Consider the following 55990-nt stretch of genomic DNA (forward strand, 5'->3'; position numbering starts at 1 on the left):
TGCGAAACCGGCATGCCATGCCATCCACCTGGCGGGACAGCAGGTTGGTATGCCGCGGCAGGCGCAGCGGGCCTGACAGGTTAGTCTGCGCCGGATCGACCGAAAACTGGACCAGGGAGAGGGAGGGGATCGGGCGCAGGTAGTGGGGATATAGGATCCCCAGCAGCGCATTGGTAATTTCGGGAAACTGCTCATCAATCTTGTGATGCACCCGGGCGCAGAGAAATGCCACGGCCTCGATCAGCCGCTCGACGTGCGGATCTTCCGATACCCCCTCCTCCAGCAGAAGGCGGCCGGCCACCTTGGGATACTGGGAGGCGAACTCGCGTCCCAGCTGGCGCAGGAACGCCAGCTCCCGGTTATAGTAGGGCAATAGCTCGACCATGCGTCACCTGTCAATTCGATACAGCTGCGTTGAAACATCCAAAACGGCATCAAACATCACCGGCTCCGGCGTGGGATCCACCTCCAGTAATGCCTCGATCCTGAATATCAGCTGACTGATGCCGGTTTTCTCATCCAGATAGATTTGCACCCGGACCTGGCTCAGCCGGGGCTCAAACAGATCGATGGCCCGCTCGATATGCTGGCGGATCCACTCCCGATCCTCGGCGTTGGCGGCACTCAGATTTGAACAGTCCGGCAGGCCATAATTCAGGGGCGACTTTTCCAGCTCGGGCCACTGAACGGTATCCAGCGACAGCGCGGATCGCGTATTCAGCACATTCTCCACATCCCGTCTGACGGCACTGTGAAAGTGGGCCAGGTCATACCGGCGCTCTGATGTCCGTTCGGTTCCCTCCTGCGGGAAATCATCGAACAGACGATCTAGCACGGAGGGGCGGAGGATATGATGAAGGATCATGGCTTAACTCACGGGATTGTCTTTTTTAGGCTGTCGACGCCGTCGGTCGACAGCATGATCGCCAGCGTTTTCAGATAGCCGTCTTTGGTTCCGTGCTCTCCCATCAGCAGCGCAATGGTGGCGATGGCGGTCGGGCAGCCCGGCGTGGTGACCTGAAAGCCGGGCATACAGGGTTTTCCGTTCAGCGGCGCCGCGCCGGGGGTTCCTTGCATCTGGATTCCCCGGCTTCTGGCCGCCTGAATCATCTGTAAACACATCTGGTGCTTGTGGGAGGCTGTGCCCTGCCTGCGGTGGTGCAGCTTGCGTATTCCGATCGCCATCAGCGGGAGTAGTCCCACCATGATAAAGCCGGCGGCAAAGGCTGTCGCTTTGGCCATATTGCTTTGATCATAGCGTTCGATAATAAACTTGAGCCGTCCATCGCACTGGCCGCAGGTGCAGGGATACAAACGCTGGCGCAGATCCCACAGCGTGCCATACACATTCATGGTCGACGCCACGCCGGCCGAGGTTAGGGCCAGGCTCAGTATGACCCCGACCGGGGTGGCGGCGGCCGACAGCGCGGCGCCGACGCCGCCGCCCACGGCATGGCCGACGGTGCTCAGTAACGCGTTACCGCCGACGGAGACACTTCCCTGCGTGGCTGCGATGATCTGATTGGTCAGCGCGATATAGGGGGAGACCCCCTCCGCCATCTTGTTCACCGCCGTCAGCGCCGTTTTGGCCGGCTTGGGCAATGGGTTTCCTAAGATATTGTCAGCGGTATTGATCAGGTTCGCGGTACCCAGCACATTGGATACCGTTGAGGTTGAAAAGGTGGCGATGCCTCGCGCATCCGTTGGTAACGGCCCCGATGCCCTCTGGATATAGCCGTACAGCGCAGCAGCCTGATTGGCGCTGGAGGTCAGGGTTCCGATGTGGCCGATGACCTGCGGGACGCTGATACTATGTCCCCCCGCATCAGCAGGATGGCTGTCGATAGGCCACTGCGGCGGGCGCAGCAGTGAGGTGGCTTTTTGATTCATCGCATCATCTTGGTACGCCTTTAGCTTCTTCAGCAGCGCACCAAAGGATTCTGAGTCGAACTTCAGCTCATGCGTGATGACAACGTCCGCCATACGGAGTATGTCGGTAGGCAGCACTGCCGCACTGTAAAACCCGGCTTGCCGCTTTGGCTTTGGCCCCAGCTGTTGCCACAGCTCGTCATCAGTGAGATCGTCAATATTCATCACATGCTCCTACCGATGTAGCCTATCTGCATATAAAGCAGAAGGGATATCGCCTATCCGTATCCAGCGGGGGACAGCGCAGAGTGAAGTCCGTCGGACGCCCACCGCACTGCGCCCCGCTGTGAGTGTCTTACTTTTTCTTGTTGGTAATCAGGCTCCAGCCCTCAGGGCCGATTTTGCCGCCCGCCTTGCCGCTCTGATCCTGGGGAATATATTCCCAGGTCACTTCTTTATAGGCGAAATCAATGGTTTCCTGCGGACGGTCGCTGCCGCCCGTGGCCCCGGAGCATTGATAGCTGGAGACGGCGACATGCGTAAATTTGTAGATGCAGAAGGCGAACTTATCGCCCGCCTGGGTACAAATCTCCAGCTCCAGCGTGGGAAAGTTCTGCCCCTGAACGGCGGCGGAGGCCAGTTTGACGCTGGCGCTGTCCATCCATTTGGTGACTCGGAGGACCGACATCATGGCCTTACCGGTATTCAGCCCCTGGGTGCCGCTCTCCATCGTGCACTCGTTGCCGGCTCCCCAGGCAAAGCCCAGCACTTCAATCCATTTTTTGTGCTTATCATCGGTGGATTCTCCATCAACCTTATCCAGTTTGATATATGTATCAAAAGCCATAGCGGACCTCTCTTGTGACAAGATAAACTGCGTTTTGGATATACGTGGTAAATAAGCTCGGCCAAATAGTTAGCCTTGCGCCGGCGGTGGCAGATCGGCGACTAGACGTAAAGACGCGGTCAGCCCCTCCAGTTGGAAATGGGGTTTTAAATAGGCTACCGCCTTATAGAACCCCGGTTTGCCTGGAATATCACTGACATCAATACGGGCTTCCCGTAATGGATATTTCGCCTTGATATCCTGGCCGGCATCATCCGAGCCGACCACATAATTACTGATCCACTGATTGAGAAAATATTCACATTCACTACGGCTCATAAAGCTGCCGATTTTGTCGCGGACCATCGATTTTAAGTAATGGGCGAAGCGTGAGGTGGCCATAATATATTGCAGCTGGCAGGAGATCCTGGCGTTGGCATTGGCCGAGTCACTGTCATATTCCTTGGGCTTTTGCACCGACTGGGTCGAAAAGAAGGCGGCATAGTCGGTACCCTTACAGTGGGTCAGGGCGATAAATCCCAGCTCGGCCAGCTCCTTTTCCCGGCGATCGGTAATGGCCACCTCGGTGGGGCACTTGAGTTCGACTTCGCCATCATCGGTGGTAAAGGTGTGCGCCGGCAGTCCCTCCACCAGGCCGCCCCCTTCGGCTCCCCGGATGGCGGCGCACCAGCCATATTTGGCATAGGCCTGGGTCAGGCGGGTGCCCAGCGCATAGGCGGCGTTCAGCCACAGATACTTGCCATGCTCCTTGCCGTTGACATCCTCCTCAAAGTTGAATGCCTCTACCGGCACCGTCGTGGCGCCGTAAGGCAGCCGCCCAAGCACATGGGGCAGGGCCAGGGCGATATAGCGGGCATCCTCCGACTGACGCAGCGACTTCCACTTGGCATACTCAACCGTATCAAAGCCCTTGGCCAGATCCCTGGGGATCGACAGCTCGGTCAGGCTATCCAGACCGAACATTCCGGCGCTGGCGGCAGAGAGGAAGGGGGCATGGGCCGCCGCCGCAACGTGTGAGATCTCCTCCAGCAGAAACAGATCCTCCGGGTGGTTGCTGAACTCGTAATCCCCGATCATGGCCGCAAAGGGGGCGCCGCCAAAGGTACCGTACTCCTCCTCATAGACTTTCTTGAACAGCGCGCTTTGATCAAATTCGGCGGCGCTCTTAAAGTCGCGGATCAGATCTTTGCGGCTGACGTTCAGCATGCGGATCTTCAGGCCGGTACCGGTCTCGCTTTGATGTACCAGGTAATGCAGTCCTCGCCATGACCCTTCCAGCCTTTGGAAATCCGGCTCATGCATAATGGCGGACAGCTGGGTGGAAAGCAGCGCATCGATCTGGGCAATACGCGCCTCAATGCTGGCCAGCACATCCCCGGACACCGTCACCGTTCCCGACAGAACCTCACTAACCCATTCACCCAGCAGATCCCGGGCCCGCGCCTTCTCCAGGTCACTACGCGCCATCCGGGTTTCCGTGATGATGCTATCCAGCAGGCCGCCCTCTAACGCCGCGCTCTCGGCGGCGTTGTTCTCTGGCAAGTTCTGTTCGCTCATGGCTGCTTCTCCTCGCCAAAACCGGTCTCTTTGCCCAGACTCTGCAGCTTTTCGGTATCCTCGATGATGCCCTGCAATACCTCTCCCAGGCGCTCATTGCTGTACATCTTGTTTTTCAGGTCAGAGAGGCGGCTGCGGATATCCATCAGCTTACGCAGCGGTTCGACCTGCGCCGCGACCCGCTCAGGGGTGAAGTCCGCCATGCTCTGAAAATGCAGATCCACCGACAGCTGGCTGCCGTCTCCGCTCAGGGTATTTTCGGTGCGGAATGACAGGTGGGGATGCACCCCTTTGATGACATCGTTGAAGTTGTCGCGATCAATCGAAACGAATTTGCGCTCTTTCAGCTTGGGAAGCGGGGTTGCCGGCTGTCCTGAATAGTCACCGAGCACCCCCATGACAAATGGCAGCTCCTTCATTTCCTGCGCATCGCCAATCTCCACATCGTAGGTAATCTGCACTCTTGGCGAGCGAACTCGATCCAAAGTATGCTGCTTGCTTTCACTTGCCATGAAGTCATCTCCGTAACATTTCTTACAACACTGCGTAACGTTATGGATAGCGATTGTAGGTGAATGAATTAGCCAATCTTTGTAAAAAATACATATTCATTCCAATCTCGACTATCCGATTATTCCCCGGGCTCGATGCTTTCCATCGGGTATTAACGGCGCCGGCGGCAGGCCGTTAATACTCGGGATAAGGGGCTCTGTTCGGGGATAATTCCCTTGAAAGGAGGATGGGTTTTGACGTAATAAGCGCTATTTCAATATTGAAAATTGGTGGCTACTGATATGCCCGACCGTCAGGTTTGGAATATAGAACTGTGTGGCCCCGCCGGGGAGCATTGAGCTCCGGCCTTTTTGTTCCAGCGTGATATTTCGTCTAGAGGTCATACCATTATCAATGCGCGACATGCCCTTAAATCCACCGAACCAGGCATAGACGGGAACCTTGAGGGTTATCTCAAGTAAGTATTCGAGAGAGCTCCAGTTTTCTTTGATCACGGAGGTGAGTCGTCCCCATTCCCTCATTGATACCCCGTTTTGCTTAGCGATCAGCATACGCTGGCGCAGACCGCCATCGTACCGGAATGGCTGGACCGGGCTCCACCAGGGAGATAGCGGGCTATCGTCAGTGATCGGGGACCTTGCCAATGAATTAAATCCATTGAATTTGTATAAGGCTGTCCCCGCCGGGAGCAGCTCTTTCGTCGGCTGCCCATAGGCTATGTTAAATGCATCGCTGACGTAGGTTTTTGCCTTTTGATCTGTACAAATGCTTCCAACACCGGACCATTCCAGCTCGGAATTCAAAGTCAACATAACGCGCCATCCTTTTTTCAGTAGCATTGAGCTCGTTATTGTAGGCGGGTGAAATATCTAATCTTTGCAAAAAAAACCGATTCATTTGTCTATGGCCAATCCGCGTTATTCGGTTATATCCAGCGTTCCGTACGTATCATCTGCTGTTTGTTTACTTATCGATCATCGAGTTATCTATAAGTCACGTGAATAAAAGCTAATGATATTTCGTCTGGCGTTAGAAAATAGAAGGATGGTTGAGTCGGCGTTTATTCTGGATGTGCGATGACATAGCGAGAGGACCATTATGTAGACAATGGGGCAGGCTGCTCAGCATGGGAGATAAAATATGATAAATCGTCCGGTTTCTGGGTGGATACAATTGCCCTTATTCGCCTTATCCCTACTGCTTTCCGGATGTCAGATGGAAGGAGGGCGCGGCGTCTCATCGCCTCCCGCAACGGCGCACGGAAGCGTCATCGATCCGACCAAATCGCGCTTTCCTCTGCAGAATTATCCGCAGTCTGTCGACCGCTGGATTCAGCCTGAAAGCAAGGACTATACGGTTGCGCTAATGGATGTGTCAGCGCAACATCGCCATTTTACCCAATTAAAATCATCCTATTTTGGCATTAATCCTCAGGATAAATCCCCGTGGAATGCGGAATATATCAGCGCCCTGCTGCAGGGCGAGGCGAGAGAGAACCGCGAGCGCATTATTCACCAGTTTCTCCTCCCCGAGAGCCGCTCTTGGGGCAGTAACTTTCGGCTGAATCCGCCTGAGTGGAAAGCGCAGTTAATGCAGAACAGCGCATCCACAATCGATAGCGTTTTTCACCCGGGGCAGCGGGGGATTACGCTAAGAGAGACGGCGGTCAGGGCACTGCCGACCGCGGAGCCGGCCTACGGCGATCCGCACCTGGCCGGGCAGGGATATCCCTTCGACGATCTGCAGATGTCGTCGATTCGGCCGGGCACGCCTGTCTACGTATTAACGCTGAGCCGGGACACCGGCTGGAAATATGTTGTCTCTCCCACGGTGATGGGCTGGGTCAAAAGCGATGACGTGGCCGCGGCGGATAGTCGGTTTATCGCCGAGTGGCGGAGGCTGGCGCAGAAAAATCTGGGGGCATTTATTCAGGCCCCGGTCTCGGTGCACGACGGTAAGCGGTTTTATTTTATCGCCCGCCCCGGCACGATACTGCCGTTTGGCGCGGCGTGGCCGGGGTATTACCGAACGGCGGTTCCGACGCTCGGCGCGGACGGTAAGGCGCGCCTCCGCTGGGTGACGCTGAGCGCCAGCGCCTTTACCGCCATGCCGTGGCGCATGACGCCGCAGAATATGGCAACGCTGATGAAAACCATGGGCGGAAAGCCCTACGGCTGGGGAAATTACCAATTTTACAATGATTGCTCATCGGAGATCCGTAGCCTGATGCTGCCGTTCGGCATCTTTTTGCCGCGCAACTCCGCCGCACAGATTCAGGCGGTGTCCAGAACCGTCGATCTCTCTCCGTATAGCCTCCGTTCCCGCCTGGATTACCTGACCACGCATGGCCGGCCATTCACGACGCTGGTCTACATTCAGGGGCATATCATGCTGTATATCGGCAATTCGTTCGTTCATGGGCAGGCGGTGCCAATGACCTACCAAAATATCTGGGGATTGAGTCCGTCGGATCGCCAGCGGCGCAGCATCATTGGCGGCGCGGTATTTTTCCCCCTGCTGCCGGTCTATCCAGAGGATCCCTCGCTGGCTTCGCTGGCCGGTAAGCAGCTCTTCAAGCTTGGCTTTATTGAATAGTCCTGCCCGCTCTGCCCGGTTGCCCTTCGCCGTGGGCGCGCCGGGCTCTGCGGCTGTTTGGCAGTCACGGGTGGGCACGCGGGCCGCGTCGGAAGATGGTGAGGCGCCCCATCGCCCGCGCTGCCCGCTCCCCATCGCCGGGTATCGCATCGGTGGCATGATAAAAGTCAGTTACCGCAGCGAGATTGTTTGTCATGATAGCGGCCTATTTAGTGGTCTCAATCACATACTGATGCATACGTTTTTTGTATCCGATGCTGTCGATGTGATATGGGGCGTATACAACACGATGGGACGGTTCAGACAAGGATCATGGAGACGCTATTGCTTTCTCCCGAGCTGCTCGGGGTTTTATTTTGCGTGGCGCTGTTCGCCGGCTTTATCGATGCCATTGCCGGCGGCGGCGGACTGTTGACGGTGCCGGCGCTGCTGGCCGTCGGGCTGCCGCCCGCCCAGGCGTTGGCCACCAACAAGCTGCAGTCGGTGGGGGGATCGTTTTCGTCCAGCCTCTACTTTATTCGTCGCCGGGTGGTCAACCTTGCCGAGCAAAAGTGGGTCATTCTGCTGACGTTTTTGGCCGCCGCGGCCGGCGCGCTGCTGGTGCAGCGCCTGCAGGCGGAGATATTACGCCAGCTGCTGCCGTTTTTGGTGATCGGGGTCGGGCTCTACTTTTTGCTGACGCCGTCGCTGGGGGCGACGGAGGGGGTGCGGCGCGTCGGTATGCCGCTGTTTGCCGTGCTGGGCGGCGCCAGCGTCGGTTTTTATGACGGCTTTTTCGGCCCCGGCGCCGGCTCGTTTTATGCGCTGGGCTATGTCATGCTGCTGGGGCTGTCGCTTCCCCAGGCGACGGCGCATGCCAAGGTGCTCAACTTTACCTCTAACGCGGCGTCCCTGCTGCTGTTTATCATCGGGGGAAACGTCGTGTGGAGCGTGGGGCTGTGCATGCTGGTCGGACAGGCGATCGGCGCCCGCCTCGGCGCTCGGATGGTGCTAACCCGCGGGCAGCAGCTGATCCGGCCGATGATCGTTGTGATGTCGCTGATCATGAGCATTAAGCTGCTGTATGACAACCACGGCAGCGATATCCTGTCCTGGGTGCAGCGCTGGCTGTAGCGCGGCTGATGCAAGGCGGCGGCGCCTGTGCGACAATCTGCCACCGTGATGCGGCGCCGCGGCGCCGCGCGTTATTTTCTCATCAGGCCCAGAGATGACCATGCCCGAGACCCATCATTATCAGCAGTTAATCGATCTATTCGCGCAGACGTTCGGCAGCGAATACCACACCCGCCTGGTGGCCGGCGACGGCGAACCTATCTATCTGCCGGCGGATGACGCGCATCCGGATCACCGCATTCTGTTTGCCCACGGCTACTATGCCAGCGCGCTGCACGAGATCTCACACTGGTGCATCGCCGGGGAGGCACGTCGCCGCCTGGAGGACTATGGCTATTGGTACTGCCCGGACGGGCGGGACGCCGACACGCAGTCGCGCTTTGAGGCGGTAGAGATTAAGCCGCAGGCGCTGGACTGGCTGTTCTGCGCCGCCGCCGGCTACCCCTTTAACGTCAGCTGCGATAATCTGGAGGGCAGCTTCGAGCCGGATCGCATCGCGTTTCAGCGCCGGGTGCGAGAGCAGGTGCTGAGCTATCTGGCCGAGGGTATCCCCCCGCGTCCGGCGCAGTTTATCCGTGCGCTTCAGGCGTTTTATCGTACGCCGGCACTGAGTGCCGCTGACTTTCCCTATCCCGACGATTTACAGTGATGCGCGGCGCGGCCGATGCCGATGCGCAAGGAATCCCTATGATTGCAGAGTTTGAAGAGCGTATTTTGACGCTGATTGATGAGATGGTTGACAGCGCCAGCGACGATGAGCTATTTGCCGGCGGCTACCTGCGCGGCCACCTGACCCTGGCGGTGGCGGAGATCGCCTCACAGCCGCAGGCCGCGCCCGCGGCGCTGGATGCTGCGGTGCGCGCCAGCCTGGTGCGCGCCATTCACGCCGGCGAGCTCTCTCCGCCCGATCAGGCGCTGGTACACAACCTATGGCAGGATCTCTACCGCCGGGCTCAGCATGAAGCCTGAGGCCGGGAATCCTTCGCGCGCTCAGGGGTGGGCAGGATACATCGCGCCGTAGTGAACAGACGGGGCGCCGCTTCAGCGGCGCCACCGCCGGATAACGCAGGAAGGGCGGGGGGTGTCTCCCGCTACGCCATCCCTTTTCCCTTAAGCCATTTACGCAGCCAGAAACGGTTGGGGCTGAGTGCGTCCAGCAGATCCTGCTCCAGCGGTAGCGCCTCGTCGTGGATTTGCCCGGCCAGCAGCTCGGCGCACAGCGGCGCGCTGCACAGACCCCGAGAGCCGAGGGCGGCCAGGATAAACAGATCCGGATGGTGCGGCGCGGCGGCGTTGGTCTCCGCGGGGACGCGCTGCTGCGGGCGAGGATGTGGATAGCGCGGCTGCAGCGCTGGGGCGTCCGGCAGCGCGCCGACCAGCGGCAGATGATCGCGTACGGCGCAGCGTATGCCGATCCGCGCCGCCGCGGCGCTGACGTCCACCTGCTGCGGCCACGTCGCCTGCGGCAGCGACGCGATCAGCCGCTGGCGGTTGTCCTGCTGCTCCTGCGGGCTGTACTCCCGATCGGTGCAGTTGCGTCGGTAGCTGGCGCCGAGGCAGTGAGTGCCGTAGTTCGGGCTGCAGGGGGTCAGATAGCCGTCATGGCACAGTACCTGGCGCAGCGGCGCCAGCGCCGGGGCGGTGGGAATATGGCTCACCTGGCCGCGCACCGGATAGAGCGGCAGCGCGTCGCTCTGGCTGAACTCGCCGGCGCGGGCGCCGCCGGCCAGCACGACGCAGCCGTGCAGGCGGGTCGAGCCGTCGGCCAGCCGCAGGCGCCAGCCCTCCGGCGCCGGCTGCAGCTGCCGAACCTCATGGTTAAAGTGCAGGGTGGCCCCCTGACGCTCCGCCAGCGCCAGGGCCTGGCGGGTCAGCTCAGCGGGATCCAGCCAGCCTCCGAGGGGATAGCAGACGCCGCCGACCGGCAGCGGCAGGCCGCAGCGCAGGCCGAGATCGGCGGCATCGCCCCCTTGCGCCAGCCACTCGGGCCAACCGGCGGCCAGCAGCTGCGCTATCTTTTTCTGGCTGGCGTCATCGTAACCCAGCTGGCTGACGCCGCACCATTGGTGGGGAAAGTCGACGCCTTGGGCCGCCAGCGCATCGTAGGTGCGCAGGGCGTAGGGAAAGGCGCGGGCGTAAAAGCGCTCCAGCGCATCGCCGCGGCCGTTAAGCAGGGGATAGAGCGCCCCCTGACGGTTGCCGGAGGCGCCCTGCGCCCCCTGCGGATCGGCGCAGTAGAGGGTGACGCGGCTGCCGCGCCGCTGCAGCGCCAGGGCGCACAGGGCGGCGGCGATGCCGCCGCCGATCAGCGCGACCTCGTCAGGGCGGCGGGCCGCCGGCCGGGCATACCAGGGCGCCCGCAGCGCATCGGGCGGCAGCGCCGTAGGGCGCCGTCCCGCCAGACACTCCCGCTTTTGCCCAAATCCTTTGACTTTACTGACCTCAAATCCGGCCTGGATCAGGCCGCGGCGCACAAATCCGGCGGCGGTAAAGGTGGCGAAGGTAGCGCCGGGCCGGGCTAGACGCAGCATGGCGTCGAAGAGCGCCTGGGTCCACATATCCGGGTTTTTCGCCGGCGCAAAGCCATCCAGAAACCAGGCGTCCACGTGCCCCCTGAGGCCGTCGGGCAGCTGCGGCAGCAGCGCGTTGACGTCGCCGAACCACAGATCCAGCGTGATGTGCGGCGCCGGGTGCAGACGGTGGCAGCCGGGCAGGGCGTCGGGCCATACGGCGTACAGCTGTTCGCTGAGTTCCGCCAGCTCTGGCCAGGCGGCGTGGGCGGCGCGCAGGTCGTCGCGGCACAGCGGGTATTTTTCAAAGCTAATGAAGTGCAGACGCGGCGGTCCCTGGTCGGGATATGCCTGTCGGAAGGCACGATGGGCCTGCCACAGAGTGAGAAAGTTCAGCCCGGTGCCGAAGCCGGTTTCTGCGACGGTAAAGTCAGGGCGCCCGGGCTCAAACCAGCGCTGCGGCAGCCCGTTGCCCTGCAGGAAGACGTGGCGGGTTTCCGCCAGCCCGTCCTGATTGGAAAAGTAGACGTCGTCAAACTGCTGCGAAACAGGCGTACCCTGTTGATTCCAGCTCAGCGATGCACCCTGTATCGATGTATGGTTCACGTTTTTTTACCGCTAAATCAGCCAGTGGACGATTTTAACGGTCTGTGCCCGGGGCGGCAAATTTAGCGCTATCTGGTTTTACCAGCGCTGATCGGACTTGCCTCGGCGTACAGGTGTACGCTAAAGTGCGTTGCAAATCCCGAATGACAAAAATTTTTTCAAGAGGTAATAGATGAAACGTGCAGTGATTACTGGCTTGGGTATTGTTTCCAGTATCGGTAACAACCAGCAGGAGGTGCTGGCGTCTCTGAAAGAAGGGCGTTCGGGGATCACCTTTGCGCCTGAGCTGCAGGAGGCCGGCATGCGTAGCCAGGTCTGGGGCAACATCAAGCTGGATACCGCCGGCATGATCGACCGCAAGGTGATGCGTTTTATGAGCGATGCGTCGATCTATGCCTACCTGTCGATGCAGGAAGCGATCAAGGACTCCGGTCTGAGCGAGGATATGGTTTCCAACAACCGTACCGGTCTGATCGTGGGCTCCGGCGGCGGTTCCCCGCGTAACCAGGTTGCCGGCGCTGACGGTATGCGCGCCCGCGGTATCCGCGGCGTGGGGCCGTATATGGTGACCAAGGCCATGGCCTCCGGTGTCTCCGCCTGTCTGGCCACGCCGTTTAAAATTCGCGGGGTTAACTACTCCATCAGCTCCGCCTGCGCCACCTCGGCTCACTGCATCGGCAATGCCGTTGAGATGATCCAGCTGGGCAAGCAGGACGTGGTCTTTGCCGGCGGTGGTGAAGAGATGTGCTGGGAGCTGGCCTGCGAGTTCGACGCGATGGGCGCGCTCTCTACCCATTACAACGATGCGCCGGAAAAAGCGTCCCGGACCTATGACGCCAAGCGCGACGGCTTTGTCATCTCCGGCGGCGGCGGCATCGTGGTCGTGGAAGAGCTGGAGCACGCGCTGGCGCGCGGCGCGCACATTTACGCCGAGATCGTCGGCTACGGTGCTACCTCCGATGGCTATGACATGGTTGCGCCATCGGGCGAAGGCGCGGCGCGCTGCATGCAGATGGCGATGCAGGGGCTGGATAAGCCGGTGGATTACCTGAACGTACACGGCACCTCCACCATGGTGGGCGACGTGAAAGAGCTGGGCGCTATCCGTGAGGTCTTTGGCGACCATACGCCGGCTATCTCTTCTACCAAGGCGATGACCGGTCATGCGCTGGGCGCCGCGGGGGTTCACGAAGCCATTTACACCCTGCTGATGCTGGAGCACGGCTTTATCGCGCCGAGCATCAACATTGAAGAGCTGGATGAGCAGGCCGCCGGGATGGATATCGTTACCGCCACCACCGAGCGCGATCTGGATGTGGTGATGTCCAACAGCTTCGGCTTTGGCGGCACCAATGCGACGCTGGTGATGCGCAAGCATAAGTAAGCGTATCGGCCAATCCTACCCGCGATGGCGGGTAGCGTAATGATGTCTCCCCCTTGTCGGCCGCGTTGTCGGCAAGGGGGTTTTCTTTTCAACTCCTCTGCTTCTGCTTCTGCTTCTGCTTCTGCTTCTGCTTCTGCGTTTGTCTCTCTTTTTATGGCTAGCCACACGGTGAGGGATTGATCCCGAGGGGAAAATACGGTTTAGCTGTTTATGTCATTTTGTGCGCCAAACCGCGTTTTTTATGCCTGGTATCCGGCGTCGGGATAGGTACACTCATAACCACGGCGCGATGACGCCGGCGTCATCACCCAAAGGAAAAACTATGGGACAGCTCAACCATTACGCTATTGCCTATCAACAAATCCGGGCGCTGATCCGTTATCCGGAGTCGCTGTATCAGTTTTTGGCCCGCCAGTGCACCCACCACGATCGGGCGCTGGATCTGGGCTGTGGCAGCGGTTTCTCGACCGCCCGCCTGCAGACCTATTTCTCTCAGGTTATCGGCTGCGATCGCGATGAGACGCTGGTCGCCCAGGCGCGGGAGAACTACCCCCAGCTCAATTTTAGCGTCGAGTCCGCCGAGCGCTATGTCCCGCCGCAGCCGGTCGATCTGTTGACCTGCGCCACGGCGTTTTACTGGATGGATCGTCCGCTGATGCTCTCGCGGATGCCGCAGCTGCTGCTGCCGGGCGGGGTCTTCTGCGCCTACCGCTACGAGTTTCCGCTTGTGTACGGTCCGCTGCGCGACGTGGTGGAGTATGAGCTGGCGACGCGCTGGGCGCCGTTTCGCGATCGGCGTCTGGTGGACTATGACGATACGCTGGAGCTGATGCAGATCCAGCCGCAGCTACAGCACAGTCAGCGCCATCTGTTTCCCAATATTCTGACCCTGAGCGTGGCGCAGCTGGCGACCTTTTTCCTGTCGACCAGCTATGTCACCCGCTATATGGAGGAGCGGGGCGGGCCGGAGTACGCTAAGCGACTGATGGCGCTGCTGTCGGCGGGGGGAGAGCGCGATGTGCGGGTGAACTTTGACGTGACGGCGTTCGTCTGTCGCCTGCGTCGCTAGTTTGCCGCACCGATGACAAAGACGCCCCGGCGGTGAGGCCGGAGCGTCTGGGCTGTCTTTACGCGGTGGGCTTAGGCTTTCGGCGCCGCTTTTTTGTGATGGGTCTTCTTGGCGGCCTGCGCTTTCTGCGCTACGGCCGCTTTCTTGTGGTGAACCTTCTTGGCGGCCTGCGCCTTCTGCTCTACGGCCGCTTTCTTGTGGTGAACCTTCTTGGCGGCCTGCGCCTTCTGCTCTACGGCCGCTTTCTTGTGGTGAACCTTCTTGGCGGCCTGCGCCTTCTGCTCTACGGCCGCTTTCTTGTGGTGAACCTTCTTGGCGGCCTGCGCCTTCTGCTCGACGGCCGCTTTCTTGTGATGAACCTTCTTGGCGGCCTGTGCCTTCTGCTCTACGGCCGCTTTCTTGTGGTGTGCTTTTTTCGCTGACTGGGCTTTCTGCTCGGTCGTGGCTTTTTTATGGTGCTTTTTGGTGCCGTGATGTTTTACGGCGCCCGCCTCTTTGGCCGCCGGGGCGGCGCTGTGGGCTGCTGGGGCTGCGGCAGGCGCCGCGGTCTGTTCGGCGGCAAATGCGGCGGAAGAGAGACCCATCGCAGCAGCGACAACCAGAGCTAATACTTTATTCATTTTTCCTGTCCTCAAAATTTGCCGTTTGGTAAGCCCCCACTGGAGCCGTTGAGGATATGTTAGGCAGCGGCGCGACGATTGTCCGTGTGTGTTTGGTGTCGGTAAGTAACCGTATGTACAACGGCGGTGAACCGCCTTCTGTCCGCGCTCAGCGCGGCGTTTGCGCCGCCAGCCAGTGGGCCAGCAGCGCCAGAATGTACAGCTTTTCTCCGCCGCTCAGCGCGCGGCCGCGCGGAATATGGTGCCATTTTTCCAGGCAGCTGCGGCAGCAGGTGGCGGTGGCGTGCTGCGCCACAAAGACCGGGTGTCCGCGCATGGGCGTCTGCCTGCCATCGTAGGAGATGCGGGCCGGGGCCAGCCGCGTATCGATAAAGTCCCGGGCATGGTTTAGAACCTGCGGCCATCCCTTCGTTTGCAGGTAGTGCCACTCGGCGTCGCTGAGCTGAAAACGGCGCCGGAAAGGGGAGCGTTGCAATCGCCGCCAAACGGCGCTGGAGAGAGGTAACATGCCGGGCTGAGTCCTGTTGCTGAATGCGGGAGCGGTGCATAACCAAGATAGATGGTCGGTAGGGCGGCAGCGGGGTGTCCCCGTCGTCCTTACCGGGAAAGGTCAATACCATGCCCCTTTTGGCTGCGGATGACAATCCGTGCTATCCCCCGGCGGCTGCCCGGGATGATGATTGTGAAATAGCGCCGGAACGGTAAGATAACCGTGGGTGACAAAGGGAGCGGATCGCGTGCAGCATAGTCGGGCGGCAAAGTTTTTTTAGCGCTGGTGTGCCTGCTGGTGGCGGTGTGTACCGCCCAGCGGATAGCCGGGCTACAGCCGCTGGGCGCCCCGCCGTCGCTCTCGGCCCAGAGCATGGCTGCGCCCGGAGCGGAGGATAACGACGCCCCGTCCGCGCACTGTGCCCTGCGGGCCAAAATGCTGCTGTCCGCGCCGCCGCTGGAGCACCTGGGGGCTGTTCCGTGGGCTTTCCTGGCGCTGCTGCTTTGCCCGCTATGCCCGCCCGCCCGTTTTTTTACCGCGCCGCCCCCGGCGCTCTCCCCGCCTCAGCGGCGTTTACACTTACGCCTGTGTATCTTCCACGAATAACGCCAGACCGGTTTGTTGGGTCCTGGTCTAGGCTTATTTATGGAGAAAAACGATGGCTTTTATTTTTCGGGCGCTGGCGTTCTGCCTGTGCCTCTGGCTGCCCGGCGTATGGGCGGCCGACAGCGGCTGGCTGAGCGGTGATGGCAACGGCCATGCACAGGTTCGCTTCAGCGCCGCGCGTCAGGCATCGGATCGCGTGGATCTGGTGGTGCAGGTGGCGCTGGCTCCGGGCTGGAAAACCTACTGGCGCTCCCCGGGCGAGGGGGGCGTCGCGCCGGAGATCCGCTGGCGCACTGCGCTGGACGGGGTGGACTGGCGCTGGCCGGTTCCGCAGCGTTTTGACGTTGCCGGCCTCTCGGCGCAGGGCTACCTGCAGAATGTTATCTTCCCTATCCGCTTACGTACGAACGCCCCGCGCTTACAGGGGGTACTGACGCTGCCGGTCTGCAGTACGGTGTGCGTGCTGAGTGATTACGCCTTCGATCTGGATTTGGCGGCCGCGCCGCCGGTGGATTTTCGCCATACGCTGGCGCGGGCAGAGGGCGCGCTACCGCTGACTAGCGGGGTCGTCACTCAGGTGGCGGCGGCCTATGTGCCGGGGGAATTGACCCTGCGCGCCGCGCGACCCGGCGGCTGGCGTTTACCAGCGCTGTTCGTGGATGCGCCGGAGGGGGCCGACTTTGCCGCGCCGCGCCTGTGGCAGGAGGGGGACTGGCTGTATGCCCGGGTTGCGGTGAGCGATGGCTGGCAGGGGAAGGCTCCTGACTTGCGCGGTACGCCGCTGAACCTGCTGCTCAGCGATGATGGCGTTGCGCGTCAGCTGTCGGTGACGCCGATCACTGGCAGCGTGGCTCCGCCCCGCGGGGAGTCCACGCTAACGCTGTTCGGTGCACTGGCGCTGGCGTTGGCCGGGGGGCTCATCCTGAATCTGATGCCCTGCGTACTGCCGGTATTGGCGATGAAACTGGGGAGCGTATTGCATGTCCCGGCCGCCGATGTTCGGGGGCTGCGCCGCCAGTTTCTGCTGTCCGCCGCAGGGATAATCAGCGCTTTTGCGCTATTGGCGGCGTTGATGAGCGGGCTACGCTTGAGCCAGCAGGCCGTCGGCTGGGGAATTCAGTTTCAAAGCCCCTGGTTTCTCGCGCTGATGATGCTGGTCACCCTGCTGTTTGCCGCCAATCTCTTCGGCTTTTTCACCATTACGCTCTCCAGCCCGCTGATGACCCGCCTGGCGGGGCGCTCCGTCGGCCATTTCTGGCAAGGCATACTGGCGACCCTATTGGCGACGCCGTGCTCTGCGCCGTTTATGGGAACGGCGCTGGCCTTTGCTCTGGCGGCCCCGCTGGCCCAGCTGTGGCTGGTCTTTTTGGCGTTGGGGGTCGGAATGAGCGTGCCCTGGCTGGCCGTCGCCATGTGGCCGGGCGTCGCGCGGCGTCTTCCCCGCCCCGGGCGCTGGATGTTACACCTGCGTCTGTTCCTGGGCCTGCTCATGCTGGCGTCTGCGCTGTGGCTGCTGTCGCTGCTCGCGGTGCACATCGGCTGGCCCCGCGTAACCTGGCTGATGGCGCTGGTGGCGCTTTCATTGCTCGGGCTGGCCCTGTGGCGCTATGGCCGGCGGGGATTTATCGCCGCACTGGCGGCCGGGGCCATGCTGGTCTGGGTTCCCGGCGTGATGTATTGGGGCAGTGCGCTGACGCCGCTGCAGGATAGCGTGGTCTGGCAACCCCTTAGCGAGCCGGCATTGAGGCAGGCGCTGGCGCAGCGTAAGCGGGTCTTTGTCGATGTGACGGCCGATTGGTGTGTGACCTGTAAAGCAAATAAAATCAATGTATTACTGCGAGATGATGTCCAGCGGGCCCTGCGTGCTGACGATGTGGTCGCGCTGCGCGGGGACTGGACATTGCCCTCGGCATCGCTGGAGGCGTTTATGCGCCAGCGCGGCGCCGTGGCCATTCCCTTTAATCAAATCTATGGTCCGGCGCTGCCGCAGGGCATCACGCTTTCCCCTCTACTCGATCGCCAGTCGCTGCTGGATCAGCTGGCGGCGGCCAAGGAGTAACCGATGACAATGATCAAGAGTGTCCGCTATTTTACCGTCGTGGCCGTGCTCCTGCTGGCGACGCTGGCGTCAATACGCGCCCCGGCGGCGTCACAGGGACAGGATCTGCTGTTCCATAACCCGGCAACGCCGCGCCTGGGAGCGGCGGATGCCAAGCTGACGCTGGTGGTGTTTACGGATTACAACTGCCCTTACTGTAAACGCCTAGACCCGTTGCTGGAGCAGATAGTCAGCCGCTACCCCCAGGTGGCGGTGGCGATTAAAATTCTGCCGTTCAAAGGCGAGAGCGCACACCGCGCCGCGCAGCTGGCGTTGACGCTATGGCGCCAACAGCCCGAACGCTTTTTGGCGCTGCACCGAACGCTGATGTCCAAGCGGGGTTACCATTCGGCGGGCTCCCTGCAGGAGGCATTGCAGCGGAGCGGTAACGGGTCGCTACAGCCGGACGGGCCGGGGAGTATTCAGGAGCTGCGCGACACGCTGATGCTGGCGCAGGCATTGGGGGTTGAGGGCACCCCTACGATGATTATCGGGAATCAGCTGATCCCCGGTGCGCTGGAGTATGAGCAGCTGGAGCAGGCGGTTCAGGCCGCGCTGGCACAGCAGCCATGAGCCGCCTGCGTCGTGCGCTACGTCAGGTATTATGGCTGGCGGTACTGCTGGCTGTCTCTGCCGGGGTAATGGATTATCTGCGGCAGCCCCGCCTGCCCCCGAATCTGCCGGAGACCCTCCACACCCTGGAGGGGCGCCCGCTCTCTCTGACGGCGCTGAGCGCGGAGCGGCCGCTATTGATTTACGTCTGGGCCAGTTGGTGCAGCATTTGCCGTGTGACCAGCCCCACGGTCGACGGCCTGGCCTCGCGGGGGGAGAATGTGGTGACGGTGGCGCTGCGCTCCGGCGACGATGCCAGCCTGACGCAGGCGCTGGCTCGGCGTGGCCTGCGCTTCCCGGTGGTGAATGACGCGAAGGGGGCGCTGGCCGCCTCCTGGCAGATAGGCGTTACGCCAACGTTTATTATCCTCTACCGGGGGCGCGTCACTGGCGTCACCACGGGCTGGAGCAGTTATCCTGGCCTGTGGCTGCGATTACATTGGCCGCGCTGGTTTGGCTAGACGAGGGCGCCCGCTGCCGGGCGCCTGTTTTTTGCCGCTGTCCCCAAGGTTGCGCTGCGGCTGTGGTTAGGTATCACGTCCATTTGGTGGCAGAATAATTCGTCCTGAACCGATTGCCTATGCCGCAGGGGAGAACAGATGAAAATTGTGGTTGATGAGAATATGCCGTACGCCGAGGCGCTGTTTGGCCGACTGGGTGAGGTCCAGGCCGTGCGGGGCCGCCCGCTGCCCGAGAGCGCGCTGGCCGGGGCCGACGCGCTGATGGTGCGTTCGGTGACCGCGGTCAATCAGGCCCTGCTGGCGGGGCATCGCGTTCGCTTTGTCGGCACCGCCACCGCCGGCACCGATCATGTGGATACGGCCTGGCTGGCGCAGGCCGGTATCGGCTTTTCCGCCGCCCCCGGCTGTAACGCCATTGCCGTGGTGGAGTATGTCTTTTCTGCCCTGATGCTGCTGGCGGAGCGAGACGGCTTTGCGCTGCGCGATAAGACCGTGGGGATCGTCGGGGTCGGCAACGTGGGCAGCCGGCTGCAGCGCCGCCTCGCCGCGCTGGGGATCCGCACCCTGCTGTGCGATCCGCCGCGCGCCGATCGCGGTGACGACGAGGTCTTTCACAGTCTGGCGGATCTGCAGCGCGAGGCGGATATCATTACTTTCCACACGCCGCTGAACAAGGGCGGTCCCTATCGAACGCTGCACCTGGCCGATGCGGACTTTCTGCGCGGGCTGCCGCCGGGGCGGATCCTGATTAACGCTGGGCGCGGCGCCGTCGTCGACAATGCGGCGCTGCTGCAGGCGCTGGAGGCGGGGCAGGATCTGCGAGTGGTGCTGGATGTCTGGGAGCCGGAGCCGATGCTGCCGCTGCCGCTGTTGGCCCGGGTGGATATCGCGACGCCACACATCGCCGGATACAGCCTGGAGGGGAAAGCGCGTGGTACCACCCAGGTGTTTGAGGCTTTTAGCGCCTTCTTGGGGCAGCCGCAGTCGGTGGCGCTGGCCTCTCTGCTGCCGCCGCCGTCGGTCGCCAGCGTGCGCGTTCACGGTCAGCCCGATCAGGCGATGCTCAAACGTCTGATGCATCTGGTGTATGATGTGCGCCGTGATGATGCGCCGCTGCGCCGCGTCGCCGCGCAGGAGGGCGAATTCGATCGCCTGCGTAAACACTATCCGGCGCGCCGCGAGTGGTCATCGCTGCAGGTACTGTGCGACGATAGCGCCAGCGCCTCGCTGCTGGCGGCGCTGGGCTTTGACGCCCGCGTCGCCTGAGCAGACAATTGATGCTTATCGCCAGTGCGCCCGGGCGGCGGACTGGCGATTTTTGATGGGCCATTGACAGGGACGGCGGCGTAATCCGTCGTCCGGGAGAGGATGAGAATGAGCGAAGGCTGGAATATTGCCGTATTGGGGGCAACCGGCGCCGTCGGTGAAGCGTTGCTGGAGCAGATGCAGCAGCGCGATCTTCCGCTGGGGGAGATCTATCTGCTGGCCAGCGAGCGCAGCGCCGGGGAGAGCGTGCGCGTCGGCGGGCGTCAGGTGACGGTGCAGGATGCGGCTACCTTTGACTGGGCCCAGGCCCAGCTGGCGTTTTTTGTCGCCGGACGCGAGGCCTCGCTGCGCTACGCCGAGGACGCCGGCAACGCCGGCTGTCTGGTGATCGACAGCAGCGATGCCTTTGCGCTGGAGGCGGACGTGCCGCTGGTGGTTCCGGGGGTCAATCCCCATGCGCTGGCGGAGTACCGTAACCGCAATATCGTGGCGGTGGCCGACAGCCTGACCAGCCAGCTGCTGACGGCGATCCATCCGCTCAGCGCTGAGATCGGCCTGGCGCGCATTGGCGTAACCTGTCTGCTCTCCGCCTCGGCCTACGGTAAGGCGGCGGTGGATGAGCTGGCCGGACAGAGCGCGCGCCTGCTCAACGGCATGCCGTTCGAGCCGGGCCTGTTCCAGAAGCAGCTGGCGTTTAATCTGCTGCCGCTGCTGGCGGATCCTCAGGGCAGCGTGGCCGAAGAGCGCCGTCTGGTGGATCAGGTACGCAAGGTGCTGCAGGAGCCCGGGCTGCCGCTGACGGTCAGCTGTATCCAGTCGCCGGTGTTCTACGGCCATGCCCAGAGCGTACATCTGGAGACCCTGCGCCCGCTCAGCGTCGAGGAGGCGCGGGAGCGGCTGACGCAGTCGGACGATATCCGCCTGAGCGAGGAGGATGACTACCCGACCCAGGTCGGCGACGCCTCGGGCAATCCGCATCTGAGCATCGGCTGCGTACGCAATGACTACGGCATGCCGGAGGCCCTGCAGTTCTGGTCGGTGGCGGACAATGTTCGCTTCGGCGGGGCGCTGATGGCGCTGGAGGTGGCGGAGCGCCTGATGCAGGAGTATCTCTACTGATGTCGCAGCAACCGTTGACCGAGCAGATACCGCGCCCGGAATATACTCTAGCACTGGGGATCGAGTACGACGGCAGCCGCTACGCCGGCTGGCAGCGCCAGCGGGAAGTCGATAGCGTCCAGGCGCGCCTGGAGGCGGCGCTGTCGCGCGTCGCCAGCGAGCCGGTGACGGTGTTCTGCGCCGGGCGTACCGACGCCGGGGTCCACGCCACCGGTCAGGTGGTGCACTTCACCACCCATGCCCTGCGCCAGGAGGGCGCCTGGACCATGGGCGTCAACGCCCATCTGCCCAAGGATGTCGCGGTACGCTGGGTTAAGGATGTCAGCCCCGATTTTCACGCGCGCTTCAGCGCGACGGCGCGCCGCTATCGCTACGTCATCTATAATCATCGCTATCGCCCGGCGGTGCTGCAGAGCGGGGTGACGCACTGCTATCTGCCGCTGGACGCCGAGCGCATGGCGCGCGCCGGGCAGGCGCTGCTGGGGGAGAACGATTTCAGCGCCTTTCGCGCCGCCCAGTGCCAGTCGCGTACCCCGTGGCGCAATGTCTCCCACCTGAGGGTCAACCGCTACGGTCCCTACGTGGTGGTCGATATTAAGGCCAATGCTTTTGTGCATCATATGGTGCGTAATATCGTCGGCAGCCTGCTGGAGGTGGGGTACGGCAACCAGCCGGAAAGCTGGATCGCCGAGTTGCTGGCGGGGCGGGATCGCACCCTGGCGGCGGCGACCGCCAAGGCGGCCGGGCTGTATCTGGTCGCCGTGGACTACCCGGCGCAATTTGCACTACCACAGCCGCCGATGGGGCCGCTGTTTCTACCCGATTGATAACCGGAGCCGTGATGGAATACCTACAGTGGATGGTTGATTTTATTCTGCATATTGATGTGCACCTGGCGCAGCTGGTCGCACAGTATGGCGTGTGGATTTACGGCATACTCTTTTTGATCCTGTTCTGCGAAACCGGCCTGGTCGTGACGCCGTTCCTGCCCGGTGATTCGCTGCTGTTCGTCGCCGGCGCGCTGGCGTCGCTGCCGAGCAACGATCTGAACGTGCACCTGATGGTGCTGCTGATGGTGATCGCCGCCATCGTGGGCGATGCGCTGAACTACACCATCGGCCGCCTGTTCGGCGAGCGGCTGTTCAGTAACCCTCGCTCGCGCGTGTTCCGCCGCAGCTATCTGGATAAAACCCATGCGTTTTATGAGCGCCACGGCGGAAAGACGATTATCCTGGCTCGCTTTGTGCCGATCGTGCGCACCTTCGCGCCGTTCGTCGCCGGAATGGGGCATATGTCCTACCGTCACTTCGCCGCCTATAACGTGATCGGGGCCCTGCTGTGGGTACTGCTGTTTACCTATGCTGGCTACCTGTTCGGCAATGTGCCGGTGGTGCAGGAGAACCTGAAGCTGCTGATCGTGGCGATCATCGTGGTCTCCATCCTGCCCGGGGTGATCGAAATTTGGCGCCATCGGCGTCAGGCGCGGCGGAATAAGGTCACAAAATAACCGCGTTGCGCTCACCTAAAGTGGGTAAAAAATGTAAACTCTGCACGGTTCGACCAGTTTTTTATCCACACGGTCGAACCGTTGTGGTTTAATGAACGGCATTTATGGTCTGTTCCTGCCAGTCAAAAAAAGCGGCCCGTCGCCTGGAGAAAGGGGAGACATGGGCTAAAATCGGGCTCAGCGTTGGCTGGGTCTTTGCATTTGGTTCCTTGGCAGGGGCAGAGGACTGGCATTCCGCCAGGTTCAAACAGAAAGGTCATCGATGAGCTGGATTGAACGCATTCTTAACAAGAGCAATATCTCTCAAACCCGTAAGGCAAGCATCCCGGAGGGCGTCTGGACCAAGTGTGACAGCTGTGGTCAGGTGCTCTACCGCGCCGAGCTGGAGCGTAATCTGGAGGTCTGCCCCAAGTGCGACCACCACATGCGTATGACGGCGCGCATGCGTCTGAATACGCTGCTGGATGACGGCAGCCACGTCGAACTGGGCAGCGAGCTGGAGCCGAAGGATATCCTGAAGTTCAAAGACTCCAAAAAGTATAAGGATCGCCTGGCCGCCGCTCAGAAAGAGACCGACGAAAAAGATGCGCTGGTGGTGATGAAAGGTACCCTGCACGGGATGCCGGTGGTGGCCGCCTCGTTTGAGTTTTCCTTTATGGGCGGCTCCATGGCCTCCGTGGTCGGCTCACGCTTTGTTCGCGCCGTTGAACAGGCTCTGGAGGATAACTGCGCCCTGATCTGCTTCTCCGCCAGCGGCGGCGCCCGGATGCAGGAGGCGCTGATGTCGCTGATGCAGATGGCGAAGACCAGCGCGGCGCTGGCCAAGATGCGTGAGCGCGGTTTGCCCTATATCTCCGTGCTGACCGATCCGACCATGGGCGGCGTCTCCGCCAGTCTGGCCATGCTGGGCGATATCAATATCGCCGAGCCGAAGGCGCTGATCGGCTTCGCCGGCCCGCGCGTCATTGAACAGACGGTGCGGGAGAAGCTGCCGGCGGGCTTCCAGCGCAGTGAGTTTCTGCTGGAGAAAGGGGCTATCGATATGATCGTACGCCGTCCGGCGATGCGCGATAAGCTGGCCTGTCTGGTGGCCAAGATGACTGGCCGTCCGGATCCGCTGGGCGACGGTACCCAACAGGCTGCTGACGCGGAAAGCAGCGCACAGGCGTAATATTTACGTCTGTGTTTCCGGCGCGCCGCACAGGCCGCCGATGCGGCGTATGGCGTATTCCATACGTCGCACCTCTTCGGTAACCGGCGCCCCTCTGGGGCCGGCTATACACGCCACAATCGGTTTTATTACGGGACGTAAAACAGCATGAATACGCTTCCTACGCCATTGGCAACCTCTCCACTCTCCACCTGGCTTGACTACCTTGAGCAGCTGCACAGTAAGACCATCGATCTCGGTCTGGACCGCGTGCGCCGCGTCGCGCAGCGCCTGGGCTTGCTGACGCCGGCCCCGGTGGTGTATACCGTCGCGGGAACGAACGGGAAAGGGACGACCTGCCGCACGCTGGAGGCGATCCTGATGGCGGCGGGCTATCGGGTTGGGGTATACGGTTCGCCGCACCTGCTGCACTATCGTGAGCGGGTGCGCATCCAGCACCGCGAGCTGGACGATGCGGCGCACGCCGCCGCCTTCGCCGCCGTTGAGGCGGGGCGCGACGGCGTATCGCTGACCTATTTCGAATTCGGCACGCTGGCCGCGCTGTACCTGTTTAAGAAGGCGGCGCTGGATGCGGTGATCCTGGAGGTCGGCCTCGGTGGCCGCCTGGATGCGACCAACATCGTGGATCCCAGCGTCGCGGTGGTGACCAGCATCGCGCTGGATCACACCGACTGGCTGGGCGATACCCGCGAGAGCATCGGCCGTGAGAAGGCCGGTATCTTCCGCGGCGCGGCGCCGGCGGTGGTCGGCGAACCCGATATGCCGGATTCGATTGGCGCGGCCGCGCAGGCGTGTGGCGCTCATCTGCTGCGACGCGGCGCGGACTGGGATTTCAGCGTGGAGGCTCAGGGGTGGCGCTGGCACGATGCCACGCGCCATGTTGAGGGGCTGCCGCTGCCTCAGGTGCCGCTGGCCAACGCGGCGACGGCGCTGGCGGCGCTCAGTTATGGGCCGCTGCCGGTCGATGATGCAGCGATCCGCCAGGGGCTGCGCGATGCGGTGCTGCCGGGGCGCTTTCAGCAGCTGTCGGAGGCGCCGCGCCTGATCCTGGACGTCGCGCACAATCCTCACGCGGCGGCCTATCTGGCCCAGCGGCTGCGCGCGCGGCCGCAGCGCGGCCGCCTGCGTATGGTGATCGGCATGCTCTCGGACAAGGATATCGCCGGTACGCTGGCCTGCCTGACGCCGCTGGTTGACCAGTGGTACTGTGCGCCGCTGGAGGGACCGCGCGGTGCGGCGGTCTCGGCGTTAACGGCGCATCTGTCCGCCGCCGCCCAGGCGTTCGACGGGGTTGAACAGGCCTGGCGTCAGGCGATGGCCGATGCGGCCGCCGACGACACGGTGGTGGTCTGCGGTTCCTTCCATACGGTTGCTCACGTGATGGCAGCCCTCGCGTCAGGAGAGACGGGTGGCAAGTAAGTTTCAGAACCGATTGGTCGGTACGGTGATCCTGGTGGCGCTGGGGGTGATCATTCTGCCCGGTCTGCTGGATGGCCAGAAAAAGCATTATCAGGATGAGTTTGCCGCGATCCCGCTGGTGCCGCGTCCGGGAGAGGACGATCCGACGGATGCCATTCCGCCGGTAACGCAGCCGCTGGGGGAAACGCCGCTGCCTAGCGCCAGCGCGACCGGTGCTGCGACGCCCCCTGCGCCCGCGCCTGCGGTGGCCCCGACGCCTACCCGCGGCGAGGGCGAGCTGGTAGAGCTGAAGCCGGTCGAGAGCCGGGCGCCGGAGCCCGCGCCGCAGCGTACGGCCCCGCCGCCGATCAGCGCACCGGCGCCGCAGGAGAGCAGGCCGAAGGCCAGCGAGCCGCCGACGCGGGTCGCGGAGAGCCGTCCCAAGGCCGCCGAGCCGGCGAAGAGCGTGACGCCGGCGCCAGAAAGCCGTCCGACGCCGCCGCCCGCGCCCGTCGCCAAGAGCGACGCCAGCGAGAAAGCGCCGGTCGGTCAGGCCTATGTGGTGCAGCTCGGTGCGCTGCGTAACGCGGGCAAGGTGAATGAGATCATCGCCAAGCTGCGTCTGTCCGGCTATCGAGTCTATAGCGTACCGGCGACGCCGGTGCAGGGCGAGATCAACCGGCTGTTCGTGGGCCCGGAGGCGTCGCGCGCCAAGCTGCAGTCGGCGCTGCCGGAGCTGAACAGCCTGAGCGGGCTGAATGGGCAGATCCGTAATTACAGCGTGCGCTAAGCCGCGCTTAACGGCGTTCGACGGCGCTGTTCGCGGCGGCGGACAGCGCCATTTTTTTGGTGAAAACGGGCGCAGGACGCGGCAGATTTATTTATGCCGTGCGGCGGAAATCTGCTACGCAAACGTTTTCTTTTTCTGTTAGAATGCGCCGCGGGCGACATTTGCGGCAGTTCATGCGTTGGAATTGTCATGGTTTGGATTGATTGGGTCATTATTGGCATCGTCGGATTTTCTGCACTGGTCAGCTTAATCCGGGGCTTTGTGCGCGAGGCGCTGTCGCTGGTTACCTGGGGAGCGGCGTTCTTTGTCGCCAGCCATTTTTACCCCTATCTGGCCGCCTTCTTTACCCGCTTTGAGGATCCGCTGGTGCGTAACGGCATTGCGATAGCGGTGCTGTTCGTCGCGACCCTGATCGTCGGCGCCATCGTCAACTATGTGATCGGCTCCCTGGTGGAGCGTACCGGGCTGGGCGGAACGGATCGGGTGCTGGGCATCTGCTTTGGCGCCATACGCGGTATCCTGATCGTCGCCGCGCTGCTGTTCTTTATGGACACCTTCACGGCGATGGCGCAAAGCGAGGAGTGGAAGCAGTCCCGGCTGATCCCGCAGTTTAGCCCTATCATCAGGTGGTCATTTGACTATCTGCAAAGCACGTCGAGTTTCTTGCCGGAGCACATGCCGTCGCTGCCGCTCCGGTAACGCTGATGAGGAAATGACAACATGTGCGGTATTGTCGGTATCGCCGGTTTTACACCGGTCAACCAGTCTATCTATGATGCTCTGACGGTGCTGCAGCACCGCGGCCAGGACGCCGCCGGCATCGTCACCATCGATGATAACCATGCCTTCCGCCTGCGCAAGGCCAATGGACTGGTCAGTGATGTGTTTGAGGCGCGCCATATGCAGCGCCTGCAGGGAAATATGGGGATAGGGCATGTGCGCTATCCCACCGCCGGAAGCTCCAGCGCATCGGAGGCTCAGCCGTTCTATGTTAACTCCCCCTTTGGCATCACTCTGGCGCACAACGGCAATCTGACCAACGCCCATCAGCTGAAGCAGCAGCTGTTTGAGCATGCCCGCCGCCATGTCAATACTACCTCAGACTCCGAGATCCTGCTGAACATCTTCGCCTACGAGCTGGATCGCTACGATCACTATCCGCTGAGCGAAGAGAACATCTTCGCCGCCGTCGCGGCGACCCATCGCCAAATCCGCGGGGCCTATGCCTGCGTGGCGATGATCATCGGCCATGGCATGGTGGCGTTCCGCGACCCGAACGGTATCCGGCCGCTGGTGATCGGCAAGCGAACCCTGGAGGATGGCCGTACCGAATACATGGTCGCCTCGGAGAGCGTGGCGCTGGATACGCTGGGGTTTGACTTTATCCGCGACGTGGCGCCGGGCGAGGCGATCTACGTTAATCTGCAGGGGCAGCTGTTTACCCGCCAGTGTGCCCAGGAGCCGAAGAGCCATCCCTGCCTGTTCGAGTATGTCTATTTTGCCCGCCCGGACTCGTTTATCGACAAGATCTCCGTGTATAGCGCCCGGGTGCGGATGGGGCAGAAGCTAGGCGAGAAGATCGCCCGCGAGTGGGAGGATCTGGATATCGACGTGGTGATTCCGATCCCGGAGACCTCCTGCGATATCGCGCTGCAGATCGCCCGCATTCTGGATAAGCCCTATCGCCAGGGGTTCGTCAAAAACCGCTATGTGGGACGCACCTTTATCATGCCGGGGCAGCAGCTGCGCCGCCAGTCGGTGCGCCGTAAGCTGAACGCTAACCGCGCCGAGTTCCGCGATAAGAACGTGCTGCTGGTGGATGACTCCATCGTGCGCGGCACCACCTCGGAGCAGATCATCGAGATGGCGCGTGAGGCGGGCGCCCGCCGGGTTTACCTGGCCTCCGCCGCGCCGGAGATCCGTTTTCCCAACGTCTATGGCATCGACATGCCGAGCGCGACCGAGCTTATCGCCCACGGGCGCGAAGTCGAGGAGATCCGCCAGCTGATCGGTGCCGATGGGCTGATTTTTCAGGATCTGACGGATCTGATTGAGGCGGTGCGTGAGGATAATCCGGATATCGAGCAGTTCGAGTGCTCGGTGTTTAACGGGGTGTACATCACGCACGACGTGGATCAGGCCTACCTGGACTACCTGCAGTCGCTGCGCGGGGATGATACCAAGGCGCTGAACCATCAGCAGCAGGCGGAAGATCTCGCGCTGTATAACGAGGGGTAGGGGCGCGCCCCGCGCTCTGCCGACGGGTCGCGTATGCGGCCCGTTTTTACTTGCGCACCCGCCCGCCTTGCGGCAAAGTCTGCTGCAGCAGAGCGTTGAATAAGGATAAGTGACGGGCGATGAAACGACTGATTATCGGTATCTCCGGCGCCAGCGGCGCGATCTACGGGGTCCGCCTGCTGCAGGCGCTACGGGCGCTGCCGGCGGTAGAGACCCACCTGGTGATGAGTCAGGCGGCGCGCCAGACCCTGGCTCTGGAGACGGATCTTTCGCTCAGGGAGGTGCAGGCGCTGGCGGATGTGGTACACGATGCGCGGGATATCGCCGCCTCGCTCTCCTCTGGCTCGTTTAAAACCGCCGGGATGGTGATTTTGCCCTGCTCGATCAAAACGCTCTCGGCGATTGTGCACGGCTACAGCGATACCCTGCTGGTGCGCGCCGCCGACGTGGTGCTGAAGGAGCGGCGTCCGCTGGTGCTGTGCGTGCGGGAGACGCCGCTGCATCTGGGACACCTGCGCACGATGACCGCCGCCGCCGAGATGGGGGCGATCATCATGCCGCCGATGCCGGCGTTCTATCACCGTCCGCAGCGGATTGAAGATCTTATCGACCAGACGGTCAACCGAGTGCTGGATCAGCTGGACATCAGCCTGCCGCAGGATCTGTTCCCTCGCTGGCAGGGGCCCGCGGCAGGCTAGGGCTCTCCCGCCATAGAGAGCTGGCTGCCGGTGATGGCGCCCGCCGCCGGTGAGGCCAGCCACAGCGCCAGCCCGGCGATCGCCTGCGCCGCGCTCTGTGCGTCCCGTCCCGGCGCCGGAAGCGGATCGGGCACCAGGTGGTTGACCGTAATGCCCTGCGGCGCCAGATCCTGCGCCATGCTGCGCGTCAGCGCGGTCAGCGCCGCGCGGCTCATGGCACAGAGCGCGCCGCCGTGGCCAGACGGCTGATGCGCGCCGCTGATATGGATGATTCTCCCCCCGCCGGCATGCGCCGGGCGGCCAGCTGGCTGGTCAGGAACACCGCCTGCACATTGATCGCCATGGCCTGCTCAAACTCGCGTAGCTCAATTTCATCAAACGGTTTGCTGATGGTGACGGCGGCCTGGTTGACCAGGATATCGATCTGTCCCCACAGCTCCAGCGTGCGGGTGACGGCGCGGGCGCAGGTTTCCGGGTGGCGTGCGTCGGTGCGCAGGGCGATGGCCTCGCCGCCCCGCTGCCGGATCTGGGCGGTCAGCTGCCGCGCCTCGCCTTCCGAATGGTGGTAGGTCAGCGCCACGCGGGCGCCACTGTCGGCCAGGGCGGTGACGATGGCGGCACCGGTGCCGTGCGCGCCGCCGGTGACCAGCGCCACTTTATCGCGCAAGAGGGTTGGGCTCATAGATGCTCCGCAGTGGGAAATGTCCGGGCCGGCGTCCCGGCGCCGGCGCTGGGCGCCGTACCGGGGTATCGCGCCCGCCGTGGTGTTACGGGCACCGACCATCGCTGCCGCCGCCCGTCTCTGCAGAGAGTGTAGTGGGCGCGTCGGGGCGCACCGTCACCGCCGGTGCGCCGGGCTGCACATTGCGTGCGCTATGGGGGCTATCTGATGATGTCGTCCAGCGCCTCGCGCAGATCGTAGTAGCGAAAGCCAAAGCCCGCCTCCTCCAGATGGCGCGGCAGCACCCGCTGGCCACCCAGCAGAATCTGGCTGGCCTCGCCCATCAGCGCGCGCAGGGCCATGGCGGGAACGCGGAGCAGGGTGGGGCGCCCCAGCACCTCGCCCAGGGTGGCGACGAACTGATCGTTGCGCACCGGGTAGGGGGCGGTCATGTTGAAGGGGCCGCGCAGGGTGGGGTTATCCAGCAGATACAGTATCGCGTTGACCATGTCGTCGATATGGATCCAGGACATGTACTGATGGCCGTTGCCCAATTCGCCGCCGAGCCCCAGGCGGAACAGCGGCAGCATCCGCCCCAGCGCGCCGCCGTTGGGGGCCAGTACGATGCCGGTGCGCAGCAGGCAGACGCGGGTATGTTCGCTCTCCGCCTCACGCGCCAGGGCCTCCCAGCGGGCGCACAGGCGGTAGGTGAAGTCATCGCGGGGTGGGTCATCCTCGTTGAGCGGTGTCTCGTCCTGGCTGCCGTAGTAGCCGACGGCGGAGCCGGAGAGCAGCACGCAGGGCGGGCGCTGGCCGGCGCGGATCAGCTCGGCCAGCCGCTGGGTGACGGTCCAGCGACTGTCGCACAGTACCTGCTTTTGCGCCGCGCTCCAGCGTTTGTCGGCGATCGGCTCACCGGCCAGATTGATCACGGCGTCATAGCCATCCAGACTGGTTAGACTCTCGAGCGAGGTGAGGCACTGAACGCTCTCTCCGAGACGCTGGCGGGCTCGCGCCGCGCTGCGCGTCAGGACGCTCAGGCGATGGCCGAGCACGTGTAGCCGGGCGCACAGCGCCTGGCCGATAAGGCCGGTAGCACCGGTAATCAGGATCTCCATAGGCTGCTCCTTACGGCGCGCGCCGGCGCACCGTCCCCTTCGCTTATTCCCCCGGCTATAGCGCATGGTTACGGAAACCGAATCGGCATAGCGCAGGGCGTAAAGTTTATCGACCTCTACTTCAGCATAGGTGACCCAAGGATGTTCACAAGCGATCGCCAGCAGATCCTGGGTCAATTTTTCCAGCAGGGCAAAACGGTTTTGCTCCACGTGGGCGATGATGCGTTTGGTGACGGTGCGGTAGTTGAGCGCGTCGGCGATCTCTTCGCTGTGGCGGGCCTGCTGCGCCGGGTAGTGAATGGCGACATTGATCACCACATCCTGGCGGTTGGCGATCTCCTCCTCGTTAATGCCGATAAACGTACGCAGACGCAGGTTTTTAATTTTGATGATGGCATCCGGGAAATGTGGGCTCATAAGCGATCCTGAACGGTAGCGGAACGGACAGGCGGGCGCACCCGCCTGCGAGGATCAGGCCTGGGCGAGCCGGTAGGCGCGCTGGGTGGCCGGACGTGCCTGAATGGCGTGGAACCAGCGGCTGACGGCGGGGTAGTCGGCCAGATCGATGCGCTGGCGGGCGTAGGCGGCAACCCAGGGGTAAATCGCCATATCGGCGATGCTGTAGTCGGCGCCGGCGACGTAGGTGTGCTGCTGCAGCTGCGTTTCCAACACCGCATACAGGCGGCAGGTTTCGACCTGATAACGCTCGATGGCGTAGGGAACCGGCTGCGGGGCATAGTGGTTGAAATGACGATTCTGTCCCAGCATCGGGCCAAAGCCGCCCACCTGCCAGAAGAGCCACTGCAGAGTGGTGGCCCTGGCGCGCAGCTCCGCACTGAGGAAGCGCCCACTCTTCTCCGCGAGATAGAGCAGGATGGCGCCGGACTCGAACAGACTCAGCGGCGCGCCGCCGTCCAGCGGCTGGCGATCGACGATCGCCGGAATTTTATTATTCGGCGAGATCGCCAGAAACGCCGGCGCGAACTGCTCGCCGGCGGCGATATCGACAGGGTGCAGCTGATAGGGCAGGCCACTCTCTTCCAGAAACAGGGTAATCTTGTGGCCGTTGGGTGTCGCAGCGTAGTAAAGATCGATCATGGTCGCTTCCTGCTAGGGGGAGGGTCTGGCGACTATAGAGCAAATTTCGCGGTGATAAAAGGATGATGTTAACAGATTGTTTGTTATCAGGCGTTTTCCCGACCCGGGCGCAGACGGGATGCGCGACGTGGCGTTTCGTCCCGGCAGAAACATGGCATACTGTCACCGAGGGCGCGCTAGCGTGCCCGACGTTGACTGCCATCAGGAGTGCCTATGAATTCCTCTGCGATCGTTCTCTATTCTGACAGCCGCTATCTGAGTCCCTACGTGATGTCCGTCTTTGTTGCCCTGAAGGAGAAGGGGCTGCGCTGCGAGCTGGTTTCGGTGGATTTGGCGGAGCATGAAAACCGCCAGGAGGCCTATGCGGAGGTGTCGCTGACCCGCCGCGTACCGACGCTGCAGCTGGATGGCTTTGCCCTGGCGGAGTCCTCCGCCATCTGTGAATACCTCGATGAAACCTTCTGCGCGCCGCACTATGCGCCGCTCTATCCGCACGCGCGTCAGGCGCGGGCCATCGCGCGCGAGGTGCAGGCCTGGCTGCGCAGCGATCTGGCCGCGCTGCGCCGTGAACGGCCGAGTGAGGTGGTGTTCTGCGGCCACCGCGCGGGTGCGCTGTCGGCGGAGGCCGAGTATGAGGCCGCCCGTCTGGTGGCCGCCGCGGAGCGTCTGCTGCCGGTCGGGCGCCAAAATCTGTTCGGTGAGTGGTGCATTGCCGACACCGATCTGGCGATGATGCTGAACCGCCTGGCGCAGCATGGCGATGGCCTGCCCGAGCGGCTGGCGGAGTATGCCCATTTCCAGTGGCAGCGGGCCTCGGTGTGTCAGTGGCTGGCGCTGGGGCGCCGCCGCGGGTAAAAAATGGCGCCGCCGCCGGGGTGACTGGTGTCGCGAATGCGGGCTGGTTACACTAAGCGCTATTCCGTCATACGCGCGATGGGCGCGTCCTTTTTGCCGGTGAGAGTCTCACGATGAAATTAATGTTTATCTCCGATATTCACGGTTCGCTCAGCGCGACCGAACGGGCGCTGGAGATCTTTGCGCACAGCGGCTGCCGCTGGCTGATCCTGCTGGGGGATGTACTGAACCACGGGCCGCGCAATCCGCTGCCGGATCGCTACGATCCGCCGGCCGTGGCCGCGTTGCTGAATGGCTGCGCCGAGCGCATTATCGCGGTGCGCGGCAACTGCGACAGCGAGGTCGATCAGATGCTGCTCACGTTTCCGATGATGGCGCCGTGGCAGCAGGTGCTTTTGTCGGACAGACGGCTTTTTTTGACCCACGGTCACCTTTATCATCCCCAGCAGCTTCCTGCGCTGGCGCCGGATGACGTGCTGGTGTACGGCCATACGCACCTGCCGTTGGCCGAGCGTCAGGGGGAGCATCTCTGTTTTAACCCCGGATCCATCAGCCTGCCCAAGGGCGGGAATGTTCCTAGCTTTGGCATGCTGGCGGGGGATCGGCTGTGGGTTCAGGCGCTGCACGGTACAGAGAGACTGGCAGAGGTAAGCCTGAGCGCCGCGGCGGCACGGTAAGATTATCTTTTTTTGGCAAGGGGCCCGACCGCCCGCGTCGGCGGCGGCGGCATCGTGGCGCAGCAGCGCCGTTGAGAATCAGTAATAGGGTAGCAGAGGATGGTGGACCAGCAGGTTAACAGCGAGATTGAGTGGGTAGACATCGTTGATGATAATAACGAGGTTATCGCTCAGGCCAGCCGCCAACAGATGCGGGCGCAGCGTTTGCGCCATCGCGCCACCTACATTGTGGTGCATAACGGGATGGGTAAGATCCTGGTGCAGCAGAGAACCGAGGGCAAGGATTACTATCCCGGCTGGATGGACGCCACCGCCGGCGGCGTGGTGCAGAGCGGCGAGAACATGCTGGAGTCGGCGCGCCGCGAGGCGGAGGAGGAGCTGGGTATCGCCGGGGTGCCTTTCGCCGATCACGGTCTGTTCTACTTTGAGCAGGCAGCGTGCCGGGTCTGGGGCGGGCTGTTTAGCTGCGTATCCCATGGCCCCTTTGCCCTGCAGGAGAGCGAGATCGCGTCCGTATGCTGGATGACGCCGCAGGAGATCGCCGAACGCTGCGACAGCTTTACCCCGGACTCTATCCGGGCGCTATCGCTGTGGATGGCGCGCAACAGCGACGGAGAAGCGCCGGCGCTGTGCACCCGCTGCGGCGAGGTCGATGCCAGCCAGCCGCCGCAGGGAGCGACGCCCGCCGTCGATGCCGATCCCGCCGAGCCGGGCGCTCGCGATTAAAGCAAGCGATAGGTTGCGAAATAGCATTTGCCACGTTAGTCACATCGTTTTGTTATATAAAGAGTTACCGTGAAATCGGGATTTTTATATAAGGAAAAATGATGAAACCCGTATTACCTCTGGTTGCCGGCGTGATGCTGGCTGCCCTTTCGGCGCTGCCGGCGCAGGCCGGCCTGTTTTCCTCTTCTGAAGTGGATGCGGAAAAGCAGGCGGTGCAGCTGGCGCGGGAAACGGCGAATGGGACGTATCAGCTGCTGACCGTGCAGGAGCTGAAGCAGTGGATGGACGAGAAAAAGCCGATGCTGATCGTCGATACCATGCCCTTTTCCGACTCTTACAAGAAGCAGCATATCCCGGGCGCGCTGAATATGGCCTTCCCGATGGGGGATATGAACGTGTGGGATAAGGCCGGCATGGGGGCGATAACGCAGGCCGATTTTATGCGTATGCTGGGCGCCGATAAGGAGCGGGTGCTGGTGTTCTACTGCGGCTTCGTGAAGTGTGCGCGTTCACACAACGCGGCCATGTGGGCCAAGAAGCTGGGCTACCAGCATGTCTACCGCCTGCCGGGCGGGATCACGGCCTGGAAAGAGGCCGGCTATCCGGTAGAGAAGGCCTCTGCGGCGGCGCCGGCGCCGGCCGATGCGGCGAAGGGGAGCACCTGCACCCAGGGCTGCTGAGGCGAGACCCTGCGTATGCTCGCCCGTAAATAAAAAAGGCTCCCAACGGGAGCCTTTTTGCGTGGCGGATGCCGTCTTACCGCTGGGAAGACTGAACGGCGGTCAGCGCCACGGTGTAGGTGATATCGTCTACTCGGTAGAGAAGGCCGATGCGGCGAAGGGGAGCACCTGCACCCGGGGCTGCTGAGGTTAGGCCCTGCGTACGCCCGCCCGTAAATAAAAAAGGCTCCCAACGGGAGCCTTTTTGCGTGGCGGATGCCGTCTTACTGTTGGGAAGACTGAATGGCGGTCAGCGCCACGGTGTAGACGATATCGTCTACCAGTGCACCGCGGGACAGGTCGTTGACCGGCTTGCGCATACCCTGCAGCATCGGCCCGATGGAGACCAGGTCGGCGGAACGCTGTACCGCTTTGTAGGTGGTGTTACCGGTGTTCAGATCCGGGAAGATGAACACGGTCGCTTTACCGGCCACCGGCGAGTTCGGCGCCTTGGACTTGGCGACGTCGGCCATGATGGCGGCGTCGTACTGCAGCGGGCCGTCAATGACCAGATCCGGACGTTTTTCCTGCGCCAGACGGGTGGCTTCGCGAACTTTCTCAACGTCGCTGCCCGCGCCGGAGTTACCGGTGGAGTAGGAGATCATCGCCACGCGCGGGTCGATGCCAAAGGCCGCGGCGGAGTCGGCGGACTGGATGGCGATTTCGGCCAGCTGTTCGGCGGTCGGATCCGGGTTGATGGCGCAGTCGCCGTACACCAGCACCTGCTCCGGCAGCAGCATGAAGAAGACGGAGGAGACCAGGGAGCTGCCCGGGGCCGTTTTGATCAGCTGCAGCGGCGGGCGGATGGTGTTGGCGGTGGTGTGTACCGCGCCGGAGACCAGGCCGTCGACTTCGTTCTGCTCCAGCATCAGGGTGCCCAGCACCACGTTGTCTTCCAGCTGCTCGCGGGCGACGACCTCGGTCATCCCCTTGTTCTTGCGCAGCTCGACCAGACGCGGAACGTATTTTTCACGCACGGCGACCGGATCGACGATTTCGATGCCCTTGCCCAGCGTTACGCCCTGAGCGGCGGCGACGCGCTGGATTTCGTCCGGATTACCCAGCAGCACACACTGTGCGATGCCGCGCTCGGCGCAGATCGCGGCCGCTTTGACGGTGCGCGGCTCGTCGCCTTCCGGCAGGACGATACGCTTACCGGCCTTGCGAGCCAATTCGGTCAGCTCGTAGCGGAACGCCGGCGGAGAGAGACGGCGTGAGCGCTCAGAGGTCGCGCTCAGAGATTCGATCCACTGCGCATCGATATGGCTGGCAACAAAGTCCTGCAGTTTCTCTACGCGCTGGTGATCGTCGGCCGGCACTTCCAGGTTGAAGCTCTGCAGGCTCAGAGAGGTCTGCCAGGTGTTGGTGTCGACCATGAATACCGGCAGGCCAGTCTGGAAGGCACGTTCGCACAGCTTGTTGACGCGGGCGTCGACTTCATAGCCGCCGGTCAGCAGCAGTGCGCCGATTTCAACCCCGTTCATCGCCGCCAGGCAGGCGGCGATCAGGACGTCCGGACGATCGGCTGAGGTAACCAGCAGGGAGCCCGGGCGGAAGTGTTCAAGCATGTGCGGGATGCTGCGTGCGCAGAAGGTGACGGACTTGATGCGGCGAGTCTGGATGTCGCCAGCGTTGATCACGCGCGCTTTCAGGTGGTTAGCCATGTCGATGGCGCGGGTCGCGATCAGCTCGAAGCTCCACGGAATGCAGCCCAGCACCGGCAGCGGGCTGTTGGCAACCACCTGAGCGGCATCCAGGGTCGCGACGCGAACCTTGCTGGAGTCATCAAAGATTTCAGACAGGTCAGGGCGAGTACGTCCCTGCTCGTCAACCGGTGCGTTCAGCTTGTTGATGATCACGCCGGCGATATTCTGGTTTTTGCTGCCGCCGAAGCTGGAGCGGGCCAGTTCGATGCGCTCTTTCACCTGATCGACGCTGTCGTTGCCCATCGCCATAACGAAGACGATTTCGGCGTTCAGGGTCTTAGCGATCTCGTAGTTCAGCGCGTTGGCGAACTGGTGTTTACGGGTCGGCACCAGGCCTTCAACCAGCACCACTTCGGCATCTTTGGTGTTTTCGTGATAGCGGGCGACGATCTCTTCCATCAGAACGTCCTGCTGGTTGGAGCTCAGCAGCGCTTCCACGTGGGACATGCGCAGCGGCTCGGCAGCCGGGATGGCGGAGTTGGCGCGGATGATGGTGGTGGTCTGATCCGGCGCATCGGCGTCGGTACGCGGCTGGGCGATCGGTTTGAACACGCTCAGGCGTACGCCTTTTTGCTCCATGGAACGAATGACACCCAGGCTAACGCTGGTCAGGCCAACGCTGGTGCTGGTGGGGATCAACATGATTGTACGGGACACGATAGCAACCTCTTGTGAGTATTCCGCGGCGGGCCCAGGAAGGCCGGGCGGTGACAGGGAGTCTTTGCCGACCGGCGGCGGCGGCGCGCCCCCGGCGAATGACACCGCCTGCCGAAGCAGGCGGTGCGGGCGGGTTAGGCGGTCAGACGGGCAGCGTCCTGCGCGATAACCAGCTCTTCGTTGGTCGGGATCACCATGGCCAGGCGGCTGCCGTCCTTGGTGATCACGCCGGATTTGCCGAAGCGGGCATCCAGGTTACGCTGGTGGTCGATTTCCAGGCCCAGCAGCGCCAGTTTGTCCAGCGTCAGCTCACGCACCATGGCGGCGTTTTCACCGATGCCGCCGGTGAAGATCACGGCGTCCAGACGACCGTCCATCAGCGCGGTATAGGCGCCGACGTACTTGGCCAGACGGTGGCAGTAAACGTCCATGGCGCGCTTGGCGTCAGCCTTGGTGTCGTAGTTGTCTTCCACGTAGCGGCAGTCGCTGGTGACTTCGGTCAGGCCCAGCAGGCCGGACTCTTTGGTCAGCAGGGTATTGATTTCGGCTACGCTCATGCCCAGGGTATCGTGCAGGTGGAACACGATAGCCGGATCGATATCGCCAGAGCGGGTGCCCATCACCAGGCCTTCCAGCGGGGTCAGACCCATAGAGGTGTCTACGCACTCGCCGTTGCGGATGGCGCTGACGGAGCCGCCGTTGCCCAGGTGGCAGGTGATCACGTTCAGCTCTTCAACCGGCTTGTTCAGCATCTTGGCTGCTTCGCGGCTGACGTAGTAGTGGCTGGTGCCGTGGGCGCCGTAGCGGCGGATGCCGTGCTCTTTGTACAGGTGGTACGGTAGGGCGTACAGGTAGGACTCTTCCGGCATGGTGGTGTGGAACGCGGTGTCGAAGACGGCGACGTTCTTGTTTTTCAGCAGCGGGAAGGATTTGAACGCTTCTTCGATGCCGATCAGGTGCGCCGGGTTGTGCAGCGGTGCAAACGGGATAGCGTCTTTGATACCCTGCAGGACTTCGTCGTTGATGACGGCAGAGTGGGTGAACTTCTCGCCGCCGTGAACGATACGGTGACCGATGGCGGTCAGTGAGGCGGAGAGCTCCGGCTTCTGTGCCAGGATGGTGTTCACGATGAAGCTCAGGGCTTCGCTATGCGCCGCGCCTGCGCCCAGCGCCGCTTCGTGTTTCGCACCGTCCATTTTCCATTTAATACGGGCTTCAGGGAGGTTAAAACATTCGGCTAAACCAGACAGGTGCTCTTCACCGTTTGCCGCGTTAATGATGGCGAATTTCAGGGAAGAACTGCCGCAGTTAAGAACCAGTACCAGCTTCGACATGGAAGTACCTACTTGTTATGCGTGGTTAGAAAATGTACCAAACAGACGCTAAGCGTAGCGCAATACGCCGTCGGCATTTATGATTAACATCATGCGCGGTACGATCTGGCCGCGGGCCGCGAACGCACCGTTCATAAACGGTGTTGCATCAAAATATCCGCCCGCAGGCGGCCACGGTATTCAGGAGCTCGCCCTCGGCGTCGCCGGGAGCACCCTGAACCATGCAGGTTCACAGCAGCGCGCTTTGGCGCTGCGGCATGTCTGCCACTGTCCGTCGCTCCCCGCAGGGGAGTGCGCTGCTGTGAGCCCGCCCGTAACGGTTTTCGCCAGGCCGCGAACGGCGGTGGCACTCCTTAATACGGGGGCGATGAGTGCGGGCGTCAGCGGTATGGAGGATTTTTTACCCTTCTTGACTGACGGCGGCCTCAAGGCCGGCTTAGAATACCGATAGCGGCCTTTAAAAACAAAATAAATTTGAGGCCGCATATTTTTTGTTTTCATTTTATGATTTTTTTTTAACTCTTATCGAATAAATTGAGGTTGCCATGTCATCTGCCCCCACGCCGCACGTCGCCTGGTTCCGCCTTTTCCAGCGCGGTCAGATCTATATGAAGACCTGGCCGAATGAAAAACGTCTGGCGCCGGTGTTCCCGGAAAACCGCGTGACCCGCGCCACCCGCTTCGCCATTCGCTTTATGCCGCCGATCGCCATGTTTACCCTGTGCTGGCAAATCGCCCTGGGCGGCCAGCTGGGACCGGCCATCGCGACGGCGCTGTTTGCCTGTAGCCTACCGATGCAGGGGCTGTGGTGGCTGGGCAAACGCGCGGTAACGCCGCTGCCGCCGACGCTGCTGCAGTGGTTTCATCAGCTGCGCGACAAGCTGCAGACCGCCGGCATCGCCCTGGCGCCCGTCGATGGCGCGCCGACCTACCAGTCGCTGGCGGAGCTGCTGCGCCGCTGCTGTAAGCAGCTGGATAAAACCTTTCTGGACGATATCTAAGCGCCGCTGTTAATTATTTGTGCTTAAAATGAGTGTGTCGTGATAATTAATGGTCGTGCTGGGCGTTTAATCACCTTTTTATTGGTCTAAATATTTGCCTGGATCAAAAAACACCTTTTATTACACTGTTGGTGAATTTGGCAATATGTCATGCTGAGCGGCGAATATTGACCGTGGTAATTCTGGCCGTCGTCGGCCGATAAGGACAGTAAAAATGGAAATGACCAATGCACAGCGCCTGATCCTCTCCAATCAGTATAAAATGATGTCGATGCTCGATCCGGATAACGCCGAACGCTACCGCCGTCTGCAGACGATCATTGAGCGGGGGTTTGGCCTGCAGCTGCGCGAGCTGGATCGCGACTTTGGCGAACTGCCGGAAGAGACCTGTCGCAGCATCATCGATATAATGGAGATGCACCACGCGCTGCAGGTCTCTTACAATAACCTGAAAGAGCGCCAGGATATCGACGCCCGTCGCCTGGAGTTCCTGGGGTTCGATGCGGCGACGGAGGCGCGCTATCTGAGCTACGTCCGTTTTCTGGTGAATACCGAAGGGCGCTATACCCACTTTGACTGCGGCACCCATGGCTTCAACGCCCAGACCAAAATGTGGGATAAGTACCTGCGCATGCTGGCCGTTTGGCATGCCTGTCCGCGCCAGTACCATTTAAGCGCCGTCGAGATTACGCAAATTTTGAATGCGTAACGGCGGTTGATTTTGTCATGAGGAGTACCCGTGAAGTGTAAAGGTTTTTTGTTTGACCTCGATGGAACCCTGGTGGACTCATTGCCGGTGGTGGAACGTTCGTGGATTAACTGGGCCAAGCGTCAGGGGATCAATCCTCAGCAAGTATTGGAATTTATTCATGGTAAGCAGGCGATCACCTCCCTGCGTCACTTTATGCCGGACGCCGATGAGGCGCGCCTGCAGGAAGAGTTCGACTGGCTGGAGGCGCTGGAGTCGCGCGACACCGACGGCATCGTTGCGATGCCCGGCGCCGCCGCACTGATCGCCCGTCTCGATGCGCTGGAGATCCCCTGGGGGATCGTGACCTCGGGGTCGGTGCCGGTGGCCTATGCGCGCTGTAAGGCCGCCGGGCTGCCGAAGCCGGCGGTGTTTATCACCGCAGAACAGGTGCAGCGCGGCAAGCCGGAGCCGGATGCCTATCTGCTGGGGGCGCAAAGGCTAGAGCTGGCGCCGGGTGCCTGCGCCGTGGTGGAAGATGCTCCGGCCGGGATCCTAGCCGGGCTGACGGCCGGTTGCCAGGTGATCGCCGTCAACGCCCCGGCGGAGACCCCCAAGCTGGATAAGGTGACCTTGGTATTGCGTAGCCTGGCGTTGATCGCCGTGACGCGCGTTGGCGACGAGGCCGAGATCGCCTTGGTGCAAGATTAGGCCGTCAGCCGACGTCCTGTTGCGACGACGACGGCGCACTGTTGCGCGGTCACGGCGCGATGTCCCTCCTGTCCCTCCTCGCCTGTGACGTTGTCGTCACCGGCGGGGGGAGGCTAGCCTACTGCCTACTGCCTACTGCCTACTGCCTACTGCCTACTGCCTACTGCCTACTGCCTACTGCCTACTGCTTACCGCGCGCCGATAGCATCGCGCATCAAGCGGCGCAGCATAGTCGCATCGGCGTGAGTTTATCGGCCCTGCTGGCGCGTATTAAGAGCGACGGCGGCAGAGCGGTGAAACAGAATACCCCGATCGTCACGAGCTTTGTCGGGATTGGCAACGCGCAGGAGCCGGGCTGGAAGGGATATGCCGGTATCCGTTGGCTTGATGCCTCACTCGATATCGACCGTGCCTATGACAACGGTGTCGAGCGTCGGGGTAGCCGCGGCTCGGCGCGTAGCCAGGCGCTGAATACGGCTATACCTTCGCGCCGATGCCCAACTATCGCCTGACGCCTTTTCTCGCATTGAGCTACAGTGATACGCGTGGGGAAGGCGATGATGAGCAGGGGAGCGCACCTTTCCTCGCCACTTTTGCTGGGCAACGCAGCAGGGTCATTAGCCGGCGCACTGGCGCAGAAAGCGCCTATCGCCGCAGAGGGTGTGCCAACCTCACTCTGCGGGCGGATCTGCGTAAGGATCGTCATAGCGCCAACGGCGGCGCGAGCGCGACGGTATTGGGCGGCTTCGGCGGGTTGGTCAGTCGCTATCGGTTAGCGAAAATCGCACGGGTGATGCCGGAGATCGAGGCGGGTTACCCGGGTACGATGAGCGCCCGGCAGCAGGTGACGCTGGAGAGTGGGTATCGTGATACAGGCTTCGGCTCGGGAGAGTTGCGCGCCGGCTGAGCTATCGGGTGAGTTTTTAATCACGCAGGGCGCGATGTGGGAGGGCGCAGCATCACCGCGTTTCCCTTGTCCGCGGCGTGCCGTCTGGCGGGGAGACGCCGCGGATAAAATCCCCCTGCATCCGTTGGTTATTTTATGGCATAGTTTATCGCAGTTAACCCGTTTGTGTTATCCATGGTTAAGGGATATGCCCCACGTCAGCGGGGAAAAAGCGGCAGGAGAGGGTGTTGTAAAGGGAGACGTCGTGAACGGTCAGTTGGTGTGGGTATTAAGCTTACTGCTGGTGGCCATCGTGCTGTTTGCCACCAACAGACTGCGGATGGATGTGGTCGCCCTGCTGATCATCGTTGCGTTCGTGCTGAGCGGAACGCTGACCCTGGCCGAGGCTACCGCCGGTTTCAGCGATCCCAACGTGCTGTTGATCGCCGCGCTGTTCGTGATCGGTGACGGTCTGGTACGCACCGGCGTCGCCTATCAGGTCGGCGAGTGGCTGATGCGGGTGGCCGGCGACAGCGAGGCCAAGATGCTGGTGCTGCTGATGGGCACGGTCGCCCTGCTGGGCGCCGTGATGAGCTCGACCGGGGTGGTGGCCATTTTTATTCCGGTGGTGCTGAGCGTGGCGGCGCGGATGAAAACCGCGCCGGGCCGGCTGATGATGCCGCTGAGCTTTGCCGGGCTTATCAGCGGAATGATGACGCTGGTGGCGACCCCGCCTAACATGATCGTCAGCAGCGAACTGGTGCGCGAAGGGCTGGGGGGACTGCGTTTCTTCAGCGTTACGCCCATCGGGATCATCGTACTGCTGCTGGGGATTGGCTATATGCTGATCGCTCGCCGCTGGCTGGGCGCCGCGCAGCAGGCGCCGCACAAGGATAACTGGCAGCGGCGCACCTTTCGCGATTTAATCCGGGACTATCGCCTGGCCGGGCGCGCCCGGCGCCTGGCGCTGCGCCATGGCTCGCCGCTGATCGGCCATACCCTGGATGAGCTGCACCTGCGCGCCCGCTACGGCGCCAACGTGGTGGGGATCGAGCGCTGGCGTAAGTTCCGCCGGGTGATGGTCAGCGCCTTTGGGGATACGGAGCTGAAGGCGCGCGACGTACTGCTGGTCGATATGTCCGATCCGCAGGTGGATGTCCGCGCCTTCTGCGCCGAGCAGCTGCTGGAGCCGATGGTGCTGCGCGGCGAGTACTTCTCTGAGCAGGCGCGCGACGTCGGCATGGCCGAAGTCACCCTGGTGCCGGAGGCCGAGGTGATCGGAAAAACCCTGCGCGAAGTCACGTTCCGTACCCGCTATGGGCTGAACGTGGTCGGTATTCGCCGCAATGGCAACGCGCTGGAGGGCAAGCTGGTGGACGAGCCGCTGCAGATGGGCGATATTCTGCTGGTCATCGGCAGCTGGCGCCAGATCCGCCAGCTGCGTCAGCTACAGCAGAATGCGCGTAACTTTGTGGTGCTGAGTCTGCCGGCGGAGGTCGACGACGAGGTCCCCGCGCTCTCTCAGGCCCCCCATGCGCTGTTTTGCCTGGCGCTGATGATCGCCATGATGCTGACGGCGGAGATCCCCAACGTTATCGCCGCGCTGATCGCCTGCCTGCTGATGGGCAAGTTTCGCTGCATCGATATGGAGAGCGCCTACAAGGCGATCCACTGGCCTAGCCTGATTCTGATCGTCGGCATGCTGCCCTTTGCGCTGGCGCTGCAGAAAACCGGCGGGATCGAGCTGGCGGTGCGCGGGCTGACCGACGCCGTCGGCGGTCTGGGGCCGCGCGGCATCTTAGGCTGCCTGTTTGTGCTGTGTGCGGTGATCGGGCTGTTTATCTCCAATACCGCCACCGCGGTGCTGATGGCGCCCATCGCCATCGCCGTGGCGCGCGAGCTGCAGATGTCGCCCTATCCCTTCGCCATCATTATCGCCATTTCGGCCTCGGCGGCCTTTATGACCCCGGTCTCTTCACCGGTCAATACCCTGGTGCTGGGGCCGGGCAACTACCGCTTTGGCGACTTCGTGCGTATCGGGGTGCCCTTCACGCTGCTGGTGATGCTGGTCAGCGTGGCGGTGGTGCCCTGGTTGTTCCCGTTTTAGGGGCGGTGCAGACCGATGCCCGGATTACAGCGGGGTATCCTGGCTGATCTCATCCAGTGACAGGGTGAAGCTCGGCACGAAGACCTGGATAAAGTACGCCATTTCCGGGCTATTGCGCTGATCCAGGGTTTTTTCCAGCCGCGCCTTGGCCAGCAGAAACTCCTGGTTGCCGGCGGCGAGCTCCTCCAGACATTTCAGATAGGCGCACAGCGCATCGGCCTGTTTGACTATTTGGCGCTCCTCCGGCGGGTAACTACGTTCGTCGATCAGCGGTAAAAAATCCTGGCGCAGCTCGGCGGGCAGCATGGCCAGCAGCTTCTGCTGTGCCATCTCCTCTATCTTTTTGTATTCGTGGGCTATCTGCGGATTGTAGTACTTGATGGGCGTCGGCAGATCGCCGGTGAGCACTTCGCTGGCGTCGTGGTACATGGCCTGTAAGGCGACACGCTCCGCGTCCACGCTGCCGCCAAACAGACGGTTTTTGATAATCGCCAGGGCGTGGGCGACAAAGGCAACCTGCAGGCTGTGCTCGGAGACGTTTTCGGTGCGCACGTTGCGCATCAGCGGCCAGCGGCTGATCAGTTTCAGGCGGGCGAGATGGGCAAAAAAATGGCTCTGGATGTGGCTCATGGTGATGTCATGCCTGTCGCAGTAATGGAGCTCACCATTATGCGTCAAAAATGACAGCGGCGCCCTCGGGCGCCGCTGCGGGATCAATATTTCTGGTGATAGGTCGACAGGAAGCGCCCCAGCTTGAGGATGGCGCTGTCCAGCTCGTCAACCCGCGGCAGGGTGACGATGCGGAAGTGATCCGGCTCCGGCCAGTTGAAGGCGGTCCCCTGCACCAGCAGGACTTTTTCCTGCAACAGCAGATCCAGTACCATCTTCTGATCGTTATGAATATTAAAGCGTTTGGCGTCGATCTTTGGGAACATGTACAGCGCTCCGCGCGGCTTGACGCAGGAGAGCCCCGGGATTTGGTTGATCAGCTCCCAGGCGCGGTTGCGCTGTTCATACAGGCGGCCGCCCGGGCAGATAAATTCGCTGATGCTCTGATAGCCGCCCAGCGCCGTCTGAATGGCGTGCTGCATCGGCACGTTGGCGCATAGGCGCATGGAAGCCAACATCTCTAGCCCCTCAATGTAGCCCTTGGCGTGCTTTTTCGGCCCGCTGAGCACCATCCAGCCCTGGCGGAAGCCGGCGACGCGATAGGTTTTGGAGAGGCCATTAAAGGTGATCACCAGCAGATCCGGCGCCAGGGAGGCGATCGAGATGTGCTGCGCGTCGTCATACAGGATCTTGTCGTAGATCTCATCGGCAAAGATGATCAGGTTATGCTCGCGGGCTAGATCCACAATCTGTTCCAACAGCGCCTTGCTGTAGACGGCGCCGGTCGGATTATTGGGGTTGATGATGACGATGCCGCGGGTGCGCGGGGTGATTTTGCTGCGGATGTCGTCGATGTCGGGGAACCAGTCCGCCTGCTCATCGCAGCGGTAGTGCACCGCGTTGCCGCCGGACAGCGCAACGGCGGCGGTCCACAGCGGGTAGTCCGGCGCCGGAACCAGCATCTCATCGTTGGTGTTGAGCAGCGCCTGCATCGACTGCACGATAAGCTCGGAGACGCCGTTGCCGATGTAAATGTCCTCGACGGTGACGTCGTGGATGTCGCGGGCCTGATAGTGCTGCATAATGGCCTTGCGCGCCGAATAGAGCCCTTTAGAGTCGCTGTAGCCCTGCGCCGTCGGCAGGTTGCGGATCACGTCGACCAGAATTTCGTCCGGCGCTTCAAAGCCGAAGGGGGCCGGGTTGCCAATGTTCAGCTTGAGGACTTTGTTGCCTTCTTCTTCCAGCCGTTTGGCTTCTTTGAGTACCGGACCGCGAATGTCATAGCATACGTGGTCCAGCTTGTGGGATTTTTCGATCGGAGACATAACTCTGTGGCCTTATTTATATCAGCGCCGCCGCTGACGGATCGGTGTCCTTACTGACACGGCAATATAAAATACTGTACTCCCCGCGATCGGGGTTTAGAAGACAGATGTCTGTTTTTAGTGCAAAACAGTATTATTCACGGCTAATGCTTAGCAAAATAGATGGTGTTATACGTCTATTGTGGTTCATTTAACTATGTTATTTGTGTTTATTGGTTAAATAAACTGATAAAAAGAGCGAGTGACGTAAAGCGACGACAACAGAGAGGGAGAGTCGGTGAAAAAAACAACGCAGCCAGAGTGGGTGGCCCCCCTGCGGCGCCTGCCGCGCAGTCTGGCGCCGCTGCTGCATCTGCAGCGGCGCCACTACGGCGAAGTGCTGAATCCTGTCCGCTGGTGGGGGCGCTTTCCCCGCCTGTTCTGGCTGATCGCCCTGTTTGTCGGTTACCTTGAGCGTCGTCAGTCCACGTTGACACCCAGCCTGCGCGCCCTGGTGATGACCCGGGTCTCCCAGCGCTGCGACTGCGCCTTCTGCATCGATGCCAACGGGCTGCGTCTGGCGCAGCGCAGCGGTTCGCTGGATAAGGTGCTGGCGGTCGCGACATGGCAGGAGGCCGACTGCTTTGACGCGGTGGAGCGGGCGGCGCTGGCCTATGCCGACGCCGTCAGTGCGACGCCGCCGCAGGTGTCTGCGGCGCTGAAGGCGGAGCTGCGCCGCCATTTCGACGATCGCGCGCTAACCGAGTTGACGGCGCTGGTGGCGTTTCAAAATCTGTCGGCGCGCTTTAACGCCGCGCTGGATATCCCCGCGCAGGGGCTGTGTACGCCCGCCGCCGGACGTCGGGGAGGCGAGGATGCTTGATCGCTATCTGCACCCGCCGCTGAAGCCGGCGCTGGCCCGTCTGGCCGCCGGGTTGGATCGCCGCGGGGTGCGCGCCGATCACCTGACGCTGTTCGGCTTCGCCGTTGGCGCACTGGCGGTGCCGCTGCTGATGTGGCAGCAGTACGGCGCGGCGCTGGCGGCCGTGCTGATCAACCGGCTGTGCGATGGGCTGGATGGGGCGCTGGCGCGCCGCCAGGGGCTCAGCGACGCCGGGGGATTTCTGGATATCTCCCTCGACTTTCTGTTTTATGCCCTGCTGCCGCTGGGATTTGTGCTGGCCGATCCGGCGCAGAATGCGCTGCCCGGCGCCTGGCTGCTGTGCGCCTTTATCGGCACCGGCAGCAGCTTTCTGGCCTTTGCCGCGCTGGCGCAAAAGCACCGTCTACTGGCGCTGGCCTATCCGCATAAATCCTTTTATTACCTGGGGGGGCTGACGGAGGGCACGGAGACCATCCTGCTGTTTATCGCGTTCTGCCTATGGCCGTCCCTGTTTGCGCCGCTGGCCTGGCTGTTCGGGGCGCTGTGCTGGTTTACCACACTGACCCGGGTGTGGGGCGGATATCACACCCTGCGCCGGGTGGCGCAGGATGACGCGGCGCAGGGTGAATAAAGGGCATCGGGGCCGGGGAAGCGATCCGACGCCCGTCGCACGCTCAGCGCCAGCTGCTTTCTGGGCCGCGTTCGCCACGGGCGATCGGGTTGGCCGGATTGGCTGACCATTCGTACCAACCGCCGTCATAGACGCCGATGCGCGACCAGCCCATGGCCCGTGCATACATGAAGGCTTCGGCGGCCCGCCAGCCGGTGCCGCAGTAGAAGGCGACCTGCTGATCCGGCGTGATGTGCCAGGTACGCCACATGGCGGCGATGTCGTCGCCGGCGCGCATGGTGCCGTCGGGGTTATGGAAGTCTTCCATATGGGTGGCGTCGCTGCCGGCGTGGCCCCAGCGGGCGCCGGCGATCTCGCCCTTGGGCTTGATGTAGCTATAGCCGCTGGTGACGCCGGTGAATTCAGGCCAGGAGCGGATGCTGATCAGCGAGGCATCGCGGCGATTCAGCAGGGCGCGCGCCTGGGCGGTGGAGAGCATCAGCTGCGGATCGCCGGGGAAGGGGGCGCCAAAGTCAGCGGCCGGCGTGGAGTCTGCGGGAAGACCTCGTTCGACCGGCAGATCGGCGCGCTGCCAGGTCTGAAAACCCCCGTCCAGCAGGCGTACATCCTTCACCCCGGCGTAGAGCAGGATCTGCGCGACCCGGGCGGCGGCATAGACGTCGCGGCCGTATAAGATCACCGTAGTATCGCTACGGATGCCCTGCTTGGCCAGCAGCGCCTTCAGCTGGGCGTCGGGGACTTTATTCCACAGCGGCTCGCTCTCGACCGTATTGGTATCGATGTAGCCGGCGCCGGGGATATGGCTGAGCAGATACTGTTTCGGCGCCCCCCAGGCCGCCTCAAACACTTTCCACTGGCCGGCCGGCGGGTTGGCCACCGGCTGACCCCGCTGCAGATCGTGCAGCCACTGCGGATAAACCAGCTGTTCATAGTGGGCCAGACGCTGCAGACGGTCTGGCTGGCTCAGGGCATCGCTCAGCGGTTCGACATGGCTGAAGCCCAGTGCCCGAAGGCGGTGGGAGACGGCGTCGACCTGCGCCGGTGTACCGTACAGTGCCACGGTTCGCTGGCTGTCCAGGCGGTGGTCGCTGAGCCAGGCGCGCAGCTGCGCATCGTCCATCAGCGGCAGCCACTCGGCGGCGAGGTTGAGCGCGCCGGGTTCGTGACCTGAGGTGCCCTGGTCTGGCCAGCCGTTATAGTCGGCGCTGGGACGGGTGTCGATAGCAACGCCCTGCCGAGCCTGCAGTGTGTGTAGCGGGATCGCCTGTGCGATGGCGTCGCTGCACAGCGTAACGGCTAGCCACAGGGCGCCGGCCAGCGAAAGAAGTGGTCTCATATACCCTTATCCATCATACAAAAGTGCTTGGGAGAGGGCGATGCTACACCAATCCACGCACGAACGCACAATCGTTGTCGTCCATCAAAGGGGGCGGCGGCATTTATGCGTAGTCTTGTTCGTTTTATGCAGAGGGCGATGCCGTGTCCAGTCACGTGAAGTATGGGATTGTGGGGAGTGCCGCGGCGGTGGTGCTACTGGTGCTGTGCTGGCCTGAGGCGCGTCACGAGGCCGTGCGGATCGGGCGCCTGCTCGCCTCTTTGGATGTCGCCGCGCTGCTGGCCTACCTGCGGTCATTCGGTCCCTGGGCGATGCTGGTCTCCTTTTTTCTGATGATCTTTCAGGCGCTGGCGGCGCCGCTGCCTGCGTTTGTCATCACCTTTGCTAATGCGGCGCTGTTTGGCTGGTGGCAGGGGGCGCTGCTCTCTTGGTTCAGCGCCACGGCGGCGGCGGCCCTCTGTTTTTGCCTGGCGCGGATGCTGGGGCGGGAGACGCTGGCGCGCTGGGTTTCGCCCGCCGCGCTGCGGCGCTGCGACGGCTTCTTTTCCCGCTATGGTCGCTATACCGTGCTGATCTGCCGGCTGCTGCCCTTTGTCTCGTTTGACGCGGTGAGCTATGCCGCCGGGCTGACCTCGATGGGACTGATGGAGTTTTTAGTCGCGACGGCACTGGGACAACTGCCGGCGACGCTGATCTATTCCTATGTTGGCGCGATGCTGAGCGGCGGTATCCAAATGCTGCTAAGCGGATTATTGGTATTATTCTCAATAAGCATTATGATTTACGCGATTAAGCGTAAGCCTGCGTCAAATGATTAATTTAAATTAATCTTTGCCGATGATTAAAAAACGGAGCGGCGAATCATTTATATAAGATTAGCTTAACTATTCGTTATTAGCGAAAGCTTTGTGGTTTGGCTTTTTGCTAATAGCAAAAAAAATTATTTATCAATGTGTTGGGTGTTATCTTTGCGAGGTGCTCCATCGTACTCTGTAGTATTTTGCAGCAAAAAAGTCTTTGTTAGTCCCTATGTTTTCTTTGCAATTTTCAGCCATAATTATCGATAACATAACGTGATCTTTATCTGTCTTTCGGTGTTTCTTTAGTGTGCTTTATTCAGGATGCAAGCCTGATGAAAAAGATGATTAAAGATTATCTTATGTTGTGAACACCAGGGTAAACTGTTTTTGATTAATAACGAGAAAAGATATGAGCAACGGACCACGTCCCCCCATCAATCTGGATTTGGATTTATTGCGCACCTTTGTTGCAGTGGCAGACGTGAAGACGTTTGCCGCCGCCGCCGCCCGGGTGCAACGCACACAGTCTGCCGTAAGTCAGCAGATGCAGCGTCTGGAGCAACTGGTGGGAAAAGAGCTGTTTGCCCGCCAAGGACGCAATAAGTATCTGACGGATCACGGCATGCAGCTATTAAGCTATGCCCGTAAAATCCTGCGTTTTAATGACGAGGCCTGCCACTCCCTGATCAACGATCACCTGCAGGGAACGCTGGTGGTGGGGGCGACCGACGACAGCGCCGACAATATCCTGCCGCAGTTGCTGGGCCGTTTTACCGCGCAGTATCCCAAGCTGGCGATTGACGTTCGCATGCAGCGTAACGCCGATATTCAGCTGATGCTGCTGGATAATGAGGTTGATCTTGCCGTCTCGACGGGGTGTGAGCCCTCGCTATCCAGCACCCTGCTACGCCGCTCCCCGACGGTGTGGTTTTGCGCCACCGACTATGACTTTACCCCCGGCGCGCCGATAGAGCTGGTGGTGCTGGATGAGCCGAGCGCCTTCCGCAGTCTGGCGACCGCGGCGCTGGATGCCGCCGGTTTGCCCTGGCGTCTGGCCTACGTCGCTTCAACGCTGCCGGCTCTGCGGGCGGCGCTGAAGGCGGGGTTGGGGATCTCGGCCCGCCCGATCGAGATGATGAGCTCATCGCTGCGGGTGCTGGGCGAAGCGGACGGTCTGCCGCGTCTGGCGGATACCGAATATAGTCTCTGCCTGGCGCCGCAGTGCTGTAACCCACTGGCGGTGACGCTGTTCGATGCGCTGCGTGAGGGGGGAGACGGCAGCGGCGCCTCGACAGAGGCGGACGAGGGCTGAGCGACACAGATGCTCAAGCACCGTGAATATTAATTGATTGAACGATATATTTTTCTGTTAAAAAATTAATTTATATTAATAGTTCCGGCGCCAGGCGCCGGTTTCTTTTCGCATCGTCTCTATTTCTCGTTAAATAAAAATCATTCTCAATAAATTCCCCTCGCGGGCTGACTCTTATTCCGTTTCATCTCTATAAATTACGCTTTTCACTAATATCATCCTACAATTAAACGTGCGCTGGATCATAAAAATGTCGCAGATACCTCATCCTGAGAACAGGAATTGCGTCAATAAATGATATAGTAGAAACTAAACGTTCACGTTTTTTTACATTCCAGCCACGTTTATTTGGGATTTTATACCGCTTGTCTCGGTGGTGATGTTGGATAACGAAGGGCGTTTGTTGCTTTGATGTAAACGAATGTTATATTTCCTTTTGCTAATGTTGACAAAAGGTTATCGATGGAGGTAAAACACACAGGGTTACGCTGTCTGCGCGCGCATATGCCTATCAACAGCTGTTCCTGTGATGATTTCCTTCCCTTGGGCGCTGTGGTCATTGTCTGCTGGAGCGATTCGGCAACGGGCAATACCGCGTTAAATGAGTAAGCATAAGAGTATGTCAACAGCCACTGAAGTTATCGCCCAGCATTGGGCATTCGCCGTTTTTGTTCTCGTCGCGCTCGGTCTGTGTGGGTTTATGTTGCTTGGGGCCTATGCCCTGGGGGGAAAGGCCCGCGCCCGTACCAAGAATATTCCCTACGAATCCGGTATCGATTCGGTTGGCTCGGCCCGCCTGCGTCTCTCCGCCAAATTTTACCTGGTCGCCATGCTCTTCGTTATTTTTGACGTGGAGGCGCTCTATCTTTATGCCTGGTCGGTTTCGGTGCGTGAAAACGGCTGGCTGGGTTTTGCCGAGGCCACGCTGTTTATTCTGATTCTGCTGGCCGGCCTATTTTATCTGGTGCGCATCGGCGCCCTGGATTGGACGCCTGCGCGATCCAAGCGCCGCATTACCCACGAAAGCCCCATCGTCATGACCGACAAACGCCCGCAGTAGCCGACGGATGGTGGCCCGTGACGCCAGGATTTACCCGCTTTATCAAGATATGAGGCAACAAAGATGGATTACACGCTGACGCGCATCGATCCTGACGGTGATAACGACCGTTACCCCCTGCAGAAACAGGAGGTGGTGAGCGATCCTCTGGAGCAGCACGTTCACCGCAGCGTCTACATGGGTAAGCTCGATCACGCCCTGCACGACATGGTCAACTGGGGGCGCAAGAACTCGCTGTGGCCCTATAACTTCGGTCTTTCCTGCTGCTATGTGGAAATGGTGACGTCGTTTACGGCGGTGCATGACGTGGCGCGTTTTGGTGCGGAAGTGTTGCGCGCCTCGCCGCGACAGGCGGATTTTATGGTGGTCGCCGGCACCTGCTTTACCAAGATGGCACCGGTTATCCAGCGTCTGTATGAACAGATGCTGGAGCCGAAATGGGTGATCTCCATGGGCGCCTGCGCCAACTCCGGCGGCATGTACGATATTTACTCTGTGGTACAGGGGGTGGACAAGTTTATTCCGGTGGATGTGTATATCCCCGGCTGTCCGCCGCGCCCGGAGGCGTACATGCAGGCGCTGATGCTGCTGCAGGAGTCGATCGGTCAGGAGCGTCGTCCGCTCTCCTGGGTGGTGGGTGATCAGGGCGTTTACCGCGCCAATATGCAGTCCGAGCGCGAGCGTAAGCGCGCGGAGCGTATCGCGGTAACCAACCTGCGTACGCCCGACGAAATTTAAGCGCGGCGCGGCGGGCCGCCGCGTTTGCCGTTGGAATTTAGCCCGTTTTGCCCCGCGATGCGGCGGCAAGTGTCATTCAATGCGTGGTGATAAAAAATTATGACAGATTCGACGACGCACGATCGCGAGATGCCGGCGTGGCAGACCCACGACCATCTCGACGATCCGGTTATCGGGGAGTTGACCAAGCGCTTTGGGCCGGAGGCGTTTAGCGTCCAGCCAACCCGAACCGGGATGCCGGTGGTGTGGGTCAAGCGCGAGCAGCTGCTGGAGGTGATGGCGTTCCTGAGGCAGCTGCCCAAGCCCTACGTGATGCTGTTTGACCTGCACGGTATGGACGAGCGTCTGCGTACCCACCGCCAGGGACTGCCGGCGGCGGACTTCTCCGTGTTCTACCACCTGATCTCCATCGATCGCAACCGCGATATTATGCTCAAGGTGGCCCTGGTCGAACAGGACCTGCACCTGCCGACGGTGACCCGCCAGTTCCCCAACGCCAACTGGTATGAGCGGGAAACCTTTGACCTGTTCGGCATCACCTTCGACGGCCATCCGCATATGACCCGTCTGCTGATGCCGCGTACCTGGCAGGGGCATCCGCTGCGCAAGGACTACCCGGCGCGCGCCACCGAATTCGATCCCTTCGAGCTGACCAAGCAGAAGCAGGATCTGGAGATGGAGTCCCTCAAGTTCCGCCCGGAAGAGTGGGGGATGCAGCGCGGCACCGCCAACGAAGACTTCATGTTCCTCAACCTGGGGCCGAACCACCCCTCATCCCACGGCGCCTTCCGCATCGTGCTGCAGCTGGACGGCGAAGACATTGTCGACTGCGTGCCGGATATCGGCTATCACCACCGCGGCGCCGAGAAGATGGGTGAGCGTCAGTCCTGGCACAGCTACATTCCCTATACCGATCGCATCGAATACCTGGGCGGCTGCGTCAATGAGATGCCCTATGTGCTGGCGGTGGAGAAGCTGGCCGGGATCGAGGTGCCGGAGCGGGTGAAGGTGATCCGCGTGATGCTCTCCGAGCTGTTCCGCATCAACAGCCATCTGCTGTACATCTCCACCTTTATTCAGGACGTCGGCGCCATGACGCCGGTGTTCTTCGCCTTTACCGACCGTCAGAAGATCTATGACATCGTCGAGGCGGTCACCGGTTTCCGTATGCACCCGGCCTGGTTCCGCATCGGCGGCGTGGCGCATGACCTGCCCAAGGGCTGGGATCGCCTGCTGCGCGAGTTCCTGGAGTGGATGCCCAAACGCCTGGACTCCTACGTCAAGGCAGCGCTGCACAACACCATTCTGAAAGGGCGCTCCGTCGGCGTGGCCGCCTATGGCGCCAAGGATGCGCTGGCCTGGGGCACCACCGGCGCGGGTCTACGCGCCACCGGCATCGCCTTCGACGTGCGCAAGTGGCGGCCGTACTCCGGCTATGAAAACTTCGAGTTTGAGGTGCCGACCGCCAGTAACGGCGACTGCTATGACCGCGTGATGCTGAAGGTGGAAGAGATCCGCCAGAGCCTGCGCATTCTGCAGCAGTGCCTGAAGAACATGCCGGAGGGGCCGTTCAAGGCGGATCACCCGCTGACCACGCCGCCGCCGAAAGAGCGCACGCTGCAGCATATCGATACCCTGATCAACCACTTCCTGCAGGTCTCCTGGGGGCCGGTGATGCCGGCCAACGAGTCGTTCCAGATGGTGGAGGCGACCAAGGGGATTAACAGTTACTACCTGACCAGCGACGGCGGCACCATGAGCTATCGCACGCGTATCCGTACACCGAGCTATGCGCATCTGCAGCAGATCCCGTCGGTGATCCGTGGCTGTCTGGTGTCCGACCTGATCGTGTACCTCGGCAGTATTGATTTTGTTATGTCAGATGTGGACCGCTAATCATGACAGAAAACGTATTGGACAAGGATTCGGTTTTTGTACTCAGCGACAGCGCGCGCGCCGAAATTGAGCATGAAATCGAGCACTATGAAGATCCGCGCGCCGCATCGATTGAGGCGCTGAAGATCGTGCAGAAAGAGCACGGCTGGGTGCCGGATGCGGCGATCGAGGCCATCGCCGAGGTGCTGGGGATCCCGGCCGCCGATGTCGAGGGGGTGGCGACATTCTACAGCCAGATCTTCCGCCAGCCGGTCGGGCGTCACATCGTACGCTACTGCGACAGCGTGGTATGTCATATCAACGGCTATCAGGGTATCAAGGCGGCGCTGGAGCAGACGCTGAACATTCAGCCGGGCGAAACCACCTTCGACGGCCGTTTTACCCTGCTGCCGACCTGCTGCCTGGGCAACTGCGACAAGGGGCCGAACATGATGATCGATGACGATCTGCACGATCACCTGACGCCGGAGCGGGCCCTCGAACTGCTGGAGCGCTACAAATGAGAGAGATTATTCGTACCGCTGAATCGCATCCGCTGACCTGGCGCCTGCGCGATGACCAACAGCCGGTGTGGCTGGATGAGTATCGCGCCAAGAACGGCTACCACGCCGCCGAGCGCGCCCTGAAGGGGATGGCGCAGGACGAGGTGGTGACGCTGGTCAAGGACGCCGGGCTGAAAGGGCGCGGCGGGGCCGGCTTCTCCACCGGGCTGAAGTGGAGCCTGATGCCCAAGGACGAAAGCATGAACGTCCGCTACCTGCTGTGCAACGCGGATGAGATGGAGCCGGGCACCTATAAAGACCGCCTGCTGATGGAGCAGCTGCCGCACCTGCTGGTGGAGGGGATGCTGATCGGCGCCTACGCGCTGAAGGCCTACCGCGGCTATATCTTCCTGCGCGGCGAGTATGTGACGGCGGCGGAGAACCTGCGCCGGGCGATCGACGAAGCCCGCGCGGCGGGGCTGCTGGGCAAGAATATTCTCGGCAGCGGTTTCGACTTCGATCTGTTCGTGCACACCGGCGCCGGGCGCTACATCTGCGGCGAGGAGACGGCGCTGATCAACTCCCTGGAGGGACGCCGCGCCAATCCGCGCGCCAAGCCGCCGTTCCCGGCCAGCGCCGGCGCCTGGGGCAAGCCGACCTGCGTCAATAACGTGGAGACGCTGTGCAACGTGCCGGCGATCGTCGAGCACGGCGCCGCCTGGTACCAGGGGCTGTCCGCCGGCAAAAGTCAGGATGCCGGCACCAAGCTGATGGGCTTCTCCGGGCGGGTGAAGAACCCCGGTCTGTGGGAGCTGCCCTTCGGCACGACGGCGCGTGAAATCTTAGAGGACTACGCCG

Annotated in this window: 57 protein-coding genes and 2 pseudogenes (2 of these 59 only partly in view); 40 read left to right on the plus strand and 19 right to left on the minus strand. The window is 61.7% G+C overall.

Annotation, left to right across the window (positions count from 1 at the left end):
• The 7 genes from tssF to QY76_RS19235 all read right to left on the minus strand — a co-directional run.
• A protein-coding gene (gene tssF, locus QY76_RS08160) for a type VI secretion system baseplate subunit TssF (protein ID WP_034162670.1) crosses the window boundary here: on the minus strand, positions 1-385 show its start. Its footprint begins 1457 nt before the window's first position; the window shows 385 of its 1842 coding nt (coding positions 1-385); it begins with the start codon at positions 383-385; its stop codon lies off the left edge, out of view.
• A gap of 3 nt (positions 386-388) precedes the next feature.
• Positions 389-865 (minus strand): type VI secretion system baseplate subunit TssE, encoded by a 477-nt coding sequence (tssE, locus tag QY76_RS08165; protein ID WP_045424186.1) that lies wholly within the window; start codon positions 863-865, stop codon positions 389-391.
• 8 nt (positions 866-873) lie between these two features.
• Positions 874-2094 (minus strand): hypothetical protein, encoded by a 1221-nt coding sequence (locus QY76_RS08170; protein ID WP_034162668.1) that lies wholly within the window; start codon positions 2092-2094, stop codon positions 874-876.
• A 130-nt stretch (positions 2095-2224) separates the two neighbouring features.
• Complete coding sequence (locus QY76_RS08175) at positions 2225-2716, minus strand: type VI secretion system tube protein Hcp (protein WP_034162667.1); 492 nt, start codon at positions 2714-2716, stop codon at positions 2225-2227.
• Positions 2717-2785: 69 nt separating this feature from the next.
• Positions 2786-4273, minus strand: coding sequence for a type VI secretion system contractile sheath large subunit (gene tssC, locus QY76_RS08180; protein ID WP_034162666.1), 1488 nt, complete (start codon positions 4271-4273; stop codon positions 2786-2788).
• Positions 4270-4785: a type VI secretion system contractile sheath small subunit gene (gene tssB / locus QY76_RS08185; RefSeq protein WP_045424188.1), complete on the minus strand. Its 516-nt coding sequence runs from the start codon at positions 4783-4785 to the stop codon at positions 4270-4272. The genes tssC and tssB overlap by 4 nt, the downstream gene beginning before the upstream one ends.
• 249 nt (positions 4786-5034) lie before the next feature.
• Entirely contained in the window at positions 5035-5598 is a 564-nt protein-coding gene (locus QY76_RS19235; RefSeq protein WP_225865102.1) for a hypothetical protein, read from the minus strand.
• Positions 5599-6001: 403 nt separating this feature from the next.
• Here QY76_RS19235 and QY76_RS08195 point away from each other — a divergent pair, with 403 nt between their 5' ends.
• The 4 genes from QY76_RS08195 to QY76_RS08210 all read left to right on the plus strand — a co-directional run bounded on the left by QY76_RS08195 (position 6002) and on the right by QY76_RS08210 (position 9463).
• Positions 6002-7381 carry an SH3 domain-containing C40 family peptidase gene (locus tag QY76_RS08195; protein ID WP_235439464.1) on the plus strand — a complete coding sequence of 460 codons (1380 nt, stop codon included), beginning with the start codon at positions 6002-6004 and terminating at the stop codon, positions 7379-7381.
• A 312-nt stretch (positions 7382-7693) separates the two neighbouring features.
• Positions 7694-8494, plus strand: a complete 801-nt coding sequence (locus QY76_RS08200; RefSeq protein ID WP_045424190.1) for a TSUP family transporter — start codon at positions 7694-7696, stop codon at positions 8492-8494.
• Between the two features lie 100 nt (positions 8495-8594).
• Positions 8595-9143 carry an elongation factor P hydroxylase gene (locus QY76_RS08205; RefSeq protein WP_081854047.1) on the plus strand — a complete coding sequence of 183 codons (549 nt, stop codon included), beginning with the start codon at positions 8595-8597 and terminating at the stop codon, positions 9141-9143.
• Between the two features lie 38 nt (positions 9144-9181).
• Positions 9182-9463, plus strand: a complete 282-nt coding sequence (locus QY76_RS08210; RefSeq protein WP_034162662.1) for a YfcL family protein — start codon at positions 9182-9184, stop codon at positions 9461-9463.
• 122 nt (positions 9464-9585) lie between these two features.
• On the opposite strand, the gene mnmC is transcribed toward QY76_RS08210, so the two are convergent.
• Complete coding sequence (mnmC, locus tag QY76_RS08215) at positions 9586-11610, minus strand: bifunctional tRNA (5-methylaminomethyl-2-thiouridine)(34)-methyltransferase MnmD/FAD-dependent 5-carboxymethylaminomethyl-2-thiouridine(34) oxidoreductase MnmC (RefSeq protein WP_045424196.1); 2025 nt, start codon at positions 11608-11610, stop codon at positions 9586-9588.
• A gap of 172 nt (positions 11611-11782) precedes the next feature.
• Here mnmC and fabB point away from each other — a divergent pair, with 172 nt between their 5' ends.
• Positions 11783-12994 carry a beta-ketoacyl-ACP synthase I gene (gene fabB, locus QY76_RS08220; RefSeq protein ID WP_034162660.1) on the plus strand — a complete coding sequence of 404 codons (1212 nt, stop codon included), beginning with the start codon at positions 11783-11785 and terminating at the stop codon, positions 12992-12994.
• A 322-nt stretch (positions 12995-13316) separates the two neighbouring features.
• The gene (locus QY76_RS08225) at positions 13317-14063 is read left to right on the plus strand and encodes a trans-aconitate 2-methyltransferase (protein ID WP_034162659.1); all 747 of its coding nucleotides are present in this window, start codon (positions 13317-13319) and stop codon (positions 14061-14063) included.
• A 71-nt stretch (positions 14064-14134) separates the two neighbouring features.
• Here QY76_RS08225 and asr read toward each other — a convergent pair whose 3' ends face one another.
• Together asr and QY76_RS08235 are read right to left on the minus strand one after the other, a co-directional pair.
• Entirely contained in the window at positions 14135-14683 is a 549-nt protein-coding gene (gene asr / locus QY76_RS08230; RefSeq protein WP_038631172.1) for an acid resistance repetitive basic protein Asr, read from the minus strand.
• A gap of 148 nt (positions 14684-14831) precedes the next feature.
• Positions 14832-15191, minus strand: coding sequence for a DUF4186 domain-containing protein (locus QY76_RS08235; protein WP_034162658.1), 360 nt, complete (start codon positions 15189-15191; stop codon positions 14832-14834).
• Positions 15192-15458: 267 nt separating this feature from the next.
• On the opposite strand from QY76_RS08235, the gene QY76_RS08240 reads away from it, so the two are divergent.
• From QY76_RS08240 to QY76_RS08305, 14 genes are all read left to right on the plus strand, one after another.
• Positions 15459-15779, plus strand: coding sequence for a suppressor protein (locus QY76_RS08240; RefSeq protein ID WP_235439465.1), 321 nt, complete (start codon positions 15459-15461; stop codon positions 15777-15779).
• Positions 15780-15831: 52 nt separating this feature from the next.
• Positions 15832-17838 (plus strand): protein-disulfide reductase DsbD, encoded by a 2007-nt coding sequence (locus QY76_RS08245; RefSeq protein WP_034162656.1) that lies wholly within the window; start codon positions 15832-15834, stop codon positions 17836-17838.
• 3 nt (positions 17839-17841) lie between these two features.
• Positions 17842-18450: a DsbA family protein gene (locus QY76_RS08250; RefSeq protein ID WP_235439466.1), complete on the plus strand. Its 609-nt coding sequence runs from the start codon at positions 17842-17844 to the stop codon at positions 18448-18450.
• Entirely contained in the window at positions 18447-18950 is a 504-nt protein-coding gene (locus QY76_RS08255) for a protein disulfide oxidoreductase (RefSeq protein WP_034162655.1), read from the plus strand. Before QY76_RS08250 ends, QY76_RS08255 begins: the two co-directional genes overlap by 4 nt.
• Before the next feature lie 138 nt (positions 18951-19088).
• A complete protein-coding gene (pdxB, locus tag QY76_RS08260; protein WP_034162654.1) occupies positions 19089-20216 on the plus strand; it encodes a 4-phosphoerythronate dehydrogenase PdxB in 1128 nt (375 codons plus the stop codon).
• Positions 20217-20324: 108 nt separating this feature from the next.
• Positions 20325-21335: an aspartate-semialdehyde dehydrogenase gene (locus QY76_RS08265; protein ID WP_045424204.1), complete on the plus strand. Its 1011-nt coding sequence runs from the start codon at positions 20325-20327 to the stop codon at positions 21333-21335.
• Positions 21335-22162 (plus strand): tRNA pseudouridine(38-40) synthase TruA, encoded by an 828-nt coding sequence (truA, locus tag QY76_RS08270; RefSeq protein ID WP_034162652.1) that lies wholly within the window; start codon positions 21335-21337, stop codon positions 22160-22162. Before QY76_RS08265 ends, truA begins: the two co-directional genes overlap by 1 nt.
• 14 nt (positions 22163-22176) lie before the next feature.
• Positions 22177-22842 carry a DedA family protein gene (locus QY76_RS08275; RefSeq protein ID WP_034162651.1) on the plus strand — a complete coding sequence of 222 codons (666 nt, stop codon included), beginning with the start codon at positions 22177-22179 and terminating at the stop codon, positions 22840-22842.
• 262 nt (positions 22843-23104) lie between these two features.
• Complete coding sequence (accD, locus tag QY76_RS08280) at positions 23105-24013, plus strand: acetyl-CoA carboxylase, carboxyltransferase subunit beta (protein ID WP_034162650.1); 909 nt, start codon at positions 23105-23107, stop codon at positions 24011-24013.
• A gap of 147 nt (positions 24014-24160) precedes the next feature.
• Positions 24161-25432: a bifunctional tetrahydrofolate synthase/dihydrofolate synthase gene (gene folC / locus QY76_RS08285; protein ID WP_045424207.1), complete on the plus strand. Its 1272-nt coding sequence runs from the start codon at positions 24161-24163 to the stop codon at positions 25430-25432.
• Positions 25422-26201, plus strand: coding sequence for a cell division protein DedD (gene dedD, locus QY76_RS08290; RefSeq protein WP_034162648.1), 780 nt, complete (start codon positions 25422-25424; stop codon positions 26199-26201). The genes folC and dedD overlap by 11 nt, the downstream gene beginning before the upstream one ends.
• 189 nt (positions 26202-26390) lie before the next feature.
• Positions 26391-26900, plus strand: a complete 510-nt coding sequence (cvpA, locus tag QY76_RS08295) for a colicin V production protein (protein WP_034162647.1) — start codon at positions 26391-26393, stop codon at positions 26898-26900.
• A 21-nt stretch (positions 26901-26921) separates the two neighbouring features.
• The gene (gene purF, locus QY76_RS08300) at positions 26922-28439 is read left to right on the plus strand and encodes an amidophosphoribosyltransferase (protein ID WP_034162646.1); all 1518 of its coding nucleotides are present in this window, start codon (positions 26922-26924) and stop codon (positions 28437-28439) included.
• Between the two features lie 119 nt (positions 28440-28558).
• On the plus strand, positions 28559-29137 hold the full coding sequence (locus tag QY76_RS08305) for a UbiX family flavin prenyltransferase (protein ID WP_034162645.1): 579 nt from the start codon (positions 28559-28561) through the stop codon (positions 29135-29137).
• Here QY76_RS08305 and QY76_RS19690 read toward each other — a convergent pair.
• The 4 genes and pseudogenes from QY76_RS19690 to QY76_RS08320 all read right to left on the minus strand — a co-directional run bounded on the left by QY76_RS19690 (position 29134) and on the right by QY76_RS08320 (position 32014).
• A pseudogene (locus QY76_RS19690) lies at positions 29134-29921 on the minus strand (SDR family NAD(P)-dependent oxidoreductase). The gene QY76_RS08305 and the pseudogene QY76_RS19690 sit on opposite strands and share 4 nt — an antisense overlap.
• A gap of 98 nt (positions 29922-30019) precedes the next feature.
• Positions 30020-30916 carry a TIGR01777 family oxidoreductase gene (locus QY76_RS08315; protein ID WP_034162643.1) on the minus strand — a complete coding sequence of 299 codons (897 nt, stop codon included), beginning with the start codon at positions 30914-30916 and terminating at the stop codon, positions 30020-30022.
• 57 nt (positions 30917-30973) lie between these two features.
• Positions 30974-31333: pseudogene (gene folX / locus QY76_RS19245) on the minus strand (dihydroneopterin triphosphate 2'-epimerase); the annotation flags it as partial.
• Between the two features lie 54 nt (positions 31334-31387).
• Positions 31388-32014, minus strand: coding sequence for a glutathione binding-like protein (locus QY76_RS08320; protein WP_045424211.1), 627 nt, complete (start codon positions 32012-32014; stop codon positions 31388-31390).
• 213 nt (positions 32015-32227) lie between these two features.
• Here QY76_RS08320 and yfcF point away from each other — a divergent pair, with 213 nt between their 5' ends.
• From yfcF to QY76_RS19575, 5 genes are all read left to right on the plus strand, one after another.
• Positions 32228-32869: a glutathione transferase gene (yfcF, locus tag QY76_RS08325; protein ID WP_045424214.1), complete on the plus strand. Its 642-nt coding sequence runs from the start codon at positions 32228-32230 to the stop codon at positions 32867-32869.
• Positions 32870-32982: 113 nt separating this feature from the next.
• Complete coding sequence (gene yfcE / locus QY76_RS08330) at positions 32983-33546, plus strand: phosphodiesterase (protein WP_034162639.1); 564 nt, start codon at positions 32983-32985, stop codon at positions 33544-33546.
• Between the two features lie 99 nt (positions 33547-33645).
• Complete coding sequence (gene yfcD / locus QY76_RS08335) at positions 33646-34272, plus strand: NUDIX hydrolase YfcD (RefSeq protein ID WP_081854048.1); 627 nt, start codon at positions 33646-33648, stop codon at positions 34270-34272.
• Positions 34273-34370: 98 nt separating this feature from the next.
• Entirely contained in the window at positions 34371-34952 is a 582-nt protein-coding gene (locus QY76_RS08340; RefSeq protein ID WP_235439468.1) for a rhodanese-like domain-containing protein, read from the plus strand.
• Between the two features lie 61 nt (positions 34953-35013).
• Positions 35014-35139: a hypothetical protein gene (locus QY76_RS19575; protein ID WP_255640304.1), complete on the plus strand. Its 126-nt coding sequence runs from the start codon at positions 35014-35016 to the stop codon at positions 35137-35139.
• A 76-nt stretch (positions 35140-35215) separates the two neighbouring features.
• Here the strand turns inward: QY76_RS19575 and pta are convergent, their stop codons facing one another.
• Both pta and ackA read right to left on the minus strand, forming a co-directional pair.
• The gene (pta, locus tag QY76_RS08345; protein ID WP_015461927.1) at positions 35216-37354 is read right to left on the minus strand and encodes a phosphate acetyltransferase; all 2139 of its coding nucleotides are present in this window, start codon (positions 37352-37354) and stop codon (positions 35216-35218) included.
• 134 nt (positions 37355-37488) lie between these two features.
• Positions 37489-38688 (minus strand): acetate kinase, encoded by a 1200-nt coding sequence (gene ackA / locus QY76_RS08350; RefSeq protein WP_015461926.1) that lies wholly within the window; start codon positions 38686-38688, stop codon positions 37489-37491.
• Between the two features lie 545 nt (positions 38689-39233).
• Between ackA and yfbV the strand changes: the two genes are divergently transcribed.
• From yfbV to QY76_RS08385, 6 genes are all read left to right on the plus strand, one after another.
• Complete coding sequence (yfbV, locus tag QY76_RS08360) at positions 39234-39689, plus strand: terminus macrodomain insulation protein YfbV (protein WP_034162636.1); 456 nt, start codon at positions 39234-39236, stop codon at positions 39687-39689.
• A 214-nt stretch (positions 39690-39903) separates the two neighbouring features.
• Positions 39904-40398: a YfbU family protein gene (locus QY76_RS08365; protein ID WP_034162635.1), complete on the plus strand. Its 495-nt coding sequence runs from the start codon at positions 39904-39906 to the stop codon at positions 40396-40398.
• Positions 40399-40428: 30 nt separating this feature from the next.
• On the plus strand, positions 40429-41088 hold the full coding sequence (locus tag QY76_RS08370; RefSeq protein ID WP_034162634.1) for a sugar phosphatase: 660 nt from the start codon (positions 40429-40431) through the stop codon (positions 41086-41088).
• Between the two features lie 59 nt (positions 41089-41147).
• The gene (locus QY76_RS08375) at positions 41148-41600 is read left to right on the plus strand and encodes a hypothetical protein (RefSeq protein ID WP_049648782.1); all 453 of its coding nucleotides are present in this window, start codon (positions 41148-41150) and stop codon (positions 41598-41600) included.
• The gene (locus QY76_RS08380) at positions 41582-41995 is read left to right on the plus strand and encodes a hypothetical protein (RefSeq protein ID WP_034162632.1); all 414 of its coding nucleotides are present in this window, start codon (positions 41582-41584) and stop codon (positions 41993-41995) included. The genes QY76_RS08375 and QY76_RS08380 overlap by 19 nt, the downstream gene beginning before the upstream one ends.
• Positions 41996-42239: 244 nt before the next feature.
• Positions 42240-44081, plus strand: a complete 1842-nt coding sequence (locus QY76_RS08385; protein ID WP_034162631.1) for an SLC13 family permease — start codon at positions 42240-42242, stop codon at positions 44079-44081.
• 24 nt (positions 44082-44105) lie between these two features.
• Here the strand turns inward: QY76_RS08385 and yfbR are convergent, their stop codons facing one another.
• Entirely contained in the window at positions 44106-44711 is a 606-nt protein-coding gene (yfbR, locus tag QY76_RS08390) for a 5'-deoxynucleotidase (RefSeq protein ID WP_034162630.1), read from the minus strand.
• An 83-nt stretch (positions 44712-44794) separates the two neighbouring features.
• Entirely contained in the window at positions 44795-46015 is a 1221-nt protein-coding gene (locus QY76_RS08395; protein WP_034162629.1) for a pyridoxal phosphate-dependent aminotransferase, read from the minus strand.
• 277 nt (positions 46016-46292) lie between these two features.
• Between QY76_RS08395 and QY76_RS08400 the strand changes: the two genes are divergently transcribed.
• Positions 46293-46877, plus strand: a complete 585-nt coding sequence (locus QY76_RS08400; RefSeq protein WP_034162628.1) for a carboxymuconolactone decarboxylase family protein — start codon at positions 46293-46295, stop codon at positions 46875-46877.
• Positions 46870-47508 (plus strand): CDP-alcohol phosphatidyltransferase family protein, encoded by a 639-nt coding sequence (locus QY76_RS08405; RefSeq protein ID WP_034162627.1) that lies wholly within the window; start codon positions 46870-46872, stop codon positions 47506-47508. Before QY76_RS08400 ends, QY76_RS08405 begins: the two co-directional genes overlap by 8 nt.
• A 43-nt stretch (positions 47509-47551) precedes the next feature.
• Here the strand turns inward: QY76_RS08405 and QY76_RS08410 are convergent, their stop codons facing one another.
• Positions 47552-48844 carry a rhodanese-like domain-containing protein gene (locus QY76_RS08410; RefSeq protein ID WP_034162626.1) on the minus strand — a complete coding sequence of 431 codons (1293 nt, stop codon included), beginning with the start codon at positions 48842-48844 and terminating at the stop codon, positions 47552-47554.
• A 143-nt stretch (positions 48845-48987) separates the two neighbouring features.
• On the opposite strand from QY76_RS08410, the gene QY76_RS08415 reads away from it, so the two are divergent.
• The 7 genes from QY76_RS08415 to nuoF all read left to right on the plus strand — a co-directional run.
• A complete protein-coding gene (locus tag QY76_RS08415) occupies positions 48988-49662 on the plus strand; it encodes a TVP38/TMEM64 family protein (RefSeq protein ID WP_225865100.1) in 675 nt (224 codons plus the stop codon).
• Positions 49663-50053: 391 nt separating this feature from the next.
• On the plus strand, positions 50054-50956 hold the full coding sequence (locus QY76_RS08420) for a LysR substrate-binding domain-containing protein (RefSeq protein ID WP_034162625.1): 903 nt from the start codon (positions 50054-50056) through the stop codon (positions 50954-50956).
• 619 nt (positions 50957-51575) lie between these two features.
• On the plus strand, positions 51576-52016 hold the full coding sequence (locus tag QY76_RS08425) for an NADH-quinone oxidoreductase subunit A (protein WP_045424225.1): 441 nt from the start codon (positions 51576-51578) through the stop codon (positions 52014-52016).
• A gap of 63 nt (positions 52017-52079) precedes the next feature.
• Positions 52080-52754 (plus strand): NADH-quinone oxidoreductase subunit B family protein, encoded by a 675-nt coding sequence (locus tag QY76_RS08430; RefSeq protein ID WP_012849213.1) that lies wholly within the window; start codon positions 52080-52082, stop codon positions 52752-52754.
• A gap of 99 nt (positions 52755-52853) precedes the next feature.
• Positions 52854-54650, plus strand: coding sequence for an NADH-quinone oxidoreductase subunit C/D (gene nuoC, locus QY76_RS08435; RefSeq protein ID WP_034162624.1), 1797 nt, complete (start codon positions 52854-52856; stop codon positions 54648-54650).
• A 2-nt stretch (positions 54651-54652) separates the two neighbouring features.
• A complete protein-coding gene (gene nuoE, locus QY76_RS08440; protein ID WP_034162623.1) occupies positions 54653-55153 on the plus strand; it encodes an NADH-quinone oxidoreductase subunit NuoE in 501 nt (166 codons plus the stop codon).
• Positions 55150-55990, plus strand: partial view of an NADH-quinone oxidoreductase subunit NuoF gene (gene nuoF / locus QY76_RS08445; RefSeq protein ID WP_045424228.1) — the 5' portion only. The gene runs 506 nt beyond the window's last position; 841 of the gene's 1347 nt are visible here — the first part of the coding sequence; the start codon lies at positions 55150-55152; its stop codon lies beyond the right edge, outside the window. The genes nuoE and nuoF overlap by 4 nt, the downstream gene beginning before the upstream one ends.

It is taken from the genome of Edwardsiella sp. EA181011 (assembly GCF_000800725.1).
Taxonomy (GTDB): Bacteria; Pseudomonadota; Gammaproteobacteria; order Enterobacterales; family Enterobacteriaceae; genus Edwardsiella; species Edwardsiella anguillarum.

Bases quoted from the DNA above. Each gene is read 5' to 3' on its own strand.
- QY76_RS08340 (WP_235439468.1), top strand. From the start codon at position 34,371: ATGATGAAACCCGTATTACCTCTGGTTGCCGGCGTGATGCTGGCTGCC.
- QY76_RS08405 (WP_034162627.1), top strand. From the start codon at position 46,870: ATGCTTGATCGCTATCTGCACCCGCCGCTGAAGCCGGCGCTGGCCCGT.
- QY76_RS08255 (WP_034162655.1), top strand. From the start codon at position 18,447: ATGAGCCGCCTGCGTCGTGCGCTACGTCAGGTATTATGGCTGGCGGTA.
- QY76_RS08250 (WP_235439466.1), top strand. From the start codon at position 17,842: ATGACAATGATCAAGAGTGTCCGCTATTTTACCGTCGTGGCCGTGCTC.
- QY76_RS08420 (WP_034162625.1), top strand. From the start codon at position 50,054: ATGAGCAACGGACCACGTCCCCCCATCAATCTGGATTTGGATTTATTG.
- QY76_RS08320 (WP_045424211.1), bottom strand. From the start codon at position 32,014: ATGATCGATCTTTACTACGCTGCGACACCCAACGGCCACAAGATTACC.
- QY76_RS08425 (WP_045424225.1), top strand. From the start codon at position 51,576: ATGTCAACAGCCACTGAAGTTATCGCCCAGCATTGGGCATTCGCCGTT.
- fabB (WP_034162660.1), top strand. From the start codon at position 11,783: ATGAAACGTGCAGTGATTACTGGCTTGGGTATTGTTTCCAGTATCGGT.
- QY76_RS08365 (WP_034162635.1), top strand. From the start codon at position 39,904: ATGGAAATGACCAATGCACAGCGCCTGATCCTCTCCAATCAGTATAAA.
- asr (WP_038631172.1), bottom strand. From the start codon at position 14,683: ATGAATAAAGTATTAGCTCTGGTTGTCGCTGCTGCGATGGGTCTCTCT.
- tssB (WP_045424188.1), bottom strand. From the start codon at position 4,785: ATGGCAAGTGAAAGCAAGCAGCATACTTTGGATCGAGTTCGCTCGCCA.
- QY76_RS08235 (WP_034162658.1), bottom strand. From the start codon at position 15,191: ATGTTACCTCTCTCCAGCGCCGTTTGGCGGCGATTGCAACGCTCCCCT.
- QY76_RS08275 (WP_034162651.1), top strand. From the start codon at position 22,177: ATGGAATACCTACAGTGGATGGTTGATTTTATTCTGCATATTGATGTG.
- cvpA (WP_034162647.1), top strand. From the start codon at position 26,391: ATGGTTTGGATTGATTGGGTCATTATTGGCATCGTCGGATTTTCTGCA.
- QY76_RS08200 (WP_045424190.1), top strand. From the start codon at position 7,694: ATGGAGACGCTATTGCTTTCTCCCGAGCTGCTCGGGGTTTTATTTTGC.
- QY76_RS08205 (WP_081854047.1), top strand. From the start codon at position 8,595: ATGCCCGAGACCCATCATTATCAGCAGTTAATCGATCTATTCGCGCAG.
- tssE (WP_045424186.1), bottom strand. From the start codon at position 865: ATGATCCTTCATCATATCCTCCGCCCCTCCGTGCTAGATCGTCTGTTC.
- QY76_RS08315 (WP_034162643.1), bottom strand. From the start codon at position 30,916: ATGGAGATCCTGATTACCGGTGCTACCGGCCTTATCGGCCAGGCGCTG.
- pdxB (WP_034162654.1), top strand. From the start codon at position 19,089: ATGAAAATTGTGGTTGATGAGAATATGCCGTACGCCGAGGCGCTGTTT.
- QY76_RS08265 (WP_045424204.1), top strand. From the start codon at position 20,325: ATGAGCGAAGGCTGGAATATTGCCGTATTGGGGGCAACCGGCGCCGTC.
- QY76_RS08195 (WP_235439464.1), top strand. From the start codon at position 6,002: ATGGAAGGAGGGCGCGGCGTCTCATCGCCTCCCGCAACGGCGCACGGA.
- QY76_RS08225 (WP_034162659.1), top strand. From the start codon at position 13,317: ATGGGACAGCTCAACCATTACGCTATTGCCTATCAACAAATCCGGGCG.
- ackA (WP_015461926.1), bottom strand. From the start codon at position 38,688: ATGTCGAAGCTGGTACTGGTTCTTAACTGCGGCAGTTCTTCCCTGAAA.
- QY76_RS19235 (WP_225865102.1), bottom strand. From the start codon at position 5,598: ATGTTGACTTTGAATTCCGAGCTGGAATGGTCCGGTGTTGGAAGCATT.
- QY76_RS08430 (WP_012849213.1), top strand. From the start codon at position 52,080: ATGGATTACACGCTGACGCGCATCGATCCTGACGGTGATAACGACCGT.
- QY76_RS08170 (WP_034162668.1), bottom strand. From the start codon at position 2,094: ATGAATATTGACGATCTCACTGATGACGAGCTGTGGCAACAGCTGGGG.
- QY76_RS08410 (WP_034162626.1), bottom strand. From the start codon at position 48,844: ATGAGACCACTTCTTTCGCTGGCCGGCGCCCTGTGGCTAGCCGTTACG.
- yfcD (WP_081854048.1), top strand. From the start codon at position 33,646: ATGGTGGACCAGCAGGTTAACAGCGAGATTGAGTGGGTAGACATCGTT.
- QY76_RS08380 (WP_034162632.1), top strand. From the start codon at position 41,582: ATGCCCAACTATCGCCTGACGCCTTTTCTCGCATTGAGCTACAGTGAT.
- nuoC (WP_034162624.1), top strand. From the start codon at position 52,854: ATGACAGATTCGACGACGCACGATCGCGAGATGCCGGCGTGGCAGACC.
- accD (WP_034162650.1), top strand. From the start codon at position 23,105: ATGAGCTGGATTGAACGCATTCTTAACAAGAGCAATATCTCTCAAACC.
- yfbR (WP_034162630.1), bottom strand. From the start codon at position 44,711: ATGAGCCACATCCAGAGCCATTTTTTTGCCCATCTCGCCCGCCTGAAA.
- QY76_RS08210 (WP_034162662.1), top strand. From the start codon at position 9,182: ATGATTGCAGAGTTTGAAGAGCGTATTTTGACGCTGATTGATGAGATG.
- QY76_RS08375 (WP_049648782.1), top strand. From the start codon at position 41,148: ATGTCCCTCCTGTCCCTCCTCGCCTGTGACGTTGTCGTCACCGGCGGG.
- yfcF (WP_045424214.1), top strand. From the start codon at position 32,228: ATGAATTCCTCTGCGATCGTTCTCTATTCTGACAGCCGCTATCTGAGT.
- folC (WP_045424207.1), top strand. From the start codon at position 24,161: ATGAATACGCTTCCTACGCCATTGGCAACCTCTCCACTCTCCACCTGG.
- QY76_RS08175 (WP_034162667.1), bottom strand. From the start codon at position 2,716: ATGGCTTTTGATACATATATCAAACTGGATAAGGTTGATGGAGAATCC.
- tssC (WP_034162666.1), bottom strand. From the start codon at position 4,273: ATGAGCGAACAGAACTTGCCAGAGAACAACGCCGCCGAGAGCGCGGCG.
- truA (WP_034162652.1), top strand. From the start codon at position 21,335: ATGTCGCAGCAACCGTTGACCGAGCAGATACCGCGCCCGGAATATACT.
- yfcE (WP_034162639.1), top strand. From the start codon at position 32,983: ATGAAATTAATGTTTATCTCCGATATTCACGGTTCGCTCAGCGCGACC.
- yfbV (WP_034162636.1), top strand. From the start codon at position 39,234: ATGTCATCTGCCCCCACGCCGCACGTCGCCTGGTTCCGCCTTTTCCAG.
- nuoE (WP_034162623.1), top strand. From the start codon at position 54,653: ATGACAGAAAACGTATTGGACAAGGATTCGGTTTTTGTACTCAGCGAC.
- purF (WP_034162646.1), top strand. From the start codon at position 26,922: ATGTGCGGTATTGTCGGTATCGCCGGTTTTACACCGGTCAACCAGTCT.
- QY76_RS08305 (WP_034162645.1), top strand. From the start codon at position 28,559: ATGAAACGACTGATTATCGGTATCTCCGGCGCCAGCGGCGCGATCTAC.
- QY76_RS08245 (WP_034162656.1), top strand. From the start codon at position 15,832: ATGGCTTTTATTTTTCGGGCGCTGGCGTTCTGCCTGTGCCTCTGGCTG.
- QY76_RS08395 (WP_034162629.1), bottom strand. From the start codon at position 46,015: ATGTCTCCGATCGAAAAATCCCACAAGCTGGACCACGTATGCTATGAC.